The 57,671-nt window shown below is 66.0% G+C and carries 52 protein-coding genes and 1 pseudogene (2 of these 53 cut by a window edge); 19 read left to right on the top strand and 34 right to left on the bottom strand.

Annotation, left to right across the window (positions count from 1 at the left end; all coding sequences use genetic code 11):
• Nucleotides 1-210 carry the 5' portion of a winged helix-turn-helix transcriptional regulator gene (locus ACWEO2_RS15110; RefSeq protein WP_452405818.1) on the bottom strand. It extends 558 nt beyond the left edge of the window, so the window shows 210 of its 768 coding nt (coding positions 1-210); the start codon lies at nt 208-210; its stop codon lies beyond the left edge, outside the window.
• 241 nt (nt 211-451) lie between these two features.
• Between ACWEO2_RS15110 and ACWEO2_RS15105 the strand changes: the two genes are divergently transcribed.
• The 6 genes from ACWEO2_RS15105 to ACWEO2_RS15080 all read left to right on the top strand — a co-directional run bounded on the left by ACWEO2_RS15105 (nt 452) and on the right by ACWEO2_RS15080 (nt 4,643).
• The gene (locus ACWEO2_RS15105) at nt 452-1,258 is read left to right on the top strand and encodes an LmeA family phospholipid-binding protein (protein WP_452405817.1); all 807 of its coding nucleotides are present in this window, start codon (nt 452-454) and stop codon (nt 1,256-1,258) included.
• Nucleotides 1,255-1,695 carry a thioredoxin family protein gene (locus ACWEO2_RS15100; RefSeq protein WP_452405816.1) on the top strand — a complete coding sequence of 147 codons (441 nt, stop codon included), beginning with the start codon at nt 1,255-1,257 and terminating at the stop codon, nt 1,693-1,695. Before ACWEO2_RS15105 ends, ACWEO2_RS15100 begins: the two co-directional genes overlap by 4 nt.
• A gap of 320 nt (nt 1,696-2,015) precedes the next feature.
• On the top strand, nt 2,016-2,576 hold the full coding sequence (locus tag ACWEO2_RS15095) for a DUF4395 domain-containing protein (protein WP_452405815.1): 561 nt from the start codon (nt 2,016-2,018) through the stop codon (nt 2,574-2,576).
• A gap of 31 nt (nt 2,577-2,607) precedes the next feature.
• A complete protein-coding gene (locus tag ACWEO2_RS15090; RefSeq protein WP_452405814.1) occupies nt 2,608-3,441 on the top strand; it encodes a sulfurtransferase in 834 nt (277 codons plus the stop codon).
• A gap of 4 nt (nt 3,442-3,445) precedes the next feature.
• Nucleotides 3,446-3,751, top strand: a complete 306-nt coding sequence (locus ACWEO2_RS15085) for a DUF1416 domain-containing protein (protein WP_354959398.1) — start codon at nt 3,446-3,448, stop codon at nt 3,749-3,751.
• 184 nt (nt 3,752-3,935) lie between these two features.
• Nucleotides 3,936-4,643 carry an FABP family protein gene (locus ACWEO2_RS15080; protein ID WP_354959399.1) on the top strand — a complete coding sequence of 236 codons (708 nt, stop codon included), beginning with the start codon at nt 3,936-3,938 and terminating at the stop codon, nt 4,641-4,643.
• Here the strand turns inward: ACWEO2_RS15080 and ACWEO2_RS15075 are convergent.
• The 7 genes from ACWEO2_RS15075 to ACWEO2_RS15045 form a co-directional block, all read right to left on the bottom strand.
• Nucleotides 4,640-5,224, bottom strand: coding sequence for a Uma2 family endonuclease (locus tag ACWEO2_RS15075; RefSeq protein WP_452405813.1), 585 nt, complete (start codon nt 5,222-5,224; stop codon nt 4,640-4,642). The genes ACWEO2_RS15080 and ACWEO2_RS15075 overlap by 4 nt on opposite strands.
• 72 nt (nt 5,225-5,296) lie before the next feature.
• Nucleotides 5,297-5,734, bottom strand: a complete 438-nt coding sequence (locus tag ACWEO2_RS15070; protein ID WP_354959400.1) for a hypothetical protein — start codon at nt 5,732-5,734, stop codon at nt 5,297-5,299.
• A 290-nt stretch (nt 5,735-6,024) separates the two neighbouring features.
• On the bottom strand, nt 6,025-7,830 hold the full coding sequence (cydC, locus tag ACWEO2_RS15065) for a thiol reductant ABC exporter subunit CydC (protein ID WP_452405929.1): 1,806 nt from the start codon (nt 7,828-7,830) through the stop codon (nt 6,025-6,027).
• A 196-nt stretch (nt 7,831-8,026) separates the two neighbouring features.
• Nucleotides 8,027-9,943, bottom strand: a complete 1,917-nt coding sequence (gene cydD, locus ACWEO2_RS15060; RefSeq protein ID WP_452405812.1) for a thiol reductant ABC exporter subunit CydD — start codon at nt 9,941-9,943, stop codon at nt 8,027-8,029.
• Between the two features lie 2 nt (nt 9,944-9,945).
• On the bottom strand, nt 9,946-10,977 hold the full coding sequence (cydB, locus tag ACWEO2_RS15055) for a cytochrome d ubiquinol oxidase subunit II (RefSeq protein ID WP_355181820.1): 1,032 nt from the start codon (nt 10,975-10,977) through the stop codon (nt 9,946-9,948).
• Between the two features lie 237 nt (nt 10,978-11,214).
• Nucleotides 11,215-12,708 (bottom strand): cytochrome ubiquinol oxidase subunit I, encoded by a 1,494-nt coding sequence (locus tag ACWEO2_RS15050; RefSeq protein ID WP_452405811.1) that lies wholly within the window; start codon nt 12,706-12,708, stop codon nt 11,215-11,217.
• A gap of 176 nt (nt 12,709-12,884) precedes the next feature.
• A complete protein-coding gene (locus ACWEO2_RS15045; RefSeq protein ID WP_452405810.1) occupies nt 12,885-13,802 on the bottom strand; it encodes an aminodeoxychorismate lyase in 918 nt (305 codons plus the stop codon).
• Nucleotides 13,803-13,954: 152 nt separating this feature from the next.
• Between ACWEO2_RS15045 and ygfZ the strand changes: the two genes are divergently transcribed.
• From ygfZ to ACWEO2_RS15025, 4 genes and pseudogenes are all read left to right on the top strand, one after another.
• Nucleotides 13,955-15,070 carry a CAF17-like 4Fe-4S cluster assembly/insertion protein YgfZ gene (gene ygfZ / locus ACWEO2_RS15040; RefSeq protein ID WP_355181814.1) on the top strand — a complete coding sequence of 372 codons (1,116 nt, stop codon included), beginning with the start codon at nt 13,955-13,957 and terminating at the stop codon, nt 15,068-15,070.
• A pseudogene (locus tag ACWEO2_RS15035) lies at nt 15,070-15,708 on the top strand (MOSC domain-containing protein); the annotation flags it as partial. The gene ygfZ and the pseudogene ACWEO2_RS15035, both read left to right, overlap by 1 nt.
• Before the next feature lie 179 nt (nt 15,709-15,887).
• On the top strand, nt 15,888-16,841 hold the full coding sequence (locus ACWEO2_RS15030) for an asparaginase (protein ID WP_452405809.1): 954 nt from the start codon (nt 15,888-15,890) through the stop codon (nt 16,839-16,841).
• 175 nt (nt 16,842-17,016) lie between these two features.
• Nucleotides 17,017-17,229 (top strand): DUF3073 domain-containing protein, encoded by a 213-nt coding sequence (locus tag ACWEO2_RS15025; RefSeq protein WP_355181808.1) that lies wholly within the window; start codon nt 17,017-17,019, stop codon nt 17,227-17,229.
• 159 nt (nt 17,230-17,388) lie between these two features.
• Here ACWEO2_RS15025 and purM read toward each other — a convergent pair whose 3' ends face one another.
• The 6 genes from purM to purF all read right to left on the bottom strand — a co-directional run bounded on the left by purM (nt 17,389) and on the right by purF (nt 26,030).
• A complete protein-coding gene (purM, locus tag ACWEO2_RS15020) occupies nt 17,389-18,468 on the bottom strand; it encodes a phosphoribosylformylglycinamidine cyclo-ligase (protein ID WP_452405808.1) in 1,080 nt (359 codons plus the stop codon).
• Nucleotides 18,469-18,588: 120 nt separating this feature from the next.
• Nucleotides 18,589-20,268, bottom strand: a complete 1,680-nt coding sequence (locus ACWEO2_RS15015; RefSeq protein WP_452405807.1) for an ABC transporter ATP-binding protein — start codon at nt 20,266-20,268, stop codon at nt 18,589-18,591.
• Nucleotides 20,265-21,359 (bottom strand): ABC transporter permease, encoded by a 1,095-nt coding sequence (locus ACWEO2_RS15010; protein WP_452405928.1) that lies wholly within the window; start codon nt 21,357-21,359, stop codon nt 20,265-20,267. The genes ACWEO2_RS15015 and ACWEO2_RS15010 overlap by 4 nt, the downstream gene beginning before the upstream one ends.
• A 35-nt stretch (nt 21,360-21,394) precedes the next feature.
• The gene (locus ACWEO2_RS15005; RefSeq protein ID WP_452405927.1) at nt 21,395-22,411 is read right to left on the bottom strand and encodes an ABC transporter permease; all 1,017 of its coding nucleotides are present in this window, start codon (nt 22,409-22,411) and stop codon (nt 21,395-21,397) included.
• Nucleotides 22,412-22,524: 113 nt separating this feature from the next.
• Nucleotides 22,525-24,081, bottom strand: a complete 1,557-nt coding sequence (locus tag ACWEO2_RS15000) for an ABC transporter substrate-binding protein (protein ID WP_452405926.1) — start codon at nt 24,079-24,081, stop codon at nt 22,525-22,527.
• A gap of 389 nt (nt 24,082-24,470) precedes the next feature.
• A complete protein-coding gene (purF, locus tag ACWEO2_RS14995; protein WP_452405925.1) occupies nt 24,471-26,030 on the bottom strand; it encodes an amidophosphoribosyltransferase in 1,560 nt (519 codons plus the stop codon).
• A 216-nt stretch (nt 26,031-26,246) separates the two neighbouring features.
• Between purF and ACWEO2_RS14990 the strand changes: the two genes are divergently transcribed.
• Both ACWEO2_RS14990 and ACWEO2_RS14985 read left to right on the top strand, forming a co-directional pair.
• On the top strand, nt 26,247-27,515 hold the full coding sequence (locus tag ACWEO2_RS14990; protein ID WP_452405924.1) for an ABC transporter permease: 1,269 nt from the start codon (nt 26,247-26,249) through the stop codon (nt 27,513-27,515).
• 42 nt (nt 27,516-27,557) lie between these two features.
• Nucleotides 27,558-28,571, top strand: coding sequence for an acyl-CoA dehydrogenase family protein (locus ACWEO2_RS14985; protein ID WP_452405806.1), 1,014 nt, complete (start codon nt 27,558-27,560; stop codon nt 28,569-28,571).
• A gap of 10 nt (nt 28,572-28,581) precedes the next feature.
• Here ACWEO2_RS14985 and ACWEO2_RS14980 read toward each other — a convergent pair whose 3' ends face one another.
• The 4 genes from ACWEO2_RS14980 to ACWEO2_RS14965 form a co-directional block, all read right to left on the bottom strand.
• A complete protein-coding gene (locus ACWEO2_RS14980; RefSeq protein WP_452405805.1) occupies nt 28,582-30,645 on the bottom strand; it encodes an ATP-binding protein in 2,064 nt (687 codons plus the stop codon).
• A gap of 124 nt (nt 30,646-30,769) precedes the next feature.
• Nucleotides 30,770-31,168, bottom strand: coding sequence for a sterol carrier family protein (locus ACWEO2_RS14975; RefSeq protein ID WP_452405804.1), 399 nt, complete (start codon nt 31,166-31,168; stop codon nt 30,770-30,772).
• A gap of 180 nt (nt 31,169-31,348) precedes the next feature.
• Nucleotides 31,349-31,990 (bottom strand): CPBP family intramembrane glutamic endopeptidase, encoded by a 642-nt coding sequence (locus ACWEO2_RS14970; protein ID WP_452405803.1) that lies wholly within the window; start codon nt 31,988-31,990, stop codon nt 31,349-31,351.
• Complete coding sequence (locus ACWEO2_RS14965; protein WP_452405802.1) at nt 31,987-33,738, bottom strand: alpha/beta hydrolase; 1,752 nt, start codon at nt 33,736-33,738, stop codon at nt 31,987-31,989. The genes ACWEO2_RS14970 and ACWEO2_RS14965 overlap by 4 nt, the downstream gene beginning before the upstream one ends.
• Before the next feature lie 292 nt (nt 33,739-34,030).
• Here ACWEO2_RS14965 and ACWEO2_RS14960 point away from each other — a divergent pair, with 292 nt between their 5' ends.
• On the top strand, nt 34,031-34,321 hold the full coding sequence (locus ACWEO2_RS14960; RefSeq protein ID WP_354960085.1) for a YiaA/YiaB family inner membrane protein: 291 nt from the start codon (nt 34,031-34,033) through the stop codon (nt 34,319-34,321).
• Between the two features lie 88 nt (nt 34,322-34,409).
• Here the strand turns inward: ACWEO2_RS14960 and ACWEO2_RS14955 are convergent, their stop codons facing one another.
• Nucleotides 34,410-36,188, bottom strand: a complete 1,779-nt coding sequence (locus ACWEO2_RS14955; RefSeq protein WP_452405801.1) for an alpha/beta hydrolase — start codon at nt 36,186-36,188, stop codon at nt 34,410-34,412.
• The gene (purL, locus tag ACWEO2_RS14950; RefSeq protein WP_452405800.1) at nt 36,185-38,479 is read right to left on the bottom strand and encodes a phosphoribosylformylglycinamidine synthase subunit PurL; all 2,295 of its coding nucleotides are present in this window, start codon (nt 38,477-38,479) and stop codon (nt 36,185-36,187) included. Before purL ends, ACWEO2_RS14955 begins: the two co-directional genes overlap by 4 nt.
• A 234-nt stretch (nt 38,480-38,713) precedes the next feature.
• Here purL and ACWEO2_RS14945 point away from each other — a divergent pair, with 234 nt between their 5' ends.
• Complete coding sequence (locus ACWEO2_RS14945) at nt 38,714-40,009, top strand: glycosyltransferase 87 family protein (RefSeq protein ID WP_452405799.1); 1,296 nt, start codon at nt 38,714-38,716, stop codon at nt 40,007-40,009.
• A 126-nt stretch (nt 40,010-40,135) separates the two neighbouring features.
• On the opposite strand, the gene ACWEO2_RS14940 is transcribed toward ACWEO2_RS14945, so the two are convergent.
• Nucleotides 40,136-41,434, bottom strand: coding sequence for a M18 family aminopeptidase (locus ACWEO2_RS14940; RefSeq protein ID WP_452405798.1), 1,299 nt, complete (start codon nt 41,432-41,434; stop codon nt 40,136-40,138).
• 653 nt (nt 41,435-42,087) lie between these two features.
• A complete protein-coding gene (locus ACWEO2_RS14935; protein ID WP_354960090.1) occupies nt 42,088-42,513 on the bottom strand; it encodes a MarR family winged helix-turn-helix transcriptional regulator in 426 nt (141 codons plus the stop codon).
• Between the two features lie 49 nt (nt 42,514-42,562).
• Between ACWEO2_RS14935 and ACWEO2_RS14930 the strand changes: the two genes are divergently transcribed.
• On the top strand, nt 42,563-43,639 hold the full coding sequence (locus tag ACWEO2_RS14930) for a substrate-binding domain-containing protein (RefSeq protein WP_452405797.1): 1,077 nt from the start codon (nt 42,563-42,565) through the stop codon (nt 43,637-43,639).
• Nucleotides 43,640-43,820: 181 nt separating this feature from the next.
• Here the strand turns inward: ACWEO2_RS14930 and purQ are convergent, their stop codons facing one another.
• Complete coding sequence (purQ, locus tag ACWEO2_RS14925) at nt 43,821-44,501, bottom strand: phosphoribosylformylglycinamidine synthase subunit PurQ (RefSeq protein ID WP_354960092.1); 681 nt, start codon at nt 44,499-44,501, stop codon at nt 43,821-43,823.
• 97 nt (nt 44,502-44,598) lie between these two features.
• On the bottom strand, nt 44,599-44,838 hold the full coding sequence (gene purS / locus ACWEO2_RS14920; protein ID WP_040686358.1) for a phosphoribosylformylglycinamidine synthase subunit PurS: 240 nt from the start codon (nt 44,836-44,838) through the stop codon (nt 44,599-44,601).
• Nucleotides 44,839-44,933: 95 nt separating this feature from the next.
• On the opposite strand from purS, the gene ACWEO2_RS14915 reads away from it, so the two are divergent.
• Nucleotides 44,934-45,578 (top strand): MBL fold metallo-hydrolase, encoded by a 645-nt coding sequence (locus tag ACWEO2_RS14915; RefSeq protein WP_452405796.1) that lies wholly within the window; start codon nt 44,934-44,936, stop codon nt 45,576-45,578.
• Nucleotides 45,579-45,675: 97 nt separating this feature from the next.
• Here the strand turns inward: ACWEO2_RS14915 and ACWEO2_RS14910 are convergent, their stop codons facing one another.
• Both ACWEO2_RS14910 and ACWEO2_RS14905 read right to left on the bottom strand, forming a co-directional pair.
• The gene (locus ACWEO2_RS14910; protein ID WP_452405795.1) at nt 45,676-47,043 is read right to left on the bottom strand and encodes a M20/M25/M40 family metallo-hydrolase; all 1,368 of its coding nucleotides are present in this window, start codon (nt 47,041-47,043) and stop codon (nt 45,676-45,678) included.
• A 59-nt stretch (nt 47,044-47,102) separates the two neighbouring features.
• Nucleotides 47,103-47,567: a glutaminase gene (locus tag ACWEO2_RS14905; protein WP_452405923.1), complete on the bottom strand. Its 465-nt coding sequence runs from the start codon at nt 47,565-47,567 to the stop codon at nt 47,103-47,105.
• Nucleotides 47,568-47,740: 173 nt separating this feature from the next.
• Between ACWEO2_RS14905 and ACWEO2_RS14900 the strand changes: the two genes are divergently transcribed.
• Nucleotides 47,741-49,159 carry a glutamate decarboxylase gene (locus tag ACWEO2_RS14900; RefSeq protein ID WP_452405794.1) on the top strand — a complete coding sequence of 473 codons (1,419 nt, stop codon included), beginning with the start codon at nt 47,741-47,743 and terminating at the stop codon, nt 49,157-49,159.
• A 144-nt stretch (nt 49,160-49,303) separates the two neighbouring features.
• Here ACWEO2_RS14900 and ACWEO2_RS14895 read toward each other — a convergent pair whose 3' ends face one another.
• From ACWEO2_RS14895 to ACWEO2_RS14885, 3 genes are all read right to left on the bottom strand, one after another.
• A complete protein-coding gene (locus tag ACWEO2_RS14895; protein WP_452405793.1) occupies nt 49,304-50,005 on the bottom strand; it encodes a DUF2334 domain-containing protein in 702 nt (233 codons plus the stop codon).
• 214 nt (nt 50,006-50,219) lie between these two features.
• Nucleotides 50,220-52,469, bottom strand: coding sequence for a S9 family peptidase (locus ACWEO2_RS14890; RefSeq protein WP_452405792.1), 2,250 nt, complete (start codon nt 52,467-52,469; stop codon nt 50,220-50,222).
• A 10-nt stretch (nt 52,470-52,479) separates the two neighbouring features.
• On the bottom strand, nt 52,480-52,689 hold the full coding sequence (locus ACWEO2_RS14885) for a hypothetical protein (RefSeq protein ID WP_452405791.1): 210 nt from the start codon (nt 52,687-52,689) through the stop codon (nt 52,480-52,482).
• Nucleotides 52,690-52,849: 160 nt separating this feature from the next.
• Here ACWEO2_RS14885 and ACWEO2_RS14880 point away from each other — a divergent pair, with 160 nt between their 5' ends.
• A complete protein-coding gene (locus ACWEO2_RS14880) occupies nt 52,850-53,893 on the top strand; it encodes a DUF2330 domain-containing protein (RefSeq protein ID WP_452405790.1) in 1,044 nt (347 codons plus the stop codon).
• A gap of 266 nt (nt 53,894-54,159) precedes the next feature.
• On the opposite strand, the gene ACWEO2_RS14875 is transcribed toward ACWEO2_RS14880, so the two are convergent.
• Both ACWEO2_RS14875 and ACWEO2_RS14870 read right to left on the bottom strand, forming a co-directional pair.
• Entirely contained in the window at nt 54,160-55,116 is a 957-nt protein-coding gene (locus ACWEO2_RS14875) for an alpha/beta hydrolase (RefSeq protein WP_452405789.1), read from the bottom strand.
• 157 nt (nt 55,117-55,273) lie between these two features.
• Complete coding sequence (locus ACWEO2_RS14870) at nt 55,274-55,594, bottom strand: HIT family protein (protein WP_452405922.1); 321 nt, start codon at nt 55,592-55,594, stop codon at nt 55,274-55,276.
• 21 nt (nt 55,595-55,615) lie between these two features.
• Between ACWEO2_RS14870 and ACWEO2_RS14865 the strand changes: the two genes are divergently transcribed.
• Nucleotides 55,616-56,080, top strand: a complete 465-nt coding sequence (locus ACWEO2_RS14865) for a Scr1 family TA system antitoxin-like transcriptional regulator (protein ID WP_452405788.1) — start codon at nt 55,616-55,618, stop codon at nt 56,078-56,080.
• Nucleotides 56,081-56,110: 30 nt separating this feature from the next.
• On the opposite strand, the gene ACWEO2_RS14860 is transcribed toward ACWEO2_RS14865, so the two are convergent.
• The 3 genes in view from ACWEO2_RS14860 to purB are tightly spaced (at most 55 nt apart) and all read right to left on the bottom strand, a layout consistent with a single transcriptional unit that may run on beyond the window.
• Nucleotides 56,111-56,461 carry an HIT domain-containing protein gene (locus ACWEO2_RS14860; protein ID WP_452405787.1) on the bottom strand — a complete coding sequence of 117 codons (351 nt, stop codon included), beginning with the start codon at nt 56,459-56,461 and terminating at the stop codon, nt 56,111-56,113.
• 4 nt (nt 56,462-56,465) lie between these two features.
• Nucleotides 56,466-56,819 carry a hypothetical protein gene (locus tag ACWEO2_RS14855; protein WP_452405786.1) on the bottom strand — a complete coding sequence of 118 codons (354 nt, stop codon included), beginning with the start codon at nt 56,817-56,819 and terminating at the stop codon, nt 56,466-56,468.
• 55 nt (nt 56,820-56,874) lie between these two features.
• Nucleotides 56,875-57,671 carry the 3' portion of an adenylosuccinate lyase gene (gene purB, locus ACWEO2_RS14850; RefSeq protein ID WP_452405785.1) on the bottom strand. Its footprint extends 625 nt past the window's final position, so the window shows 797 of its 1,422 coding nt (coding positions 626-1,422); its start codon lies off the right edge, out of view — the gene reads right to left on this strand; its stop codon occupies nt 56,875-56,877.

Raw genomic sequence — 57,671 nt, 5'->3', positions numbered from 1 at the left:
CACCGAGGAACCGGTGCTGCCGAGCAGTCGGCACAGGCCGCGGGCCGCGGCCAGATCGGTACGCGCGTCGACAAGCGCGACATCCGCGGTCCCCGCCTCCAGCAGGGACGCCACCTCGGTCGGCGCCGGGCGCACATTGTGCGCCAGCAGCGACAGAGCGGGCAGTACCGACTCGGGGTTGGGGTCGGAGGTCAGCAGGAGCAGCTCCACAAGCCCTCCTCCCATCTCATAGCTCCGGACAACAGCCACACCGCCGGGGCCACGTCGCTGATCACAGGTAATTCGGATGCAAGATTAGCGCGTAAACACCGATGACCTCGCCATCCGGGGTCAGTGTGGCACCTCGAGGGCGACATTCGATACCCGAAACGTACCGCCGAGTAGACCACTGCCCCATCTGGCCCCGGGCTGGCGACGGCCCGCGATCGGCCCTGCTATTACTGTGGCCTGCATGCGGAAGCTGATTATCGGGCTGCTGTGCCTCGCAGGACTGGCGGTAGTCATCGATTTCGGCGTCGCCGCCTATTCGGAGTACCGCGTGTCACGCGCGCTGCGCGTCGGTGCCGATCTCAGTGCGGATCCCGATGTGATCATTTATGGGTTCCCATTTCTTACCCAGGCGTTCGACGGCCGGTACCAGAGCGTCGAAGTCCGCGCGCACGTCATGCGTCCCGATATCCCGGGTGAGATTTCGGTCGGAGCGATGCTGACCGGCGCACACCTTTCGGTCGGCGATCTCACCGACGGGAATGTGCGTGCGGTACCGGTGGATCGGGTCGAGGGATCGATGCGGCTCGAGCCCACCGAACTCGGTCGCCTGTTCAAAATCCCCGACCTGCAAGTGCATTCGGCACCGGGAGACAAATCCGACGGAACGGGCGGGTCGGGCGGATCCGGAATGACCACCGGGGGTCAGCTCCTGCTCGCCGGCACCATGCCGGGCAAGACGCCGAGCAAGCCCGGTGCACCGCTCGGCGGTGACAATGTGAGCGTGACGGCGGACCTGCGGGTCGACGGCGATCAGATCAAGATCATCGCGACCAGTATCTACCGCGGCACGGGTGACATCACGACGACCGCGGTCGTCACCGATGCCGAGCGCCCGAAGATACTCGAGCAGTTCACCCGCACCATCGATACCAATGAACTGCCGTTCGGGCTGCGGCCGACCAAGGTTTATGCCACGGGTGGGCAGATCGTCATCGAGGGTAAGGCCGAGAACGTGACCATCGATCTGGACAGATTGCGTCGACCATGATTCAAATCACAATTCTGCTGGTGATGATTTCGGCCGCGATCGCGGTCGGCTTTGCATTGCGACGGCGCGACGGCAAAATGCGCGCGAGCGAGACCGAGACGATCGCCGAATCGGCACGCACCGAACTGCTGGCCTCGGTTGGGGTCGACAGTTCCGGTCCTGCGGTGCTGCACTTCTCCGCCGACTGGTGTGGACCGTGCGCCGCCGTGCGCAAGGTGGTCGCAGGGGTGACCGAGGATCTGGCCGGATCGCCGCGCCCGCCGCTGGATATCGAGATCGATATCGATGCCGAGCCCGCGCTGGCCAAGGAACTCAACGTGCTCTCGCTGCCGACCACCTTTGTCTTCGATATCGAAGGGCGGGAACGATTCCGGATCTCCGGCGTCCCCAAGTCCGCCGATCTGCGGACCGCGCTGGCACCGCTGACCGTCGGATAAATATCGGCGGATAGCTACTGACGGTGGAAAAACCGGGCGTGACAAGGGTTCATAGCAACTGTGACCGACCCCGGGTCCAATTCTCCGTCGGAACCAGGTAAACTCCTCTGCGTGCAAGCCAACCACGAGCTGATGCTCACCCGACGCCGCACAGTTGATCTGTGTCGCCTCGGTGGTTGTTGCTGCCTGTGTGGCTGAGCGGTCGGCTCCGTCAGAATTTCTGATGCCGACCTGCGTCCGTCGTGCGAGTGATCTCTCGATCCCCCGACGAACTGGCATTTTTCCCGCCAACAGCACCATTCAGCGCAGGAGTACGCACAATGTCCACGATTTCTCGAAACACAATCGTTGAAACCGGAATTCCCGTTGTAGATATTCGCGGGCCGCGGTTCGCCGCCTGGGTCACCACCGGCGCGCTGGTCCTGGTCCTGCTCGCCGCCGCCGTTTCGACGCCGGTCGCCGCGGTGCTCATCGGTCTGCAGGCGGTGGTCTTCGCGATCGGCGCGGCCTATGGACCGCGGCAGCACCCCTATGGCCGGATCTTCGCGTCGTTCATCGCGCCGCGCATCGGTCCGACCGTCGAAACCGAACCCGTGGCTCCGCTGCGGTTCGCCCAATTACTCGGCCTGGTCTTCAGTGCCGTCGGCCTGCTGGGTTTCCTGGCGGGTTCCACCGTCGTCGGCGCGGTTTTCGTCGGCTTCGCCCTGTTCGCGGCGTTCTTGAATGCGGCGTTCGGGATCTGCCTGGGTTGCCAGATCTATCCGCTGGTCGCCCGCCTCCGCCGGACTGATCCGATGGGCGGTGTCGGCGGGCCCTACGTGGTCACGCAAGCTACCGCCTCCGGGCCTGACGCCGACACCGCCGGGTCCCCGGCGAACTGACCCTGCAAGTCACCATCCCGAAAGGAACAACATGGCCCGCTCCGATGTCCTGGTCTCTGTTGACTGGGCCGAAGAGAACCTCAACGCCCCCGGCGTCGTCTTCGTCGAGGTCGATGAGGACACCTCCGCCTACGACGGCGGTCACATCGAGGGTGCCGTCCGGCTCGACTGGAAGAAGGACCTGCAGGATCAGGTTCGTCGCGACTTCGTGAACCAGGAGCAGTTCTCCGATCTGCTCTCGGTGCGCGGCATCGCGAACGACGACGAGGTCGTGCTCTACGGTGGCAACAACAACTGGTTCGCCGCGTACGCCTACTGGTACTTCAAGCTGTACGGCCACAACAACGTCAAGCTGCTCGACGGCGGCCGCAAGAAGTGGGAGCTCGACGGTCGTCCGCTCTCGCGCGATGCGGTGAACCGCCCTGCCACCCAGTACAAGGCCGCCGCCCCCGACCTGACCATCCGTGCCTTCCGTGACGAGGTCATCGCCGCCATCGGCGCCAAGAACCTGGTCGACGTGCGCTCCCCTGACGAGTTCTCCGGCAAGATCCTGGCGCCCGCGCACCTGCCGCAGGAGCAGAGCCAGCGTCCCGGCCACATCCCCGGCGCCATCAACGTGCCGTGGAGCAAGGCCGCGAACGAGGACGGCACCTTCAAGTCCGACGCCGAGCTGGCCGACATCTACAGCGCGGCCGGGCTGGACGGATCGAAGGACACCATCGCCTACTGCCGCATCGGCGAGCGTTCCTCGCACACCTGGTTCGTGCTGCAGGAGCTGCTGGGCCACCAGAATGTCAAGAACTACGACGGCAGCTGGACCGAATACGGCTCGCTCGTCGGTGCACCGATCGAGTTGGGAGAGTAATCACATGTGCGCAGCACCCACCCAGGGCCAGGCCATTCCGGCCGGAGTCGACGTCGAGAAGGAAACGGTCATCACCGGCCGTGTGCTGAGTTCGGACGGTCAGCCCGTCGGCGGCGCGTTCGTGCGCCTGCTCGACGGCAACGGTGACTTCACCGCCGAGGTCGTCGCCTCGGGCACCGGCGATTTCCGCTTCTTCGCGGCGCCGGGCGCGTGGACCGTGCGGGCGCTGTCCTCGTCGGGCAATGGCTCGGCCGAGGTCCGTCCGGAGGGCGCGGGCATCCACGCCGTCGACGTGGCCGTCGCCAAGTAGCGAATACCGCAAACGGCCCCGTTGTTTCCTGGATCACCAGGAAGTAACGGGGCCGTTGTGCTGGTCGGGACGCAACTCGTTAGACTCCAAATGTGGTCCTCTTCTTCGAAATTCTGCTGGTGGCCGTGGCCGTTCTGATCGGCTGGTTCGGCCTGTACGTCTTCTACCGGCTGTTCACCGAATCATGAGTGAACTCGCGAGCGAAGGTTCCAACCCGGCCGAGCGAGCGAGTGAACAAATGAACGGCAACGGTCCTGCCGAGCCGTCGGCTCGCCGCAGTGGCGACGAGGCCGTGGCCGAGGCGGCCGAACGGGCGAAATCGACCGGGGTGCGCAATATTCCGGTGCTTCCGGATCTGCCGCTACCCGAGGACACCGCGAATCTGCGACTCGGCCCGGATCTGAGTTCATCGATGCTCGCGCTGCTGCCCATGGTCGGCGTGTGGCGCGGTGAGGGCGAGGGCAACGATCCCGAACGCGGCGACTACCGCTTCGGCCAGCAGATCATCGTCTCCCACGACGGTGGTGACTATCTGTCCTGGGACTCGCGTTCCTGGGTCATCGAATCCGATGGCTCCTATGGCGGTCCGGATCTGCGCGAGAGCGGCTTCTGGCGCGTCGGCATCGACGGCGATGACGAAGTCATCGAACTGCTGCTGACCCACAGCACCGGCATCGTCGAACTCTTCTACGGCACCGCACTGACCCAGTCCTCCTGGGAATTGGCCACCGATGTGGTCATCCGCAGCCAGTCCGGCATTGTCGTCGGCGGCGCCAAGCGCCTGTACGGCATTGTCGAAGGTGGTGACCTGGCTTACGTCGAGGAGCGGGTAGTTGCCGACGGCCCGTTGGAGCCCCGCCTGTCGGCCCGTTTAGGGCGCTACATCGGTTAGCCGCGACGCCCGATCGATGTCAGGTCGATATCGATCGGGAACGGGACGCTGATCTTCAGGCGGTCGTGGAAAATGCCCACGGGGACATAACAATGCACCGCGGGGTCGAGTTCATATACATAGACGACGGCCTCTGCGTCTCGCCGTTCGATCCGCCAGTAGTGCGGAATCCCGGCTTTGGCATATTTACCCGGCTTGGTCTCGCGGTCGCGCTCTTCGGAATCCGGAGACACGGCCTCCACCGCAAGGACAAGATCCTCGGCGAAGTAGTACGTCGACGGGTCCCCACGCAGGAACGCCTCCTCGGTCACGACCAGGACGTCCGGCTCCGGCATCTGACGCTTGCCGAGCCGCACCGCCATCTCCCGATCAGCCCGCAGGTTCGATGGTGCCTGTCGGTCCAGTTCCTGGCGGAAAAGTGAGAGGACTTGACGGTGCCACTTTTCCTGCGGACTCACGAAGACGAGACCCCCATCGATCAACTCGGTGTGCTTGGGCAAGCTGCGCAGCGCCAAGAAATCCTCGACTGTGAATCCGCCAACAGGTGGGATCACCCAGTCGGGCAACGGCTCAACGGTCATTGCCCCAGCGTAGCGCCCGTCGGAGTGGAACCTCACCGGAAAGCGAGGCTACGGCAAAGGGTGTGCGGGCGATCAGATCGGGTTCCAGGTGACCAGGAGTTCGTCGGCGAGGGTTTCGACGGCGAGTTTGGAGCCGTTCACGTCGAGGATGGCGGCGCGCAGGCGGTCGTCGTGCAGGCGGGATTCGGCGACGGCGGCGATTCGGCAGCCGAGCAGGTCCGAGTACGGGGGTTCCGCGCCGACATCGAAGGCGGTGTACTTTCCGGATTCCGCGACGTAGTCGATGTATTCGGGTTCGGTGAGGCCCGCGAAGGGGTCACGCCAGGGGGTGGTGGCGACGCGGAGTTCTTCGCCGTCGGTTCCGGCGTCCAGTAGCAGCACCGAACCGTCGTCGAAGGTCAATTCGATGGGGCCTTCGGTGCGGTCGACGTCAGTGCCGTGTACGTAGAACATGCGGCGGATCGCACTGATACGGCGACCGACCACTGCTGCGAGTCCCTCCGATGGCATCAGCTACCCCTCGTATCGAACCAGTCGCCGGACTCTACCGCCTGGCGCGATCGTCCCGAAAAAGGAACGGCCCCCGAGCCATACCCTGCTGGCGGTGAAGCCTGCATGGGTCCCGGTCGGACAAGACCGGTAGCTCGGGGGCCGGGTGGCTGCCTGGGATTCGCTCAGCGCTCGCGCGAACGGAGATCCGTTGCAGCGGTGGCGCTAGCGGACAGCCACCTCACGAGTCCTATGAACATACATTCTTCGAACCACCTCCTTCCTTGTGTACGAACGAATCTAGCCACGAGTCAGTGGCTCGGCAACGGAATTTCTCGGGTGGCGGAATCGCTGGCCGCCTGCCGCGGTCCCGAGCCCGGAAAAACGATCGTGACCTGGCCCGATGCGTCGACGTGCAGCACCGCGTCGGCGCGGTGGTCCGGCGGCAGCTGATGAGTGACGACAACCACAATTCGGTCGGGTTCGACCAGCCCGCTATCGATATCGAGCAGATCGCACAGCAGCCGAGCACCGGCCGCCGCCTCGAGATGTTCGGTCGGCTCGTCGAGCAGTAGCACCCGCGCGGGCGAAATGAGCGCACGCGCGAGCAGGATTCGACGACGCTGCCCGCCCGACACCGCCGCCGCACCGCCCACGAGATCGGTATCTACACCGTCCGGCAGCGACGCCACCCACTCCCCGAGACCAACCGCTTGCAAAGCCTTTTCGGCCTCCGCCGCAGTCAGATCCCCGCGCGCAACTCGCAAGTTCTCGAGCACCGTAGTACCGAAAATATGTGCGTCCTCGGCAAAGAACGTCACCCCGGGTTCGGGCGCACCGAACAACCCGGCCCATGCCATCAGCAATGTCGTCTTCCCCGCACCGCTGGGCCCGACAACGGCAATCCGCCGCCCATCCGGGCGACCGGGCAGATTCTCCGGCAATACATCTCGCGCACTGCCGATGTCCGCGCGAGCACCGTGGCCATCGGATGGGTCCGGCAGGCCGTCTCCGCTCACGCCGCCGGAGACACCACCGGTCAGCTCGGTCGGCAGCGGATCTCGCGCATCTCCGTCATGGAGATCGGTGTCGCCGGACGGACGGGAGGCAGTGGGGATGAGGGCGGACAGGCGGTGCAGGGCGGCGCGGGCGGTGGTGAGGGATTGGGCCGCGGCGGGCAGGGCGGCGACGGCTTCGAAGGCCGAAAGCGGGAGCAGGACGAGGACGGTAAGGGCCATCGGCGTCATTGCGCCCGGATCGCCGCCGTGCGGGCCGTAACTGGCAATGCCGACCAGCAGGGCACCGAGGACGCTCGCTCCGATCGACAGTGGCGTCGCAGCGGCGGCCCAGGCGCTGCGTGCGGCCGCGGAATCCTCCGCGGCGACCGCACGCCGCCCGGCCCGTTCCGCGGCCGCCAGCGCGGCGTCCAATTTGCCCGCCACGCGGAGTTCGGGCGCGTGGTCGAGGACGGTGAGGGCCTGGGCGGTGAATTCGGCACGGTCGGCGCGCACCGCACGCTCGGCCGCCCGCGCGGCCCACCCTGACAACCACGGCGCGATGATCCCGGCAATAGTCAGCGATACCGCCAGAATCGCCGCCGCACCAATGGAAATGGTGGCCAATAGCCCGATTGCCGCCGACGACAGCACGATCGCGACCGCGATCGGCACGAAGACCCGGACCACCACCGCACCGAGATCATCGATATCACTGCCGATTCGAACCAGGAGATCCCCGCGCCGCAACGAGGTGGCGCCCGCCGAGCCCGTCCCCGAATCCCGCCGCCCGTCCGAACGCGCACCGAGCATGGCGCGCCGCATCCAGACATCGGAGTGCGCGAGGGTGCGATAGACGGTGGTCCGTGCCATTGTCATCGCGCGTAGGGCGACGTCATGGGTGGCGAGGCGTTCCAGGTAGCGGCAGAGGCCGCGGGAGATGCCGAGTGCGCGGACGGCGACGACGGCGACGCTCAGATCGAGGACCGGAGGCATCTGCCAAGCGCGCGCGATCAACCACGCGGCCAGTGCCGCGAGTCCGAGTCCGCTGCCGAGCGCGAGCACACCCCAGCCGATGGCCACCGCGATCCGCCACGGGGACAAATCGAGCAGAGCCCACATGCGGCGCAGATCCGCGACGACCGTGCGGTGCACAGATTCGCTCGGAACCGACGCACTTCCCTGGCCACTCATTCCGATACTCATCGGCCGACCACCTCGACAGACCAGCCGCGGTGTCCCCGGCCGGCCCGCTGCGCCACTTCATGGCGGAGGTCTCTCGACGTTCGCCAGTGCAACCCGTTCGGTGTTCGTCGGCTCATCGCGGTACCGCCTGCGGTTCGGTGGTTCGGGCCTGCACGCGAACGATGTGGTCGGCGGCGGCGAGGACGGACGGTCGGTGGCCGATGACGATTACCGTGGCACCCGCGCGGGCCCGTCGCTGAAGGGCGGTGAGGACCGCGGCCTCACTGGCGGGGTCGAGATGCGCGGTCGGTTCGTCCAGGAGCAGGACGGGGCGGTCGGCGGCGAGCACCCTGGTGAGGGCGAGGCGTTGGCGCTGGCCCAGCGATAGGCCGACGCCGCCCGCGCCGACCACCGTGTCCCAGCCCTGTGGCAGCTCGTCCAGGACCGCATCGAATCCGGTTGCAATACAGGCGGCTTCGAGTTCATCGACGACTCGGGACGCGCCCTTGACGGTGTGCTCGGGCGTGCGCGTCCCGAGCAGTTCGAGGTTTTCGCGCAGGGTGCCCGGCACCAGGACCGGACGCTGGGGCAGCCAGGCCACCCTGGACCACCAGAGTTCCTGATCCAGTTCGCGCACATCGGTGCCGTCCAGCAGCACTGATCCCCGGTCCGGGGTGATCAACCCCAGGATCGCTTGCAGTGCAGTCGATTTACCGCTCCCATTCGGACCGGTCAGCACGGTCATTGCCGTGGGACGAAGCATCGCAGTGAGCCCAGCGGGCGCGAAACCGTCTCTGGCGCGCACCGCAAGATCGCGTACCTCGACAATCCCCGCGAATTCGTCATCGTCGTCAGTGGGTGCAGCGGGACCGCGGGCACCGGCAAGCCCCATCGGCGCGGTACCCGCGCCGTGAATTCCTGCATGCCGCGAGCTTTCGACGGGTTCACCGTCGCGGGTGGACCGGCCTGCCTGCACGGCAGATGCGGCACCACCACCGGATTCGGCCGGCTCGTCAGCTCGGGACGAGTCACGCTCGACAGCAGCGGATTCCGGCTCCAAGACCGCGAAAGCTTTGTCCGCGGCAGCCATACCGTCCTGTGCCGCATGAAAACGCTCACCGACCATCCGCAGCGGCAGATACACCTCCGGCGCCAGGATGAGCGCCACCAGCCCGGCGTAAAGGCTCATCTCGCCGTAGACCAGCCGCAGGCCGATGGAGACCGCGATCAACGCGACGCTCAGTGTGGCGAGCAACTCGAGCACCATCGATGACAGGAACGCGATCCGCAGTGCGCGCATGGTGCGGTGCCGCAACGCGTCGCCGAGCTCGCGCACCCGGTGTTCCATCGAACGCATCCGCGAACCGTTCGGCGCGGCGGCATCGACGCCCCCTTCCCGGCCGAGCGCACGCAGCGTCGGCATACCGGCGAAGAGGTCGAGCAGTTGATCCGATAGTCGGGTGGTCGCGGCGAGGGTGGCTTCGGCGCGTCCCTGGGTGAGCAGGCCGATGAGAACCATGAAGATCGGGATCAGCGGCAAGGTGACCACCGCGATGACACCGGAGATCGGATCGTGGAATGCGATGACCACCAGCACGATCGGAGGTACCGAACAGGCGAGCAGCAGGGCGGGCAGATATCCGGTGAGATACGCCCGCAGCCCGGTAAGTCCGGTGCTCACCACCACCGCGAGTTCGGTTCGACGAGTTTCGAGTTCGCGCGGCGCCAGGCGGGCACCGGCGGCCAGCACGGCGGTCTCCAGTTCCGCCACCACGGTCGCCCCCGCACGGTGCGCGAGCCGGGACTGCACCCAGGTGGCCAGCACCCGACAGCCGATGGCGACCGCGAGCACGATCAACTCGAATGTCCACGTGCCCACGGAGCGCCGACCGGGGTCGGTGATCACCCCGGCCAGCACCCGCGCCACCGCCACCGCGGTAGCCACGATCGAGCCCGTGATCACCAGCGACAGCGCCACACTCAGCACCAGGTAGCGCCGGGCGGAGCGCGCGTACCTCCACAGCCGGGGATCGACGGGCGGGCGGGCCATGGTCAGTCCTTGCCGGTTTCCAACGGCAGACCGATCGGCGCCGGAATCTGCTCGACGGTAAGCCGTTTGCGGAATACCCAATATGTCCAACCCTGGTAGCCCAGCACCACCGGCGTGACGATCACGGCCGCCCAGCTCATCACCTTCAGCGTGTACGGCGTCGAGGAGGCGTTGTCGATGGTCAGGTTGAACAGGTCGCTGATGGTGGAGGGCAGCACATTCGGATACAGCGACCCGAACAGCAGCACGGTGGCCGCCGCGGTGGTGACCGCGGTGCCGACGAAGGCCCACCCATCGCGCTCGGCGAAGCTCGCCGCACCCGCGAGCACCAGTCCGAATACGGCCAGCGCCAGGGGAATCCAGGTCCACCCGGAGCCATAGGCCAGCTGCGTCCACACACCGAATACACCGACCACGACGGCCGTCGGCACCAGCAGCAACCGCACCGTCTTCGCGGCATCGTCGCGCACCTCGCCGCCGGTCTTCAGCACCAGGAAGACCGCACCGTGCAGCGCGAACAGCAATCCGGTCGTCAGCCCGCCGAGCAGCGCGTACGGCCCGAGCAGATCCCATACCGAACCGGCGATCTGCTTCTTCTCGTTCAGCGGTACCCCGTGCACCACATTGGCGAATACCCAGCCCCACGCCAAAGCCGGTATCCAGGAGCCGATTCCGATCGCGGCATCACACCAGGCCCGCCAGCGCGGGTCATCGATCTTGCTCCGGTATTCGATGGCGCAGACCCGCACGATCAGCGCGACGAGCACCAGCAGCAGCGCGATATAGAAGCCGGAGAACAGGCTCGCGTACCACTCCGGAAAGGCAGCGAACATCGCACCGCCCGCGGTCAGCAACCACACCTCATTGCCGTCCCACACCGGCCCGATCGTATTGAGCACCACCCGCCGTCGGGTATCGCTGCCCTTGCCGAGAATCGGCATCAGCATGCCGACCCCGAAGTCGAAGCCCTCCAGCACGAAGTAGCCGGTGAACAGGACGCCGATCAGCAGAAACCAGAACTGTTGCAGATTCATCGTCGGCTCCTAGATTTCGAACAAACTTGTCGGTGCCCCGCCCTACAGTGGTCGTGCGTCGGGAACGGCGCTCCGGACCTCCAAACGGGAGGCCGGGTCAACAAAGCCTGTGGAGAACTCGGCGCTGGCCAGTCGGCTTGCCGGTCTGGTGAAACTGGGCTCGCTGAAGCAGGAACCTTTGCCCGACAACGGCGAGGGACCGAGAAGGGTGGTGTCGGACGAGTTGTTCGGCACGCTTTAGTAGGCGAACGAAAGCTGCTCGACGTCTTCAGCACGGTGGCCGCCTCCTTCCTGTGTGTCGTCCGGCCCACGACCTTTGGGCCGGGCGGCCGCGGGGGCCTCCGGTCCGGCGATGGTGTAGCGCCGCATCAGGTAGAACCACACCACCGCGAGCGCGCCGTACAGCAGGGTGAAGACCACCAGCGAGGTGATCACCGTGCCCGAGACGTGGTCGGAGACGCCCTGTTGCACCATCAGCCGCAGCCGTTGGTCACCGGTCGGGTTCGGCGCGACAACCCAAGGCTGCCTGCCCATTTCGGTGAAGACCCAGCCCGCGCTATTGGCCAGGAACGGGGTCGGGATGGCGAGCAGGCACAGCCACGAGTACCAGCGCTTATCGGTGATCCGGCCGCCGCGGGTCAGCCACAGGCCGACCAGCCAGAGCAGGATCGCCCCCGCCGACAGGCCGATCATGGCGCGGAAGGACCAGTAGGTGACGAACAGATTGGGCCGATAGTCGCCCGGACCGAATTTCGCGTTGTACGCCTGCTGCAGATCGGTGACACCGTCCAGGGTGACCCCGCTGAACTTGCCCTTGGCCAGGTACGGCAACACATACGGCACCTCGAGCACGTGCGTCACGCTGTCGCAGTTGTTGTGGGTGCCGATGGTCAGTACCGAGAAATCCGGATCGGTCGCGGTATTGCACAGCGATTCCGCCGAGGCCATCTTCATCGGCTGCTGTTCGAACATGAGCTTGCCCTGCACATCGCCGGTGAAGAACAGGGCGACGCCGGCGACCACGATCACCCACAGGCCGGCGCGACCGCCGGAACGCCACATCGTGCGCGCCTCGGCGATTTTCGTCTCGTCACCGCTGCGCGCATTGCGCACCATCCACCAGCCGCAGATGCCGACGACGAAGGTGCCCGAGGTGAGAAAGGCTCCGGCGATCACATGCGGAAATGCCGCCAGCGTCGTGTTATTCGTCAGGACTTCCCAGATGCTGGTGAGTTCGGCCCGGCCGCGCTCCGGGTTGTATTTGGCGCCGACCGGATGCTGCATGAACGAATTGGCCGCGACGATGAAATACGCGGAGGCGTTCACGCCGATCGCGACGAGCCAAATCGTGCCCAGGTGCAGCAATTTGGGCAACCGGGTCCAACCGAAGATCCACAGACCGAGGAAGGTCGACTCCAGGAAGAACGCGACGAGCGCCTCGAGTGCGAGCGGTGCGCCGAAGACGTCACCGACGAAACGGGAGTATTCGCTCCAGTTCATGCCGAACTGGAACTCCTGCACGATGCCGGTTGCGACACCGAGCGCGAAGTTGATCAGGAACAGCTTCCCGAAGAATTTGGTCAGCCGGTACCAGTAGTCCTTACCGGTGATCACCCAAGCGGTCTGCATGCCCGCCACGAGCGGAGCCAGACCGATCGTCAACGGCACGAAGATGAAGTGATAGACGGTCGTGATGCCGAACTGCCAACGGGATAAGTCCAGGACACTCAAAACCGACCTCCTGCCGATCTACGACATGACGTAGTAAAGACTACGCCCGGAAAAGGGCCGATCAAGCGGTCTTATGGCCCGACACACCGAGGCCAACCGCCCTCAACGGCCCGTTTTCCCAGCTCGTCACATACTCCTACGCGTCGTAGTAGGACGAAGATCACCGCCCGTCGAACTCACCAATCGCCGATGGCCCCGGCCCGCTCCACGCCACGGTCCACCAACTCGATGATCTCGGCCGCATTGTCCGGCGCCATCATGCGCAGTCCGTCCAGCGAATTCACCCGGGCCGCGAGGGTAATGCTCGACATCAGCCAAATGCTGTCGCAGGTCAGCAGATCGGCGGTGAACAACGATGCATAGGTGCACTTCCACCCTGCCTTCTCGGCCTCGGCAAACAGCGCGCGCTGGGTGACCCCGGGCAGCACACCGTTCTTCGCGGGCGGTGTGATCAGGTGGTTGTCCCTGGCGATGACGACCGTCGAGCGCGGTCCCTCCAGCACCCGGTTCTCCGTGCTGGTGAAGATCACGTCATCGGCGCCCATGCGCTGGGCGAACCGCAGCGCCGCCATATTGGTGGCATAGGACAGCGTCTTCGCACCGAGTAGCTGCCATGGCGCGGCTTGCGCCAGGTCCACCGAGATCCCGCGCGATAGCGAAACCACCGCGACCCCCTCGGTACGCGCCTTCTGCACCCGCTCCGGTACCGGGAGCACGAGCACATAGGAAGTCGGCACCGCCACCGCGGCCGCAAGATCACCCGAGGTGACGCTGGACGGGGCCGCCTGCTCGGTGTCGCGGCCCCTGGTGAGCACCAAACGCAGTAGGCCCTCGCGCTCGGTCCCCCATTCCTTGGTCGCCGTCTCGACCGCGTCTCGCCATTTCCCCAGTTCGGGCTCGGGCAGATCGAGCGCCTGCGCCGAACGCCGCAGCCGGCCTAGATGAAATTCGATCGCACACGCGGTCCCGCCACGAACCAAAATCGACTCGAAGACGCCGTCACCGCGGAGCACGCCGATGTCGTCGGCAAACAACAACGGCGCGTCCGGATCTTGGACGGCGCCGTCGAGTGTTACAAGAACTCGATCCACCATGGGTCGAGCGTAGGCGGTGTTCGATGACCGCGCCTAGGTCATGAACGAGTTCTGTAAGCCCCCATGACACAGTTGGGTACCAATGCGGTTTGCGACCCTCGCGCAACACCCGCCCACGCCACCGCCTTCGGTTCGCGCCTAGAGTGGTTCACGTGTCCGTGGTCGTCGCACCCAGTCCTATCCTCGCTGTCCCGGGCGCCGTTGCGGGAGCGGCCGGTTCACCGGATGCCGCCGTCGCATGGCATTACGGGGATCCCTTCACCGAGCAGCGCGCCGCCGCGCAACGGGTTGCCATTGTCGACCGGTCGCATCGCTTCGTACTGAAGATCACCGGCGCCGAGCGGCTGACCTGGCTGCACACCATCACCAGCCAGCACATCGCCAACCTCGGCGACGGCCGCTCGGCCGAAAGTCTCGACCTCGATCTCAACGGACGGATACTGCACCACTTCGTGCTCACCGACCTCGACGGCACGGTGTGGATCGATACCGAGGCCGAGCGCGGACCGGCACTGCTGGAATTCCTGGCGAAGATGGTCTTCTGGGCCGATGCGAAACCGGTCGAGGCCGCCGACCACGCGGTGCTGACACTGCTCGGCCCGCGCGCGGATGAGCTGACCGAAACCCTCGGCATCGCTGCACTGCCCGACATCTACGAAGCGGTGCCGCTGCCGGACGGTGGCTTCCTGCGCCGGATGCCGTGGCCGAGCGCGGATTCCTTCGATCTGGTGATCCCCCGCGACCAACTCGCCGACCGCTGGGCCCGCCTCACCGCCGCTGGCGCCGAACCCGCCGGCATGTGGGCCTTCGAGGCGCTGCGCGTCGCGGCGCTGCGCCCCAGGATCGGCTCGGACACCGACGAACGAACCATCCCGCACGAGGCCCGCTGGATCGGCGGTATCGACGAGCACGGCGCGGTGCACCTGGACAAGGGGTGCTACCGCGGCCAGGAAACGGTGGCCCGGGTGCACAATCTCGGCAAGCCACCGCGCCACCTGGTGCTGCTGCACCTGGACGGTTCCGCCGACGAGCGCCCGACCACCGGCACCGATGTCACCGCGGGCGGTCGCGCCGTCGGCCGACTCGGCACCGTCGTCGACCACTACGAATTCGGGCCCATCGCACTCGCTTTGGTCAAACGCACCATCCCCGCGGACACCCAGCTGACCGCGGGTCCGACCGCCGCCGCCATCGATCCGGATTCGGTACCCGCCGACGACGAACCCCAGGCGGGTCGCCTCGCGGTCGACCGGTTGCGTGGCCGCTGATGCAGCCCGACGACTGCGCCCGAGTGCTGGCGGTCTGCGTCGTACACGCGGAACTGGATGTGCCGGGCAAGGTGGGTCGCACCGCGATCGATAAGAGGCCGGTCCCCGGCCGCGTGGCCGTGCGCGCACTCGGCCTCGACGGCGACCATGTGTGCGACACCAAGCATCACGGCGGTGTGCACCAAGCCGTCTACGCCTATGCCGAGGAGGACGCCCAACGCTGGGGCGCAGAGTTGGGCCGCGACTTGCCCGCGGGCTGGTTCGGCGAGAACCTGCGCATATCCGGCCTCGCCGTCAGCGATGCGGTGATCGGCGCGCACTGGGCAATCGGCGATGCGCTGCTCGAGGTGAGCGCACCGCGTGTGCCCTGCGCCACCTTCCAGCACTGGTCCGGTGCGGCCCACTGGGTCAAGCGCTTCACGCTGCAGAGCGATACCGGCGCCTACCTGCGCGTACTCACCGAGGGCACGATCGGCGCCGGTGACGAGGTGCGCATCGTGCACACTCCCGAACACGGCATCACCGTCCGCGACCTGTTCACCGGCGACGATCCGGATCTGCTCGCGATCCTGCTCGCCGATGAGCCGACCATCTCCGACGATGTACGCATGCAGATCGAACGGCACGGCCGCCGCCACGCGAATGCCCGCCGTGCCCGCGAGCAGTGGGTCGATGAGGCGAGCGCCCGCGAGCAGCGAACCGACGACGCCAGCATCCGCGAGCAGCGAACCGACGACGCCAGCATCCGCGAGCAGCGAACCGACGACGCCAGCATCCGCGAGCAGCCCGCGGCCGCCGCGACGACAGGAGCCGAGCTATGACCGTCGAACTCGTCGAGGTCGTCCGCTCGGGCTTCCGCGAATGCGTGCACAGCGGGTCGGTGGTGATCCTCGGCGCCGACGGCGAACCGACCCTTGCCCTCGGCGAGGTGCACGTCCCCATTTTCCCGCGCTCCACCAATAAGCCCATGCAGGCGATCACCCTGCTGCGCAACGGTTTCGAACCGGTCGACGAAGCGGAACTGGCCATCGCGACCGCTTCGCACTACGGCGAACCGGATCACATTGCGCTGGTCCAGCGCCTGCTCGACCGGTTCGGCTTCGACGAGGCGGCCCTGCAATGCCCGCCCGATCTGCCGCAGGACGAAGGCGCGCGGGCCACGGCGCTGCGCGAATTCGCCGAACCGCGCCGGGTGTACATGAACTGCTCCGGCAAGCACGCGGCCATGCTCGCCACCTGCGCCATCAATGGCTGGCCCACCGAGGGCTATCTGGACCAGACGCATCCGCTGCAGCAATCGGTGGTCGCCACCATTACCGACCTCACCGGTGAACCCGAAACCGACCTCGGCATCGACGGCTGCGGACTGCCGATCATCCCGGTCTCGCTGGTGAATCTGGCCCGCGCCTACGCGAATATGGCGACCGCGGACCCTGGTTCGCCGCAGCGCCGGGTCGCCGATGCGATCCGCGCATATCCACGAGTGATTTCCGGCACCAACGCACCCGATCTGCTGACCATGCGGGCGACCCCCGGCCTGGTCTGCAAGATCGGTGCGGATGGTGTGCACGCGGGCGCGCTACCGGATGGAACGGCGTTCGCGTACAAGATCGCCGACGGTCACGACCGCGCGCGAATCCCCCTGACGCTGGCCATTTTGCATCGCATGGGAGTCGAGTGGTCCGATGCGCACGCCGAACTCGCGGCCCCGCCGGTGCTCGGCGGCGGTGCCCGAGTCGGGGTCATCCGAGCGATCCCCGGGGTGCTCTGAGGGGTCGGCCCGACGGCGACAACCGGGCAAACGGCACCACTTCGGGAGTTCTTCCCCCACTCCTGGAAGCGCGACCGCCGGACACACGCTAAAGTGTCTGTCAGGAAGAGTATTAATTCGAACGGGGCCGCCAACAAACCCCAGGCCGCCCCGCAGTGACGCGAGGGGGTCAGCCATGGGCCGTGGCCGGGCTAAGGCAAAGCAGACCAAAGTCGCACGCGAGCTGAAGTACAGCTCAGCGCCGACTGACTTCGCGAGCCTTCAGCGCGAGCTTTCGGGTAGCCCCACCTCCCAGCGGAGTGGTGGTGTGCTGTCCGATGAGCACGACGCGGACGAGTCCTCAAACCGTTGGGATGAGGACGACGACTACAACGACTGGCGCCGCTGACTCGAATTCAAACGTCTGAAGGGGGAGGCCGACGGGCCTCCCCCTTCAGGCTTTGACATCGCGTTACCGGACTAGCCACTCGGGGCTTGCAACAACATCAGCGTCCCGCATCGATCGATGCGGGACGCTGATGTGTGTTCTGTTGTCGGACAAGGACTATCAGAAGCGCGGGTGCTCACCCACCAGCACGGCGCGCACCGCATCGGCGTCCTTGGCCTTCTTGACGGTGCCCAGAGTCCAGCAGGCGATATGCCGCGCGGTCAGCACGGCAAGGGCCCGGTCGACATCCTCGGGCGCCACCACGGCGACCATGCCGACGCCCATATTGAAGGTCTTCTCCATCTCGGCCCGGTCGACCCGACCGCGCTGGGCGATCATCTTGAACACCGGCGCCGGATTCCAAGTGCCGCGGTCCAGTTCGGCGACCATACCCGCGGGCAGCACCCTGGCCAGGTTCGCGGCCAGGCCACCACCGGTGACGTGGGCGAAGGTGCGCACATCGGTTTCGGCGATCAGCGCAAGGCAGTCCTTGGCGTAGATCATGGTCGGCTCGAGCAGTTCCTCGCCGAGGGTGCGGCCGAATTCCTCGACGTGCCCGGTCAGCGACATCCGGTCGATATCGAGCAGCACCTTGCGGGCCAGGCTGTAGCCGTTGGAGTGCAGACCCGAGGAGCCCATGGCGATCACCACATCGCCGGGGCGCACCCGGTCCGGACCGAGCACCGAATCGGCTTCGACAACGCCGACACCGGTCGCCGAGAGGTCGTAGTCATCGGGATCCATCAGGCCGGGATGTTCGGCGGTCTCGCCGCCGAGCAGCGCGCAGCCCGCACGGACACAGCCCTCCGCGATGCCGGAGACCAGCTCGGCCACCTTCTCCGGGACGACCTTGCCGATGGCGATGTAGTCCTGCAGGAACAGCGGTTCGGCACCGCAGACCACCAGATCGTCCACGACCATCGCGACCAGGTCGAGGCCGACCGTATCGTGCTTGTCCATCGCCTGCGCGACCGCGATCTTGGTGCCGACCCCGTCGGTGGAGGCCGCGAGCAACGGCTCGCGGTAGCCACCCTTCAGTGCGAACAGTCCGGCGAATCCGCCGAGCCCACCCTGGACCTCGGGTCGGCTGGCCTTCTTCGCCAATGGTCCGAACAACTCGACTGCGCGGTCACCTGCCTCGATGTCCACGCCGGACGCGGCGTACGAGGCACCGGCACCACTGGGGGTCTGTTCAGTCATTTTCGGGGAAAGCTCCAAACCGAATCGGCGGATAGATGCCAGCTCACGCTACCGGAGTCAGATAACGGACTCGGCCGTAGGCACCTTCATATTGTCCACCGCCCGCCTGGTAGATGGCGATCATTCCACCGGCTCGGTAGCGAACAGTGCCGCACTCTCGGCGCGACGCCGCCGCTGCTCCACCGGATCGGGCACCGGCACCGCGGCGACCAGGCGTTGGGTGTACTCCTGCTCCGGACGGCGCAGAATGCGATCACGATCACCCTGCTCGACCACTGCGCCGTCGCGCAGCACCACGATCCGGTCGGCCAGTTGGTCGACGACGGCCAGATCGTGGCTGATGAACAGGCAGGCCCAGCCGCACTGCTGCTGCAATGTGCCGAACAGCTCCAGCACCGCCGCCTGCACCGAGACATCCAGCGCGCTGGTCGGTTCGTCGGCGACCAGCAGGTCCGGATCGAGCACCAGCGCCCTGGCCAGGCTGGCGCGCTGGCGCTGGCCGCCGGAGAGTTCGTGCGGATAGCGGCGTTCGGTGCCCGCTGGCAGCTGCACGTCATCGAGCATGTGACGCACCCGGGCCCGGATCTCCTCGGCACTGCCCGCCTTGTGCACGATGAGCGGTTCCGCGACGCACTCGCCCACGGTGAGCCGCGGATTCAGCGAACTGGCCGGGTCCTGGAAGACGAAGCCGAAGCGGCGGCGGATCGGCCGTAGCTGCCGTTGCGACAGCTCCGCGATGTTCTGGCCGCGCACCTTGACGACCCCGGAGGTCGGGCGCTGCAGTGCGGCGACGCAGCGGCCGATGGTCGACTTGCCCGAACCGGATTCGCCGACCAGACCGAGGGTTTCGCCGGGCCGAATGGACAGGCTCACATTGTCCACCGCGCGGAACGGCGGGCGGCCGAACGGGCCGGGAAACTGCACAACCAGATCGCACACCTCGAGCACCGGCTCGGCGGTGGCGACCTCCTTGGTGCCGTGCTCCAACTGCGCGGTGCCCAGATGCGGGACGGCCGCGAGCAGTTTGCGGGTGTACTCCTCTTTCGGCGCTGCGAACAGCTCATCCACCGGCGCCTGCTCGACCACCTGGCCGTCGTGCATCACCACGACTCGGTCGGCGATATCGGCGACCACACCCATATTGTGCGTGATCAAGACGATCGCGCTGCCGATGCGATCGCGCAGATCGCGCAGCAGTTCCAGGATTTCGGCCTGCACGGTCACATCGAGTGCGGTGGTCGGTTCATCGGCGATGATCACCTTCGGCTCGCACGAGATGGCGATCGCGATCATCACGCGCTGTTTCTGGCCGCCGGAGAGCTGATGCGGGTAATAGTCCACCCGATGTTCCGGATCGGGCAGTCCGACCATGCGCAGCAGTTCGATCGCACGGGCCTTGGCGGCCTTGCGGCCCATATCGCTGTGCGCCCGCAGCGCCTCGGCGATCTGAAAACCGACCGTGAACAGCGGATCGAGTGCTCGACCCGGCTCCTGGAAGATCATCGAGATCGCGCCGCCGCGCAGGGCGGTGAGCTGGCGCTCGCTCATCGAGGTGACCTTGTCCGCGCCGAGGGTGACCAGGCCCTCGACCCGCGCGGTATTCGGCAGCAGTCCGATCGCCGTGCGCGAACTCACCGATTTGCCCGAGCCGGACTCGCCGACGATGGCCAGCACCTCGCCGGGGAAGACCTCGTAGGAGACATTGCTGACCGCGTGGACGGGTCCGGCGTCGGTGGCGAAGGTGACCGATAGTGATTCGATGGACAGCGCCGGATGCTTCTCGGCTATCACTTCCGTCATCGTGCTGGTCCTTCCCGGTCTGCATCGGTTGTGCCACCCGGCTCGGCCCCGTCCCCGAGATCGAGTTCGGCGGCGGTGAGTTCCGCTGCGGGAACGTCTTTTTCGACGACGGTGCCGGAATCGCTGGCATCGACGCCGAGGCTGTCGCTGGCGACGGTGGCCGGGCTGAACGCCCGCCGGGTACGCAGCAACGGATTGAGCACCTCGTTGAGGCTCTCGCCGACCAGCGTCAGGCCGAGTACGACCAGAACGATGGCGGTACCGGGGAAGATGCCGGTCCACCAGATGCCGTTGGAGACATCGGAGAGCGCCTTATTGAGGTCGTAGCCCCATTCGGCGGCCTGGGTCGGCTCGATGCCGAAGCCGAGGAAGCCGAGCGCGGCCAAGGTGAGGATGGCATCGCCCGCATTGAGCGTGACGATGACCGGCAGTGACTGGGTGACATTGGCGAGAATGTGCCGGAACATGATCCGAGTGGTGGACGCACCGGTGACCCTGGCCGCGTCCACATACGGTTCGGTCTTCACCGCAACGGTCGCATTGCGAACCACCCGAAAGTACTGCGGTACATAGATCGCCGTAATGGCGACCGACGCCGAGAGCACGCCGCCGAAGCTGCTCGACTGTCCGCCCGCGACCACAATGGACACCACGATCGCCAGCAGCAGGGTCGGGAACGCGTAGATGGCGTCCATGAACAGTACGAGCACCCGGTCGAGGGCTCGTCCGATATACCCGGACACCAATCCGAGCGGCACCCCGACGACCAAGGACATCACCAGCGAGATCGTGATCACCAATAGCGCGGTGCGGGCACCGAAGATCACCCGGGACAACACATCCTCGCTGCGCACCGATGTGCCGAACCAGTGCTGACCCGACGGCGGCTGCTGCGCGACGAAAGCGACACCGTCCGAGGAGTTCTGGGCGAGGCCGTACGGTGCGATCAGCGGCGCGAAGATCGCCACGAATACGAACAGCGCGACCAGACCGAGTCCGACGATCAGCGTCACCCGCTGCAATCCGGCGGTCATGGTGAGCAGCTGCAATCCGGGGATCCGCCGGCGTTTGGTCGGCGGTACCGGCGCCATCACCACTGGTTCGTTCGCCAATTCCGGAGCGGTCATCAGAACCTCACTCTCGGGTCGATCAGCGCGACAATGACATCCACCACGAAGCTGATGACCGCGACGGCCAGCGCCAGGAACGCGACAATTCCCTGCACCGCGATGAAGTCACGCTGATGCAGATATTCCGCGAGCTGATAGCCGAGCCCCTTCCATTCGAAGGTGGTCTCGGTGAGCACCGCACCGCCGAGCAGCGTCGCGATATACATGCCCATCACCGTGATGATCGGAATCATCGCGTTGCGCACGGCATGTCGGCCCGTCACCACCCGCGAGGAAAGTCCGCGCGCCCGCGCGGCATCCACGAATTCGCTGCGCAGTGTCTGGATCAGATTGACGCGCACCAGCCGCAGGAAGATACCCGCGGTCAACAGACCGAGGGCGACCGCTGGCAATATCGCATGCTTCAGCACATCGAGCAGATAACTGCTGTCCCCGTAGAGGATTGCGTCGACCACCATGATGTTGGTCTTCGGCGAGACATGCTGCAGTTGCAATTCCACCGCAGTGCTGGCCCGGCCCGCGACCGGCAGCCACGCCAACTTCACCGCGAAGATCAGCTTGAGCAGCAGGCCGACGAAGAAGACCGGCGCCGCGTAGGCCAGGATGGCGAACAGTCGCAGTCCGGCATCGGCCGTCGAATCACGGTGTGTCGCAGCGTATCTGCCGAGTGGAACGCCGACCGCGAAGGCAACCAGCAGCGCCCAGAACACCAGCTCCAGGGTCGCCGCGCCGTAGGTTGTCACCACCTCGCTGATCTGCCGATTGTCCTGGGAGTGTCCGAAATCCCCGTGCATCAGCCCGGAGATGTACTCCCAGTACTGGGTCAGGATGGGCCGGTTCAAACCGGCCGCTTCCTTGCGCACTTCGATCTGTTCCTGGGTCATCCGTCCGCCCATCGCGGCGCTGATCGGATCGCCGATCACCCGCATCAGGAAGAACACGACGGTGACCAGGATCCACGCCGTCGGCAGGATCAAGACCAGTCGAATCACCAAATACCGTAATAACGCCAGCTGTCGGGAATCCCCGCCGAACTTCCCGACCCATGGCAGCCCGAAGCGCCGGACCCGATCCGATGCCTGCTTTTCCGCGGTGGCAACAGTTTCGGGCCCGGCTTCGCCAGATGTCACTTGCTCAGCACCGTGTACCGGAACTTGAACGATGCGTCGAGTGTGTCCGACACCCCCTGGACGCTCGGATTCGACACCGCGATCTGCTTACCGGACAGCAGCGGCAGGGTCGGCAGATAGTTCTGTGCGAGATCCTTCTGCACGTCCTCGATCAGCTTGATGCGCTTGGACTTGTCCTGCTCGGTCGTCTCCGCGGTGAGCTGCGAGGTGATCTTCGGCTCCTCGAAGTGCGACTGCAGGAAGTTGTTCGGCGCGAAGAACGGGGTCAGGTAGTCGTCGGCGTCCGGGTAGTCCGGGAACCAGCCGAAGTGATAGAGCGGGTAACCGTCGCGGGCCCGTTCCTTCTGGTAGGTGACCCATTCGGTGGATTGCAGATTCACCTTGAACAGTCCGGTCGACTCCAGCTGCGATTTGATCGCCGCGTACTCCTCGGAGCTGCTCGAACCGTAGTGATCGGGGTTGTACTGCAGATTCAGTTCCACCGGTGTCGCGACGCCGGCGCCGGAGAGGAATTTCGCCGCCGCATCCTTATTGGGCTTGGCGCCATAGAGATCCTTCAGCGGCTCGGCCGCACCCGGCATGCCTTGCGGCACAAAGCCGTACGCGGGCTGGTAGGTGTTCTTGTAAACACCCTCGGCCAGCGCGGGTCGGTCGATCGACGAGGCGATTGCCTTGCGCACCGCCAACTTCTGCTCCGGAGTTCCGCCCGGCATGGTGTTCAGATTGAAGACGATGTAGCGCAGCTCACCGCCGGGACCGTCCGCCACCTTGACCTTGCTGTCCTTGCGCAGCGATTCGATATCGGTCGGCGTGAAGGAGCGGTAGGCGACATCGAGTGCCCCGCTCTGCAGATCGAGCTTCATATTGTCCGAGGTCGCGTAGTACTTGGTGGAGACCTGCGACGTCTTCGGCGTGCCGAGGATGCCCTTGTAGTCCGGGAACGCCTTGTACTCGACCAGCTTGTTCTTGTCGTAGCTGGCGATCGTGTACGGGCCCGAGTAGCCCTTGCTCTTCACCACGTCCTCGTCCGGCAGCACCTTATTGGCCGGGAAGACCTTCTCGTCCACGATCGGACCGGCCTGGGTCGGCAGAATCGCGGGGAAGGTCTGATCGTTGGCGACCTTCAACGTGAAGTTCACCGTCAGGTCGTCGGCGATCTCGGTCTTCTCGAGATTGCCCAGCAGCGAGGCGGGGCCGTTGGGGTCATTGATGCCGAGCATGCGATCGAAGGAGAACTTGACGCTCTTCGCGGTCAGCGGGTTCCCATTGGCGAACTTCAGCCCGGACTTCAGCTTGCAGGTGTACACCATCGGCGAGCTGAACTCGCACTTCTCCGCAGCGTCGGGCTTCGGGGTGGCATCGCCGGGGGCGAAATTCAGCAGATACGAATAGATCTGGGTTTCGACCAGCAGCGAGCCGTTGTCGTAGGCGGCTGCGGGATCCAGCGAGAAGATCTTGTCGGTGGTGCCTGCCACCAGTCCGGCCCCATCGCCACCACCACCGGTACGCCCCGAACCGCATCCCGCGATCGCGGATACGGCCAACGCCGCCATCCCGACCGCCGCGATGCGTCGGGCACGCACCCTTCGCCCAGGCTTCCTTGAAACCAACATCAGGCCCCACTTCTCCAGCGCACCACTCCGCGTGTCCTGGATCACAGGACCGCGGACGGCACGGTTAACTTCCGATATGTCGGGCACCGTACCCAGGATCCATTTCTGGGATGTTGCGTTTTCGAAGAAAAAATCACGGGAGGGTTACTGGCTGTCGCACCGAACGCGCGGGCAAGGCCGGATCACCGGACGAATGACCAGGTTTGCGCCGAATCCGGCCTTGGGGCGTCTCGAGGAGGCCATGGCACGCAGGTGGACAGAACGGCACAAGACCCCGGACAAAATCGAACCCCCCGGCGGCCGCCGAGGGGTTCGTGGATCGTTCTTCGTCAGGGACGGCTCAGCGCGCTCGCGTTCGCGTTCTCGCTCAGCAGCATGGCCTCCGACTGTCCGGTGAGCATGCCCTCGAGCAGGTTCTTGCCGATGGCCGCCTCGGTGGGCAGCGGAATCGGGTAGTCGCCATCGAAACAGGCGCAGCACAGCCGGGAGCGCGGCTGCTCGGTGGCGGCGATCATGCCCTCGGTGGAGATATAGCCGAGGGTGTCCGCGCCGATGGAGCGGCGCACCGCCTCCACCATGTCCTCGTAACTGTCATCGGCACCCGCGCCATTGGCGATCAGCTCCGCACGCGAGGCGAAGTCGATGCCGTAGAAGCACGGCCACTTCACCGGCGGCGAGGCGATGCGCACATGGATCTCCAGCGCGCCCGCCTCCCGCAGCATCCGGATCAACGCGCGCTGGGTATTGCCGCGCACAATCGAATCGTCCACCACGATGAGTCGCTTACCGCGGATCACCTCGCGCAGCGGATTCAACTTGAGCCGAATGCCGAGCTGACGGATGGTCTGACTCGGTTGGATGAACGTGCGCCCGACATAGGCGTTCTTCATCAGGCCCTGGCCGTACGGCACACCGGAGCCCTGGGCGTACCCGACCGCGGCGGGGGTACCCGACTCCGGCACCGGAATCACCAGATCCGCCTCGACCGGATGCTCCTTGGCCAGGCGACGGCCGATCTCCACCCGCGTGGCGTGCACCGAGCGACCGGAGATGGTGCTGTCGGGACGGGCCAGGTAGACGAATTCGAAAACGCAGCCCTTGGGTTCGGGATTGGCGAAGCGCATGGACCGCACGCCGTCGGCATCGATCGCCAGCAGTTCGCCCGGCTCGATCTCCCGGACGAAGGCCGCACCGACGATATCCAGCGCGGCGGTCTCACTGGCAACGACCCAGCCACGTTCGAGCCGACCGAGGCACAGCGGGCGAACGCCGTGCGGATCCCGCGCGGCGTAGAGGGTGTGCTCGTCCATGAAGGTCAGACAGAACGCGCCCTTCAGGGTCGGCAGCAGTTTCATCGCGGCCTGTTCGATGCTCGAATCCGCGGCGGCGTGGGCCAGCAGCGCGGTCATCACATCGGAGTCCGAGGTGGCGGTGATCGGTGCGGGCCGACCGCCGGAGACCGGCGGCATGCCGATCAGTCCGAGTTCCCGTGCGCGGGCGCTCAATTCGGCGGTGTTCACCAGATTTCCGTTGTGGCCCAACGCGAGTCCGGAACCGACCGCGGTGGTGCGGAATATCGGCTGCGCATTCTCCCAGGTGGTGGATCCGGTGGTGGAGTAGCGGCAGTGGCCGACGGCGATATGACCCGGCATCGCGGCCAGGGTCTGCTCGTCGAATACCTGGCTGACCAGACCGAGATCCTTGAAGACCAGGATTTGCGAACCATCGGAGACGGCGATACCAGCGGCCTCCTGGCCGCGGTGTTGCAGCGCATACAAGCCGTAGTACGTGAGCTTGGCCACATCCTCGCTCGGCGCCCAGACTCCGAACACTCCACACTCTTCGCGTGGTTCGTTCTCGACCTGATCGGGGGTTGTTTCGACCGGCATTTCGGCGTTGGTCACCGTTTGCTCCCTGTTCGGGCGGGCTGTGCGCAATGGCCATTCTACGGGTGCATCGCGCGCGGCGGTCACCGCCACCACGTCCGTACAGCAATCGCCGAGCGACGCTGCCGTTTTTCGGTCCTACCCGGTGTTACCGTGCCAGCCGTGACGACTACGGACGGTAGGGGAACCGCTGCGTCGGACCGGCGGTTCACCGCGCGCATGTGGCTGGCCCCGATCGCGGTACTGACCCTGTTCATGGCACTGCTCGCCACGATGTATCTGGACTATGTCGTCGATCCGGAGAAGAACCTGCACGACTTTCCGATCGCACTGGTGAATCAGGATGTCGGCGACACCATCGGCGCGCCGGGTCGGGAGCAGCAGGTCAACTTCGGCAACCAGATCACCGACGCGCTGCGCCAGGGCATCCCGGCGGACAAGGTCGATCTGCAGGTGCTCGGCATCAACGAGGCTCAGCTGAAGATGCAGTCGGGCGCGGTGTACGGAACCATCCTGATCCCAAGCGATTTCAGCAAACGCCTCGGCATTCTCGGCGTCGGCAGCGTGGTGCCCGGTGATATCCAGCGCCCGGCGCTCACCCTGCAGACCAATCCGCGCAGTGGCGCATTCGTCACCCAGATCGTCACCACCATTGGCACGCAGGCACTGACCCAGGTGAACGAACAGGTGGGCAAGCAGCTGACCGAACAGGTCCGCGCGCAGCTGACACCGCCGCCCGGCGGCGCGCCCGCACCCGAGTTGACCGGTGCGACCCGGGTGGCGCTCGCGGATCCGGTGCAGATCATCGTCGCGCCGTTCCGTCCGCTGCCCTCGGGCACCGGACAGGGGCTGACCGCGTTCTTCTACGCGCTACTGCTCCTGCTCGCCGGGCTGGTCGGTTCGATGACCATCCACACCATGATCGATGCCGCACTCGGTTTCGTGCCCACCGAATACGGACCGTGGTACGTGCATTTTCCGGCCACCCCGATCTCCCGGTTCAATACGCTGCTGATCAAGTGGGGTGTGATGGTGATCACCGCGAATATCGTCGCGGGGGTCTTCCTCGGTGTGGCACGGCTGCTCGATATGCCGATCGACCATCCGCTCACCCTGTTCCTCTACAGCGCGCTGGCCATCATCGCGGTCGGGATCACCGGGCTGTCGGTGCTGGCGGCACTCGGTTCGGCCGGACTGCTGGTCAATCTGATCCTGTTCATCATCCTCGGCCTGCCCTCCTCCGGCGGCACCGTGCCGATCGAAGCGACGCCCAAATATCTGGGCTGGCTGGCAAAATTCGAGCCGATGCACCAGGTCTTCGTGGGTGTGCGCGCCATCCTCTACTTCGACGCGAACTTCTCGGCGGGGCTGTCGCGCGGGGTGTGGATGTCGGTGATCGGGCTCACGATCGGGCTGGTGCTCGGCACCTTCATCACGCGGTACTACGACTACAAGGGCCTGCATCGGCGCGATCCGGCCCGCCGCTGAGGCCGGATTACGCCAATCGGTGGGATGCACGAAGATGGTGCTGTGAATTCGTGGATCGAACACGCGCAGTATCTGGCCGATGAGGTATTCGCACCACAGGCCGACGCCGTCGACCGCAGCGGAGAGATTCCGCGCACACATTTCGACCTACTCGCCGAATACGGGTTCTACGGCGCGACCATGGCCGACGATATGGATATCGCCACCTTCACCACGGCCGGCGAGGTCCTGGTGGCCGGATGCCTGGCGACCACCTTCGTCTGGGCGCAGCATCTCGGGGTCGCGCGCCGGGTCGCCCACTCACCGAATCTCGAACTGCGGGAACGACTTACCGAGGATTTGCGGCGCGGGCGGGTGCGCTCGGGGGTGAGTTACGCTGGCGCCAACGATGAACCGGGATTGATCGCCCGGCGCGTCGACGGCGGCTATCTGCTCAACGGCACCGCGCCCTTTGTCACCGGGTGGGGCCTGGTGGACGTCCTCGGGGTAATGGCTCGCGATGCGGACGATGCGGGTTCGCTGATCAGCGTGCTGGTACCCGCCGAACCGGGACCCGCATTGCACGCCACCCCGCTCCCGCTCATCGCCGCCGATGCGAGCAAGACCGTTTCGCTGACCTTCGACGGTGTGCTGGTTCCCGATTCCGCGGTGGAGAACCGAATTCCGCTGCGCAACTTCCACGCCACCTTCATCCTGGCCGCATGGCGCAATGGCGCACTCGCCCTCGGTGTCGTGCGGCGCTGCCTCGGCGAACTCGCCCGCCTCGGCGTCGACACCACGGCGCTGGCCGCCGAATCCGCCCGCATCCGAACCGAACTCGACGATGCGCTCACCGGACAGTCGGATGTCTACCTGGCCCGCGCCCGCGCCTCCGAACTCGCGGTGCGCACGGCCACCGCCCTGGTCACCGCCACCGGCAGCGCGGCGGTCACGGGCGGCAATCGCGCCGAACGCTCCCTGCGCGAGGCGACCTTCACCTTGGTCTTCGGTTCCCGCCCGGCCATTAAAGCCGCCCTACTCGACCGCCTCACTCGACCGCGCCACCTGGTTGTCTGACCCGTTCACGCTAGCCAGCACTCGCACCCGCATCCTCGGATTCGGATTGTTCGCCAAGGCGCATGGCGTAGACGCGATCCAGGAAGTCGCGGTGCGCGCGCAGCGTGGAGTCGAGTAGTTCGCGCCAGGTTCTCCGATCGACGCGGTGGTCGCTGAGCAGCGAGGACAGCGAGGCGGGCCGAAGCTTATCGATATGGTCGACAATGAAGGTGAGTCGACGGCGCGGGAATTGCTCACCGATGCGCGGATTTTCATCGAGGAAGGTGTCGAGCGCGTAGAGATAGTTGATCGCGCGGTTGTACTCCTCATCGGTGAGGTGGTAATCCATCCGCTTGATCTCGACGATCCACAGCTCGCCGGCATCGTGCAGAAGTACGAAGTCCGGCTCCCGCTTCTCGCTGCCGATTGCGGTGGTGACCAGGACCGCGCCGAACTTCTGCTTGTACCACCGTTCGAAGCTGGCACGGACTCGCTTCAGCGATTCGTTCATCCCCAGCGGTGTCCACTCGGGCGCCAGCAGCCAGGGCGCCCGTTCGATCAACTCCTGAAAGGGACGCTCCAGTGACCGGCGGTCATCGACGAGGCTCTGCAGTCGATCGACCACGGCCACCCGCTCGGAGGCGATCTGGCCCAGCGAATACACCTCGGCCACCCGCGCGGTCTCGAACAGGGCGACAACGACATCGAGTCGGTTATCGGTGTCCTCGGCAACCTCCTTCAGCGTTTCCAGCAGGCTGCGCTGCGGGCCGAGCGAGAGGGCGAGCCGGACAATGCTGTCGATATGGCTCGGATCCTCCAGCGCGGCACGATCCTTGTTGTTCACCAGGATCCGGGCGGCATCCATCACCGACTCGCGAAACATCCGGTCCTGCGGCGCGATCGACTGCAGGGTTGCCTGAATGCCGGACTTCTCGACGAACTCCTCCCACACCCGGCGCTTGACCGAACTTTCCCCCAGCCGCCCGAGTTCGCGCACGAGATTGCGACCCCAGGCCGAAAGTGCCTCACCGCGTTCGGAATTCCAGATGATGTCCTGGCGGTCCGAGCGGACCAGGTCTTCCTCATCGTCCAGCCAGTTCACATGCACTGCGCCGACCAGGTAGGAACGCAATTTGAATTCCCCGGTGAAACCCGCCGGAATGCCGAAGTCGCGGGTCTGCGCGACCAGTTTGCCGCGCGCGTAGATCCGGACACCGGCCATGGCCTCATCGCGATACGGATGTTTGGAGTAGGCCGCCCAACCGGTTACCGGCAGGAAGCGGTCGCCGATCCACACCGGCCTTTTCGCGACATCGATCCTGGTCTCCTCCATCACATCGACGGGCAGATCACGCAGCACGAACTTCTGCGTCGCGCCGCGTTCGGCAATGCTGTTGTGCACCTCCACCTGCCAGTCGGCGCGCTCCAAGCCGAAGCGTGCGGCCAGTTGCCGACTCAATTCGGGACCGGAGCCGACCCGCTTGCGCAGAAAGTCGCGCAGGATGACCGTGGTGCCCCGCTCGGTGCTGAATGTGCCGTCCCGCGGTCCGGGACGCGGGTGGTAGTCGCGTTCGGTATCGGAGAGCATTTCGTCGAGGTTCATCACGATATTCGCTACCGGCCAACCCTTTTCGGTGCGCTCGGCATCCGTACCGCCCACCGACACCACCTCGATGGTTCGGCAGATGCCGAATGGCGCGAGTTTTCCGATGCCCTTGCGACCCATGACCGGTCGTTCCAGCCGCCGCGATAGATCGCTGCCGACGCGCACTCGCCGATCCGAGCCGACCATCAGATAGTGGGCGTTGATCTCCGCGGATGTCATGCCATGTCCGTTGTCGCGCACCATAATTCGATACGGCTCATGGTCGGCGGAGTGGATGGTGCCCGCGAGCGTCACACCCCACGGCAACGCAACTTCGACCCTGGTGGCATCGGCGTCGTAGGAGTTGGCGATGAGTTCGGCGAGTACCGCGGAGACACGGTCGTAGAGCCGAATGCCGAGCTTATCGATCGTCAAGCGGCTGATTCGCATCGTGTACTTGTGCGATTGGTCGGCGGGATCGGTGATCGCGTTGTCCATGGTGGCCCCCATTCAGCCGAACGGTTAGCTGTGCGTCCGCTCGAACCAATCCTCGTCCGCAGTGTTGTCGAGGGCCTGAACTTCCGACCACCAGTTCATAACGGGCGGTACGGTTCTGGCGGCTACCCGATCACGATCATCGGTCCCCGGCCGGGCGGGCGATGGGGAGCCAATGGGCGACTTCGGCGGCTCGGCTGCCGGACGCGTCGACCATGCCCGCTGCCACCGCGGCGTCGAAGTCGAGCAGGCCGGTGGCGAGCAGGAGCCAGGTGCGCGGGTCGGTCTCGACGACATTCGGCGGTGTGCCCCTGGTGTGCCGCGGTCCCTCGATGCATTGGACCGCCACAAAAGGTGGGACACGGACCTCGACGGAATGGCCGGGTGCGGCGGCGGCAAGGGTGCGGGCGGTGGTACGGACCGCAGCGGCCAGTTCGGACCTGGCGGGTGCCGGCGTCGAATCGTCGCGCAGCCAGGCACTGACCGCCTCGACCGCCGCGCGCAGTTCCGCTGGATCCACCTTTGCTCGTCCTGCCACGATGCCGAGACTACTGCGGGGCTCCGACGGCGCCGATGCGGCGGGCTGTCGCGCATTTCCGTCGGCGGCGAATCGGTGTGACGTGCGGCAGGGTTGTCCGCCGCACGCCTACTGACCAGCTCTACGTGACAGCGGCTGGAGCCGGAGCGGTGCGGCGGCAGCGCGCTCGGCTGCCGCCTGTCAGCTACTCGGCGAACGAGCCGCGGCGAGGTGCGGCGCGAGTGCACCACCGGCGTTCATGGCGAAGTGCAGCAGGGCGGGGGCGATGGCACTGTCCGTTCGGCGGCGCAGCAAGTCGAACACGAGGCCACCGGCCGCGGTTGCGGCAATCGTTGCGGAAACGTTGTCGCCCGCGGCGCGGGCGGGCCGGATGTGCCAGAGGCCGAAAGTGGCTGCTCCGACCAATGCACCACCACACGACCCGAATACATTGTCCAGCAACGGATTCAGTGTCCCGCGAAAGATGAGTTCCTCGCTGTACACGGTTCCGATCGGGATGTGCACCGCGACCCACTCATCGAGCGGAACGTCCGGGGCGCGGTCGGCGAATCCGCCGAGGCGCTCGCGAACCGCCGGAATGGCGACGGCCGCACCGTAACCGGCGGCGACCACACCCGCCGAGGCGAGTCCGTAGCCGAGGCCACGCGCGGACAACCAGTTCGGTCGGCCGCCGAACACCAGTGCGTAGCCGGTCGCGAATCCGGCATTGGCGGCGGTGCGGCCACGCAGCTCCAGGTTCAGCCGCGGCAGCACCCAATTGCTCCATGCCAACGGAATGCCGGCGGCAACAGCGGTTTTCGCGATCCGACCGATTAGCGTCATTTGATCTCACGCTCGTAGTCCTCGGCAGCCTCGAGCTGCGTCCGGATCTTGTCGGACAGTTCCACGGTCCAATCCGGCGGTGCGGCAACGGCGATCCAGCCATCGAGCACCAGACTGCCGTAGCGATGCCCGTGCCCGTCGGTGACGCCCTGGGCATTGGACAGATCGCAGGTCACCTGCCAGAAGGTGACGAACGGCCACCAGCGCATCTGGGAGGAGACATCCGAGCCGCGTGATTCGGAGAGCCAATCCGGTTGGGAGAAGATCAGATCCGAGGACCACCAGACGATCGGATCGGATGCGTGTTGCAGATAGGCGATGCGCGGGGCGCGCCATTCGGTCGATGGCCGCGCCAGATCGGCCCTGTCGGATGCGAATCGGACCACCAGACCGTCGGCGTAGAGCGGCTCGACCTCCCGCGAACCGGGATCGCGGCGCGAAACGAACTGCTCCCACAGTCGATTCGAATTCGGCGGCCCGACCCACAGCGCACCGTCGACCTTCGACCGCAGATCGGCGAGTCCGTCGAAGGCCGCCTCCGACCCCTGCGAACCGAGACTCTCGCCGTAGACGAGCAGCTTCGGCCGCGCTTTCTCCGGCCGCGCCGACCAATGCTCGTACACCGCGTCGAACAGCTGCTTACCCGCATCCGTCGCCTTGCCGCGGTCCGCGAGAAACGACAGCACACTGGGCAGATACGAATACTGCGAGGCCACGACGGCGGTATCGCCGCCGTACATGTACTCGATGGCACCGGCCGCCATGGAATTCACCCAGCCGGTACCGGTGGTGGTGACCACCACCAGCACCTTCCGGTCGAAAGCACCCGTGCGCTCCAGTTCGGAGACCGCCAGTTCGGCCCGCGCCGCACCGCTCTGCGCCGACTCCAGCCCCACATAGGCCCGGATCGGCTCGCGCGCGGGCTTACCGGTGATCGAGGTGATCCTGGCGGCGGAGGGACCGTGCGAGACGAACCAGCGACCCTCGAATCCGAGCGAATCCCATTTCGCCAGCGATGCCGGACTGCCCGACCGCTCGGGCTGCACCGGCTGGATCGCATTGGGCGAGGTGTGATCGTTCTGCACACTGAACGCCGAGTTCGCCACCGCGAAGAAGGCACGCGAGGCCACACCGTTGAACACGGTGACGGTCAGGATCACCAGGACCAGAAATCCGGCCGATGGCGCCAGCTCGCGCGGCACCCGCACCCAGCGATTGAGCTGGCGGGCCAGGAACCGGATGATCTCGCGCAACGTCCGATAGGCCGCGACCACCCCCGCACCCACCGCGATGCTGAGCAATCCGGTGCGCAGATAGGCCGGGGTGGTGGTGCCCTCCATACCCATCAGCGCGGTGATCTCGCGCTGCCAGCGGGCCGACTGCACCAGCATGAACGCCGCGGTGACGGCGGCGGTGAACAGGATGGCGGATTTCACCGCATAGCGCACCCAGGTCGGCGGCGGCGCGATCCGACCGCGCAGCAGCTCGGCCAGCCGCGGCCGGGCCCAGAGGCGGAACAGCCACTCCAGCACACAGCCGAGGCCGTAACCGAGCGCGGCATTGATGCCGCTGATCAGCCCCTGAAACAGCCAGTCGCGCGGTACCAGCGACGGTGTCACCGACAGCGCGAAGAAGATGGTCGCGAAGACCAGTCCGACATAGTTCAGATCGATAATGTCCTCGGCCCGCCGCACCACCACGACGCCGCGCGCACGCAGCTTCGCCAGGGTGGTGTCGGATTCGAGCATCGGTCAGCGAGACGGCGCGATGCCCAGATCGTGGCGGTCGGGATCGGGCACGGGCGGCGACGGGTCCGTAGCGATCTTCACAGGAACAGTATGCGGGCTGTGTCCAATTTGCAGCGCCTGCGGCGCTGCGTGTTCGCTCGTAAGACTCGCTCCGTCGTGGCTGGATTTGGTTGGAATGCTGACTGATTGACGTATTCCCCGTGGTGCAGGACTTCCCGATCGGCAACTACGCACCGCGCTCGAGTAGTTGTACGCGGTTGCGTGCCAACATGATTCAGCAGACTCGGTACCCATGAGCACTCCCAATGCCCAGCCGAAAACCACCTCGGCCTTTCTCGCGCAAGCCGTGATCGCGTTCGGCGTCAGCTTCTTCGGGACCGGCGTCGGCATCTGCTATCTCCCACTGGATATCGCGCAGCGCGGCTTCCTCGGCATGTCCGTGCTGTTCCTGGTGTCGAGCACCTTCACCCTGGCGAAGGTGGTTCGCGACCAACAGGAGGCGGCAACCATCAGCCGCCGCTTGGACGAGGCGCGGATGGAGAAACTGATCGCGGAACACGATCCGTTCAAATCCGTCGGCTGAGGACATGCACTCGAGCGAGCCCGGCGACGAGGGGTTCGGGCCCGCCGGGCGCGTAGCCTGCGGAGCACCCATCGGCCCAGGTGGAACGCTATTTCAGTTGGCGCTCGCGGGCCGCGGAGAGCGCCAGATAGTCGCGGATCCGGTCCACCACATCGGCCGACCAATCCGGTGGCTGCGCAATCGCGGCCCACCCGTCGAGCACCAGATTGCCGTAGTTGTGTCCATGTCCGTCGCTGACCCGCTGCGCATTGGGCAGATCCGCGGCGACCTGCCAGAACGTGACGATCGGATACCACGCCATCCGCGACGACACATCGGGACCGCGCGGCTCGCGCAGCCAATCCGGTTCGGCGAAAAGCAGATCCGGCGACCACCAGACCACCGGATCGGAGGCGTGCTGCAGATAGGCGATCCGGGGCGGCAGCCAGGTATCCCCAGGCTTCCACAGGTCCCCGCGGCCGTCGGCGAAGCGCACCACCAGTCCGTCGGCATAGGTCGGCAGGATCTCCGGTGTGCCGGGATCGCGGCGGGCGGTGACTTCGCTCCACAGCCGGTTGGAATTCGGCGGCCCCACCCACAGCACGCCATCGGTGCGCGAGCGAATATCGGCCAGGCCGGCGAACGCGCCCTCGGAGCCCTGTGAGCCCAGGCTCTCGCCATAGACGAGCAATTTCGGCCGTTCCCCTGCCGGCCGCGCCGACCAGTGCTCATAGATCTTGTCGAAGACCAGCTTTCCCATTCGGGTGGCCTTGTCCTTATCCGACAGGAATGACAGCACACTGGGCAGATACGAATACTGGGTCGCGGCGATCGCGGTATCGCCGCCGTACATGAGCTCGATGGATTCGGCACTGGTCGAATCGACCCAGCCGGTGCCCGTCGTCGTCACCACCACCAGCACCTTGCGCTCGAACGCGCCGGTGCGCTCCAATTCCGCCGCAACCAAATCGGCCTGCGCCTGCGGACCGTCGGCCGACTCCAGACCGGCGTAGACCCGAATCGGCTCGCGCGCTGGCTTTCCGGTGACCTCGCTGATCTCCGCGGCGGTCGGCACGAACGAGACGAACCAGCGGCCCTCGGAGCCGAGGGTGTCCCAGGCCGCCAACGAATTCGGACTGCCGGAACGCTCGGGCAGTTGCGGCTGTACGGCATTCGGCGAGGTGTGCCCGTTGCGCACGCTGAAGGCCGAATTCGCCACATCGAAAAAGACCTTGGTGAGTACGCCGTTGAACAGCAGCACCGCCGCGACGACCACAATGAGCGCGCCGGTCGGTACGGCCAGCTGGCGCGGAAAGTGGGCGCGCCGGATCAATTCGAACGCGATCGCACGGACGATCCTGCGCAGGGCGCGAAATACGCCGATGGCTATCGCACCGACCACTGCGCTCAACGCACCGGTGCGCAGAAAGCTGGAGGTCGTGATCGGTTCCATGGCCATGAGCGCGGTGATTTCGCGCTGCCACCGGGCCGACTCGACCAGCAGAAACACCCCGACGACGAGGCAGGCCAGCACGATCGTGGTCTTGACCGCACCCGAGAGCCACTTCGGCCGCCGCGCCCACTGTCGCGTGACGGATGTGGGCAGCTGAGCGAGCTTGCGACGCAAGGGCTTGCGTATCCATTTGCGATACACCCACTCGAACAGACAGCCCACGCCATAGCCGATGGCCGCGTTGATACCGCTGACCAGTCCCTCGAACAGCCAATCACGCGGCAGCAGAGAGGGTGTCAGCGACCAGCCGAAGAACACCGTGGCCACGATGATCCCGACGTAGTTCGGGTGGAAAAAGCGCTCGACGGCGCCGACAATCCTGCCGACGCCGTCGCGTAGGGCTACCGAGACCTCACCAGCCTCCGGTGCGCTCAAATGGCACTGGCTCCGAACAGCTTCGGCAGCGTGCCCTCGTGCGCCTCGCGCAATTCGTCCAGGGTGATCGAGAACTGCCCCTGCACCTCAACGGCATCCGAACCCTGATCGACCACACCGATGCGCACCCACGGCAATTCGCGCGCGGTGCACATCTTGGTGAAGCGGGTCTCCTCCGAGCGCGGCACGGCGACGAGCACCCGGCCCGCCGATTCGGAGAACAACTGCACGAACGGATCCGAACCCTCCGGCAGCAGGATGCGGCAACCGGTTTCACCCGCGAGCGCGGCCTCGACCACGGTCTGGATCAGGCCGCCCTCCGAAAGGTCGTGCGCCGCACTGATCATGCCGTCGCGCGAACCAGCGGTCAGCACCTCGGCGAGCAGCTGTTCGCGGGCGAAGTCGACCTTGGGCGGCACACCGCCGAGGTGGTCGTGGGCGACCTGCGACCAGATCGAGCCGCCGAATTCGTCGGCGGTCTCGCCGAGCAGGATCAGCGTCTCGCCCGGCTCGAGGCCGAGGCCGGTCGGAATGCGCCGGTGCACATCGTCGATGACGCCGAGCACGCCGACCACCGGGGTCGGCAGGATGGCGTCCTGACCGGTCTGGTTGTAGAAGCTGACATTGCCGCCGGTGACCGGAATACCAAGGGCCACACAGCCGTCCGCGAGGCCGCGCACGGCCTGCTGGAACTGCCACATCACGCCCGGATCCTCGGGGGAGCCGAAGTTGAGGCAGTTGGTGACGGCCTTCGGCGTGGCGCCGGTGGTAGCCACATTGCGGTAGGCCTCGGCCAGCGCGAGCTGTGCGCCGGTGTACGGATCCAGCTTGGTGTAGCGGCCCGATGCGTCGGTGGCCAGCGCGATACCGCGGCCGGTCTCCTCATCGATCCGGATAACACCGGCATCGGCGTGTTCGGCGAGCACGGTGTTGCCGCGGACGTAGCGGTCGTACTGTTCGGTGATCCACCGGCGGCTGCACAGCTGTGGGCTGGCGATCATCTGCAGCACGGTGGCGCGCAATTCCTCCGGAGTCTTCGGCCGGGGCAGAGTGTCCGGGGTGTCGGTGATCAGCGCGTCCTGGAAGTCCGGCCGCTGTACCGGGCGCTCGTACACCGGACCCTGGTGCGCGACGGTGCGCGGCGGCACATCGACGACGGTCTCGCCGTGCCAGCTGATCACCAGCCGGTCGCCATCGGTGACCTCACCGATGACCGTGGCCAGCACATCCCACTTGTGGCAGACGGCCATGAACGCGTCCACGTTCTCCGGCGTGACGACCGCGCACATGCGCTCCTGCGATTCGCTGGAGAGCACCTCGGCCGGGGTCATCCCCTTGGCGCGCACCGGCACCTTGGTCAGATCGATATGCATGCCACCGTCGCCAGCGGCCGCGAGTTCAGAAGTGGCGCAGGACAATCCGGCACCGCCGAGGTCCTGGATGCCGACCACCAGCTTGGCCGCGTACAGCTCGAGACAGCACTCGATGAGCACCTTCTCGGCGAACGGGTCACCGACCTGCACACTCGGCAGTTTCTTGCGGCCGGTACCGGATTCGTCACCGGAGAAGGTGTCCGAGGCCAGCACCGAAACACCGCCGATGCCGTCGAGACCGGTGCGCGCACCGAACAGAATGATCTTGTTGCCCGTACCCGAGGCGAAGGCCAGATGTAGATCCTCGACCCGCATCACGCCCGCGCACAGCGCGTTAACCAGTGGATTGCCCTGATATGAGGCGTCGAAGACGGTCTCGCCGCCCACATTCGGCAGCCCGAGCGAGTTCCCGTAGCCGCCGACACCGCGCACCACGCCGTCGACAACGCGTCGGGTATCGGGTGCCTCCGCCGCACCGAAGCGCAGCTGATCCATAACCGCGATGGGCCGCGCGCCCATGGCCATGATGTCGCGCACGATGCCGCCGACACCGGTGGCCGCGCCCTGATACGGCTCCACGTAGGAGGGGTGGTTGTGGCTTTCCACCTTGAAGGTGACCGCCCAGCCGTCGCCGACATCGACGACACCCGCGTTCTCACCGATGCCGGCCAGCATCGAGGATTTCATTTCCTCGGTGGTGGTCTCACCGAAGTAGCGCAGATGCACCTTCGAGGACTTGTAGGAGCAGTGTTCGCTCCACATCACCGAGTACATGGCCAGTTCGGCGTCGGTGGGCCGACGGCCGAGGATTTCCTTGATCCGCGCGTACTCGTCGTCCTTGAGACCGAGCTCCTTGTACGGCTGCGGGGCATCGGGAGTCGTTGCGGCTGCGCTGACGGTGTCGACCTGCGGAGTCACGGAGTACCAGGGTCCTTTCGGGCCGGAGCGCGAAGCTGGGGATTCGCCTTGAAGTTTAGCTGTGGCACTTCGTGGGCAGCCGGTCGCATCGACGCGTCGCCCGGATCGCCGGGTTTTGCGCGCGACCGAACCGAATTCGAGGGCACCGAATGTGATGCGGAACATGGGGTAGATCGGCACGAATGCCTAGGGTCGCCACGCATTGCGCGACGTCGCGACCGCTACGCTTTGGCCGTGAACGATCGATCGGGGGTTGCGGATCCGGCGGAGCAGCCCGTCACCACGCCGAACATCCGACTCGAATCCGGCTCGGACCGCTCGCCGCGTCTATCGATGTCGAACCCGCAGGTGCGCTGGCTGCTGATCGCCGTGGGCCTGTTCGTCATCTCGGCCGCCGTCTCGCTGCTGGTGCACTGGTGGAGCGGGTACATCGATCTGCAGGTCTATCGCAACGGCGCTCGGGTCTGGCTCGACGACGGCGAGTTGTACGGTCCGATGCCGCCGGTCGAGGGGATCGGACTGCCGTTCACCTATCCCCCGCTTGCCGCCCTGTTCTTCGCACCGCTCGCGCTGATGCCGCTGGTGCTGGCCGAGGTGCTGGTGACCGCCACCTCGGTGCTCAGCCTCGGCATCACGCTGTGGCTGGTGCTCACGCGCCTGCGCCCGACCCTCGAGCGGCAGACCATGCTGGCGCTTGTCATCGGCGCGGTCGCGGTGGCGCAGATGTTCGAACCGACTCGGGCGACCTTCGGCTTCGGTCAGATCAATCTGGTGCTGATGGCCGCGATCACCATGGATTGCCTTGTCCGCAAACCGATCTGGCCGCGCGGCATGCTGATCGGGATCGCGGTGTCGGTGAAATTGATCCCGGCCGGATATCTGCTCTACTTCCTGCTACGCCGGGATTGGAAGGCGGCGAGCACGCTGATCGTGTCTGCGGTCGCGGCGATCGGACTCGGATTCCTGCTGTTCCCCAGTGATTCGGCGGAATACTGGTTCCACACGCTGTTCGATACCGGCCGCATCGGCCCGCCCTACTTCGCGGGCAATCAGTCCATCAAGGGGATGGCCTTCCGCCTGGGCGTCTCCGATTCGCTGGCGACGCTGATCTGGATCACGGTGTCGCTGATCGCGATCGCCCTCGCGGCGGTGTGGATGCACCGGCTGATCCGCGCCGACCAGCAGGTGGCCGCACTGATGGTCAACGCGGCCGCGGTGCTGCTGGTCTCGCCGGTCTCCTGGTCGCATCACTGGGTGTGGATCGCCCCCACCCTGCTCGTCGCAGCCGACGCCATCGCCCGCGGCACCCGCAACCGGTGGTTCATCGGCACCGTCGCCGCCTGCACTCTGCTGTTCCTGATCGGCCCGCAATGGCTGCTGCCGCATTCGAAGGACCTCGAACTCGGCTGGGCCTGGTGGCAGCAGATCATCGGCAGCAGTTACGTCTGGACGACGCTCGTGGTGTTCGTCATCGCGGTCGCGAAATACCACCCGAGCACCGCGGACAGCCGGGAGACGGTCGACGCCTAGCGGCGGCACCCGCGCCGTACGAACAATCGGCGCGGGTCATCGAGCACTGTCACCACCACGGCCGCCGTTGTCGGTTTCGCCCGTGCTTGCACCGAACGACTTCCGGCAGCTGGTAGGCCGAATGAACTACCGGCCGACCGGCGCGGGGGTCAGGAAGGCGGCCAGCGCGGCGGCATAGGCCGCAACATCCGCTGCGCCCATCAGTTCCCGCGCCGAATGCATTGCCAGCTGGGGTGCGCCGACATCGACGGTCGGCATGCCGGTGCGGGCCGCGGTCATCGGACCGATCGTCGAACCGCACGGCAGATCGGCGCGGTGCACGTAGCGCTGCAGGGGCACATTCGCCTGTGCGCAGGCCAATGCGAATGCGCCAGCGCCGGTCGCGTCGGTGGCGTAGCGCAGGTTCTGGTTGACCTTGAGCACCGGACCACCATTGACCTCGATGCGGTGCGCGGGCTCGTGCCGGTCCGGGTAGTTGGGGTGCGTGGCATGCGCCATATCGCCGGAGGCACAGACGGATCCGGCCAGGGCGGCCAGGTATTCGGCGCGACCGCCGCCACGCGAGAGCACAATGCGCTCCAGCACCGTCGGCAGCAGATCGGACTGCGCGCCCCGATCGGACTGGCTGCCGACCTCCTCATGGTCGAACATCGCCAGCACCGGAATGGCCGCGCCGGGTTCCGCGATCGCCGCGAGAAAGGCGTGCAGTCCCGCGTAGCAGGTGCCCTGATTGTCCAGGCGCGGTGCGCTCACCAGATCGCCGTCACGTCCGACCAGACGGCTCGGCGCCAGGTCATGGGTCATCAGCTCCCAGCCGAGCACGTCGGCGGGATCGACCTGCGCGCGTTCGGCGACGAATTCCAGGAACGAGCGCGGCTGCGCGCCGATACCCCAGATCGCGTTGACGTGGCGCTGCGGATCCAGGGTGATGCCGCGACGATCCTCGGCGAGGTGGATCGCGAGCTGCGGCACCCGCAGGATCGGTTCATCGATGCGAACCAGGCTGTCGCGCACCGCATTTCCATCGCGCACGCTGAGCCGCCCCGAGATGCCGAGCTCGCGGTCCAGCCATGAGTTCAGCCAGGCGCCGCCATAGGGTTCCAACCCGACCAGCTGCCAACCGACCGATGCCAGATCCGGATGCTGCTTCACCCGCAGATTCGGGCTATCGGTATGCGCGCCGACCACCCGGAACGGCGTCACCCCGGACGCATCGGCCGTCGCCCAGGCGACCAGCGAACCGCCGCGCACGACGTAGTGTCGGCTCGGCCCGTCCGTTGGCCACGGCTCCGATTCCGCGAGCGGGGTGAAGCCATGCGCCTCCAGCTCCCGCGCGACCGTCCGACAGACATGGAAGGGCGAGGGCGAGTCATCGATGAAGGCACACAGACCGGCGGCCGTGGCAGCGGTAGCGGAAACGGGCATGCCTGCGATCCTAAGCAGACGCCGCGGCGAACCCGGAACCGATCGACTCGATTCCCGATCATCCCGGATCCGCTCCTGCGCCTCGAGCGGATCCGGGATAATCGCTCGCCGTGCTGCGCCGCCGCTCGACCGCGCGGATTCTGCAGCCGCACAACGAGTTCCGCGCCCGTCATCACGCAATCGCGCCACACCATTCGTCCGCGCCGACGATCGGCAAGGGCTGAATTCCCTTGGGGCCGTTGCGGACATAGGCGACCTTGCCCGGATCGTACGGTTGCGTGTCAGCCGCGAGCGCGATAGAGCCGCGCGATCTTCGATCCGCACGGCGTGTGATGCGGTGGATGCTCCTCGTTCCAATCGTCCCCCGACAACACGGCCCCAACCTCACTGCTGCCGCATGCCCCGGCGAAGACCCTAACTGTCACACGAGGAATCACTGTCGCAGTGGAGTACCACTCCCATGGTCGAATATCAGGGCAGCACAATGCGGCCCACATCCGGTGGCCGAGTGCGAGGTCGCCGATCGCATCGGACTAATTCCGGAACCCGACCGAAGGAACGACATTCCGCTCGTCCATACATACGGAACCGAGCGCTCGGAACGTTTCACCGGATTATTCATCCGACGATTAAGGCTGACCTTACTCCGAGAACTACTCGGCGGAAACGAGTTCTAGTAAACGCATCAGCTCGGCATAACGGCGCGCACCGATACGCGAGCGCAACTGCTGCTCGGCGCGCATCTCTTCGGCCCGCACCGAATCGACCAGATCCGAACCGAGCCGACTCAGGCCGATCAGGATGCGGCGGCGGTCGTCCTCGGCGGCGACCCGGAAGATCAGACCGCGTTCGGCGAGGGCGTCGGCATGTCTGGTCGCCGACGACGGCGGTAGCTGTGACCTGGCCGCGAGCTCACTCATGGTGACACCGAACTCGGTGGACAGATTCGACAGCATCGACCACTGATCGGCCGTGAGTTGCCTGGCACACAGGGCGGCGTCGAGGTGGTCCAGCCAACGCCGTTCCGCGGCACGCAGCGCACCATGCAGCGTGGAATATCCGCTTACAATGGTCGTCATTATTTCCTGCCTGCCATGAATTTCGCTCGAACCAGAAGAAGAGTACCGAATGTCAGCGTTCGGCGAGGGCCCAGACGGCACGATCGAGATACTGAACATAGTTCCGATGCAGGGACCGGGCGGTATCGTCGCCGCGTCATGCGATGCCGCGATTTCCCTGGCCGTCGATGAGATCAATACTGGCGCAGGATTTCTCGGCCGCGAAATTCGTACTATGAATATCGATGGCGGCCGGAATCCGCGCGAAGTCGCCGACGAGGTTTCGGCGCTGCTCGCCACCGGAATGGTGCATGCGATCACCGGCTGGCATACCTCCGCGGTGCGGCTGGCGGTGGCACGCGCCAATGCCAGCCGGGTGCCGTATCTGTTCGCGACCGGACATGAGGGCCTCACCAATGAGCGCCCCGGGGTGCTGATGCTCGGAGAGCATCCGGCGGGCCAGACCCTGCCCGCGGTGCACTGGCTCGCGCGCGAATACGGCGTGCGGCGCTGGGCGATCATCGGCAACGACTACATCTGGCCGCGCGAATCGGCAAAGGCGGTGCGCCGCAGTCTGCCCGATCCGAGTGCCATCGTGCTGGAGCGGTTCGTGCCGCTCGGCGCACCGGATTTCGGCGACTTCCTGCGCCATCCCGCGCTGGACGAAGCCGATGCCGTCATCATCCTGATGGTCGGCGCGGACGTCTCCCGCTTCAATAGGCAGTTCGCCGCGACCGGGCGCGCCGACACGCTGCTGCGCATCAGCCCGGCCGCCGACGAGAACGTGCTGCTGGCGGGCGGCCCCGACGCCAATCACAACTTCTATGTGGCATCGAGCTTCTTCGTCGACCCACGCACCAGCGACGGACGCGACCGGCTGGCCCGCTACCGCCGACTACACGGCGCCTTCGCGCCCGCGCTGACCAGCTTCAGCAATATGAGCTACGAGGCGATCCACACGCTGCGCGCCATCGCCGAGACGGTCGGATCACTACATGTGCCAGCGGTGCACGCGGCGCTCGATGCGGGCGTACTGCTCGAAACACCCGGTGGCACTAGGAGATTCCTCGGGAACCAGGCCCAACAGCACGGCTATATCGCGGTGGCCGACGGCGTCGATTTCGACATCATCGCCCGGATCACCTGACGCGGTAACCACCGCAGAGCAGTATTTCGAGCGATCGTTCGCGGCCGACCGGCCGGAGCGCGGGTGCGAGTCTCGGCCGCGCAGCCACCAGCTGCCCGACCGTCACTCACATCAAATCGCTACCCGATGGGGCCGTTCGGGGCGGCGAACACGCCGCACCGTCCGACGGCTCGCGTCGGATCTAAGAGGCGGCGACCAGGGTATCGAGCACCGAAAGGAACAGACCGAGGCCGTCATCGCTCGGACCGGTCAGCGCTTCGGTGGCGTGTTCCGGATGCGGCATCAACCCGACGATCCGGCCGTCGGCCGAGGCGATGCCCGCGATATCGCGCTGCGAGCCGTTCGGATTGTCACCGGCGTAGCGGAATACCACCCGCCCCTCGCCCTCGAGTTCGTCGAGCACCTGGTCGGAGGCCTGGTAGCGCCCCTCGGCGTTCTTGATCGGGATGAGGATCTGGGCGCCGGGCTCGAAACGCGAGGTCCACGCCGTATTCGCGGATTCGACGCGCAGCCATTCATCGCGACAGACGAAGTGCAGGCCCTCATTGCGAGTCAGTGCGCCGGGCAGCAGACCGGCTTCGCACAGCACCTGGAATCCATTGCAGATGCCGAGCACCGGCAGACCCTTGCCCGCGGCCTTGACGACCTCGCCCATCACCGGCGCGAACCGGGCGATGGCACCGGCGCGCAGGTAGTCGCCATAGGAGAAGCCGCCGGGCACGACCACCGCGTCGACCTGCTTCAGGTCGGCATCGGCATGCCACAGGCTGACCGCCTCCGCGCCCGCCAGTTTGACCGCCCTGGCGGCGTCGACATCGTCGAGCGTGCCAGGAAACGTAATGACCCCGATGCGAGCGGTCATGACTGCGCCTCGCTGACGCTCGGTTCCGTCATGCCCGCAAGGGCGGCTTTGTTTGTGATTCGCACGGCTGTGTCTATTGTTCGCTCGCTACGCTCGCTCATGCCGAGACCCGCACGACCTTCCAGTCCTCGATCACGGTGTTGGCGAGCAGCGCCTCAGCGATCTGTTCGAGCTCCGCGTCGCTGACACTGTCGTCGACATCGAGTTCGAATCGCTTGCCCTGCCGCACATCCGACACTCCGGCGAATCCCAGGCGCGGGAGTGCACCGGCGATGGCCTGCCCCTGCGGATCCAGGATCTCGGCCTTCGGCATCACCTCGACCACGACTCGTGCCACGCGTTGCTCCTCAGGTGGTGTTGGGGTTATCTGAGCAGCGTAGTTGTCCAGGTTGTCCGAGCTACGGCCGGGGTCGCGTCAAATAGCATGGCCCCATGCGCATAGCCCACTTCGGCCACTCCTGCGTCCTCGTCGAGTTGCACGGCAAGAAGGTGCTGTTCGATCCGGGTACCTTCTCGCACGGCTTCGAGGGCATTACCGGCCTGGACGCCATCGCGGTGACCCATCAGCACCCCGACCATATCGATCCGAACCGGATCCAGGCGCTACTCGACAACAATCCGAACGCGCGCCTGTTCAGCGATCCACAGACCGCACAACTGCGCGAAGAACCATGGGAACCGGTACACGCGGGCAACGTGATCACCCTCGGCGACCTCCAGATCACCGGAGGCGGTGGCAGACATGCCGTGATCCACCCGGAAATCCCGGTCATCGATAACACCGTCTTCCAACTCGGCACCCCGGACGATCCCGCACAACTCGTCCACCCCGGCGACTCCCTGTGGGTACCCCCCGTCCCGGTCGGCGTCCTCGCCATCCCCGCCTCCGCCCCATGGATGCGCATCAGCGAAGCCGTCGACTACCTACGCGCCGTCAGCCCCCGCACCGCCTTCCCCATCCACTTCGGCATCATCCACCCCGACGCCCAACCCATCTACTTCACCCGCCTATCCGAAATGCGCCCCACCGAAACAGAATTCACCGTCATCCCTCCCGAAACCCAAAAGGACCTCTAGCCCCAGAGCTGGACATCTGATGACCATGCGCTCATGCGGGTAAACGTCGTTGAAGGTGCCCGCATGAGTGCATGGATCGAGTGACCAGCCCGGGGGGTTAGGGGTGTTGTTCGGCGTAGGTTGTGAGGAAGAGGGCTTCGGCTAGGGCGATGTGTTCGATTTCGGTGGGATCGACGCTTTCGTTGGGGGCGTGGATGAGGCATTTCGGTTCTTCGACGCCGAGGAGCATGATCTCCGCATTGGGGTAGGTATCGGCGAAGACGTTGCACAGGGGGATCGAGCCGCCCTGGCCCTGGGTGGTTGTTGCCCTGCCGTAGGACACGCTCAGGGCGGCGTCCATCGCGGTGCGCGCGGGGCCGCCGCTCGCGGATCGGAACGGTGCGCCGATCGATTCGGTCTCCACGGTGAGCTCAGCCCGCCACGGGGTGTGTGCGTGCAGATGTGCGGTCAGCAGTTTCAATGCCTGGTTCGGATCGGTGCCCGGGGGAATGCGCAGGTTGAGGCGGGCGCGTGCGGCGGGCTGGACGGCCGCCGATGAGCCGACCACGTTCGGCGCATCGATGCCGAGCACCGTCAAAGCCGGACGCGCCCAGAGCATATCGGCGACGGTGCCGTCACCGGTGAGTTCGACGCCGCCGAGTACGCCAGCGTCGGTACGGAATTGGGTCTCCGGGTACTGCACGCCCGGCCAGCGCTGATCATTGGGCAGACCGGCAACCGTAGTGTTGCCGTGCTCGTCGTGCAGCGATGCGAGCAGGTGGACGAGGGCGGTGAGCGCATCCGGAGCGGGACCGCCGAACATGCCCGAATGCATCGCCCCTGCGAGGGTTTCGACAGTGACGATGACATTGACGCTGCCGCGCAATGTCTCGGTGAAGGTCGGCACCCCGACGGCGAAATTCCCGCTGTCGCAGACCAGGATCGCATCGGCGCGCAGTAGCTCCGGATTGGCCTCGACGAATCGTTCCAGTCCGCCGGTGCCCTGTTCCTCGGAGCCCTCGGCGACCAGCGTCACCCCCAGCGGCAGATCCGCACCGAGCGCCCGCAGCGCGGTCAGGTGCATCACGATATTGCCCTTGCAGTCCGCGCTGCCACGTCCGTACCAGCGACCGTCCTTCTCGGTCAGCTCCCACGGCGGGGTGCGCCAGGCACCGTCATCCAATGGCGGCTGAACGTCGTAGTGGCAGTACAGCAATACCGTCGGCGCGCCTTCGGGCGCGGGACGCGAGGCAATGACCGCCTTACTGCCGTCGGGTGTTTCGTGCAGACCCACCTTTGTCAGTCCGGCCGCGGCGAACACATCGGCCACCCACTGCGCGGTCCGGTCGCATTCCTCGGCAGGAAACTGCCGCGAATCGGCCACCGATTTGAACGAAACCAGTTGGGTGAGATCGATTTTCGCCTGCGGCATCAGGGCGGCCACCCGCGCGCGCAGGGCGGCGGTACGGGGATCGTCGGAAGTCATGCCAGCGCCTCACTTGGTCGTATCGTCGTTCGAAACCATTCAGAACACCGAGAATCCGCTCATGCGTGCGGAGTTCTCCATGCAACCGCACCCGAACCGAATTGCCCGCCGCGGCCAGCCAGGCCCCGGGCAACCCCGCACCGATCCGGGACGACGGCCGAAATGCCACCGCCGACACCACTCTTACACGCCGACCCGATCCGATACGCGCATTCCCGCGCCGCGTCATAGGTGCCGCACGTGGTCGTCAACGCGATGGTGTGCCCGGGAATTGCCAGCAAATCGAGGACCGTGCGCGCCCAGACGTGCCGCATGGCGGGCGGACCCACCTGCGCCAGTTGCTCACCGGAGCTATCAATCGAGCACTGCCTCGAGTAATGGTTCAGCGTCAACTCCGGTGGATTGCGCAGATTGCCCGAAGCTGGCTCCACATCTCGGAGTCCCCGCGCCCGAGCACGAGCAAAAACGTTGGATTTCTCCGGATGACGAAGGGCGTCTCGGCGTCCCCGGCGCCGATGTGGGATTTCGCAGCGGACATCACTTGCTCTGTGACATGCTGATAGTTCAAATGCCGAGGTTCAAATAACTAGCTTGAATATGGTCTCGATGAATGCATAAGTGACACAGCCAGTTTCGAGCGCCACGGAACTGGTATCAGTCGTTTGATGGTAATTGCTGCGAGTGCGCTGGAGGCAAGATGGCGGCTAAACCGGAATCCGACGACCTATTCGCGATGCCTGCATTGGACCGGACCGCACCCAAAAGCAGATTCCCGGGTCCCGAGCTACTTCCCGACGTCGCCTATGAGATCGTGCACGACGAACTGATGCTCGACGGCGTCTCCCGGATGAACCTGGCGACCTTCTGCACCACCTGGATCGAACCCAAGGCACTGATGCTGATGGCCGAATCCATCGACAAGAACATCGTCGACAAGGACGAGTACCCGCAGACGGCGGAGTTGGAGCGGCGCTGCGTGCGGATGGTGGCCGATCTGTGGCACTGTCCCGATCCGTCGACCACGCTCGGCACCTCCACCACCGGATCGAGTGAGGCCGCGATGCTCGGCGGCCTGGCCGCGAAGTTCCGCTGGCGCAAGCGCGGCGGCACCGGCACGCCGAATTTCGTCTGCGGTCCGGTACAGGTGTGCTGGGAGAAATTCGCGCGCTACTTCGATGTGGAGATCCGCCAGATCCCGCTGCGCGGCGATCGGCTCACCATGCATCCCGACGATGTGGCCGCGCACTGTGACGACCGGACCATCATGGTGGTGCCGACCTTCGGCCAGACCTTCACCGGACTGTTCGAAGATGTCGCGGGGATCAGCAAGGCCCTCGACCAGCTACAGGCGGTCAGCGGCCTGGACATTCCGATCCATGTCGACGCCGCCAGCGGCGGCTTCCTCGCACCGTTCACCGCACCCGATCTGATCTGGGATTTCCGCCTGCCGCGGGTCAAGTCGATCAATGCCTCCGGCCACAAGACCGGCCTGGCCCCACTCGGCACCGGCTGGGCGATCTGGCGCGAGGCCGCCGATCTGCCTGCGGAACTGATCTTCGATGTGGACTACCTCGGCGGCAGCATGCCCACCTTCAATCTCAACTTCTCCCGTCCCGGCGGACAGGTGGTCGCGCAGTACTACCACTTCATCCGCCTCGGCCGCACCGGCTACACCCGGCTGCAGTCGGCGATCTACCACGTCGCCCAGTACCTGGCCGACGGCCTGACGCGGCTGGGGCAGTTCGAGATAATCCATGGCGGCAATCCGCATCATGGCATCACCGCGGTGTCGTGGCGGCTGCGCGGGGAACCCGGTTGCAACCTCTACGACCTCTCCGATCGGCTCCGCACCCGCGGCTGGCTGATCGCCGCGTACCCACTGTCCCCCAACCGCCAGGACGAGACCGTCATGCGTGCGGTGATCCGGCACGGATTCAGCCACGACATGGCGGATCTGCTGCTCGCGGATATTGTGCGCTGCCTCGAACAATTGGCGAAGCATCCGCTGACGACCTCGCTCACCCGCGCCGAAGCAGGCGGTTTCACCCACAACGCCACCCCGGCCGTACCGACCGTAAATCCCACCGAAGACGCTGCGGCAGAGCCGAAGTCGTGACCACCACGACCGAACCGCGAAGCCGCTGACCCGGTACGCGTGGCCCCGCACCGGGCCGCGCGCCGCCGCCCGGTCACGCCATTACGGGCGGCGGCGCCCGTCGTGCGGCGGTGCCAACCACACCCCCCACACGGCTTGTGCCGATCAAGCCGCCCTGGCGGCGGTGAACGGCTCCCAGCGGTACACCTCGCTGGTCGCGCCGTGGAACAGCGCGAGATCCACGGCATCGAGCACGGCCTGACGCGGACCGGAGCGGCCCAGTTGCGCGGCGGAAACGGCCAGCCGCAGCACACCACCGCGGCGCGCGGTCCGGGCCGCGCCCAGTACCAGTGCGCGACACCACCACGGCTCGGCGCGGAAGCCCTCGCCGATGCCGTAGACGCGCGCCTTCTGCGCCACATTCCGTTCGAGATCCAGGATCGAGGTCAGACCGAGCGCGAGCCGGAAACCGACCTCCGGCAGCGCCTCGATCGCGCCGGCGGAGGCGTCCCAGCGCGGGGCGGCGAAGAGCCGGGTGCGCAGTTCCACCTGTTCCAGCACCCGATCCGCGGCGGTGAGCCGCAGCCACGCCTCGTGCCGCGGCAGCGCGGCGAATTCGGCTCTGCGGCGTTTGGTGGCCGCCTGGTCATAGCCGTGCAGCACGATCGCATCACCGCGGGCCCGGCGCCCGCGCAGCCAGGACTGCGTCGCCGCATCCTCGACCAACCGGTACCCGCCCTTGAGCCGGGGCGCCACCAGCAGCGAGAGGCGCACATCGCGGCGGTCCATCTCGGCCGCGAATTCGATTGCCGCGTCCCGCGTGGTGTCCCGGATCCCGGAGATCGACACGATCAGCTCAGCGTTCATGACCCCACGGTGCCAGCCACAGGTGTACTCGGCGTGCAGGGCGGATGACCCGCCGACGAACACTCCGCCACACCAGCGTCGCGTGACCCCCGCCACACCGGCGCTCTCCCTTGTCGGCCTCGAACTACTCGAGACCCGGCGTCCCTTGGGGCGGTCACCAGCTGTAGGGGCCGAATCGCCCCCGGCCGGGCCTACCGACCGCGCTCCCCGGCCGCTACGCCTCCGCGAGGCCGAGGGCGTCCAGGACCCAGGCGTATTCGAACGCGACTTCCTTCCACTTCTCATAGCGGCCGCTGACGCCGCCGTGGCCCGCACTCATTTCGGTCTTGAGCAGCAGCGGTGCGTCGCCGGTCTTGGTCGCGCGCAGTTTGGCGACCCATTTGGCGGGTTCGACATAGAGGACGCGGGTGTCGTTGATGCTGGTAATGGCCAGAATCGCCGGATAGTCCTTGGCCTCGATGTTCTCGTAGGGGGCGTAGGACTTCATGTAGTCGTAGACGTCCTTGTCCGCCAACGGGTTACCCCACTCGTCCCATTCGATGACGGTCAGCGGCAGCGATGGGTCCAGGATCGAGGTGAGCGGGTCGACGAAGGGCACATTGGCCACAATGCCCTTGAACAGTTCGGGCGCCAGATTCGCCACCGCGCCCATCAGCAGACCGCCCGCACTGCCGCCGTCGGCGACCAGCCGGTCCGGCGAGGCGGCGCCGGTATCGATGAGATGCCTTGCGCAGGAGACGAAATCGGTGAAGGTGTTCTTTTTGGTGAGTGTCTTGCCGTGCTCGTACCAGAGCCGTCCCATCTCCCCGCCACCGCGCACATGCGCGACCGCGAAGACCATGCCGCGATCGAGCAGCGACAGCCGCGACACCGAGAAGGACGGATCCATACTGGCTTCGTAGGAGCCATATCCGTACAGCAGTAGCGGTTTCGGCCCCTCGGGGAGGTTCTTCCTGCGCACCAGCGAGATCGGGATCCGGGTGCCGTCCGCGGCGACCGCCCAATCCCGGTGCTGCTCATAGTCGTTGGCGTCGAAGCCGCCGAGCACCGGCTGCTCCTTGCGCAGCAGCAGCTCACCGGTCGCTGGCACATAGTCGAAGACCCGCATGGGCGTGATGAACGAGGTGATCCCGATGCGCAGCGTCGGCTGCTCCCACTCCGGGTTGGCGCCAGGTCCGACCGCGAACAGTTCCAGATCGAATTCGAGTTCGCGCCGCTCGCCATAGCCGGATTCGGTCAGCGGCCAAATGGCGACCCGGGGCAGGGCTTCGCGCCGGTAGCTCAGCACCAGATGGCTGGCGAACGGGTCGATATCCTCGAGCCGCACATCGTCGCGATGTCCGATCAGCAGCGTCATATTCGACGGATCCGCTACCGGGGCCTCGGCGAGCACGAAGTTCTCCGCCTTCACCCCGTCCACGACATCGTTGTGCAGGATCAGGAAGCGGTCCTCGCCGCCGACCACCGCATGTTCGGCGGAGTATTCGACACCCTCGCGTCGCGGCAGAATGACCCGGAATTCCCCCTCCGGATTATCGGATTCGAGCACCAGACCCTCGGTGGTGATCTTGGAGCCGACCCAGATCATCAGGTACTTCTCCGAGCGGGTCGCGCCGATGCTCACCCAGTAGCGCTCGTCGGGCTCGTGGAAGACCTTGACGTCATCGGCCTCCGGCGTGCCGAGCCGGTGCCGCCAGACGGTATCGGGCCGCCAGGATTCGTCGACGGTCTGGTAGAAGACGTGCGTACCGTCCAGCGACCAGGTCGCGCCGGGCGCGGTACCGGCGATCTGGTCGGCGAGCACCTCACCGGTGCGCAGATCTTTGAATCGCAGCAGGTAGCGCTCGTCACCGCTGGTGTCGACGGAGTATGCGAGCAAATTGCCATCGTGGCTGATCGAGAACGCGCCGAGTGAGAAGAAGTCGTGGCCGTCGGCGAGTTCATTGCTGTCGAGCAGCACCTGCTCACCGGGGATCTCGGAATCGACCTCGAGCCGCGGCGGAGTCCAGGCATCGATTCCTTCGGCTGTATCTATCGCGGCGCTCGCGGGGCGCTCCGTGGTTACGCTCGCTGCCTCCTCCGCGCCCGTCGCTCCCGCCGGGGCAACGATGGGACAGCGGCAGTGCACGCCGTACTGTTTCCCCTCGAAGCTGCGCGAGTAGTACCAGAACTCGCCCATCCGGGTCGGCACCGACAGGTCGGTCTCCTGGGTGCGCGCCTTGATCTCGTCGAAGATCTTGTCCCGCAGCCCGCCGAGATGCCTGGTCTGCGCGTCGGTGTAGGCGTTCTCCGCCTCCAGGTAGGCGATGACCTCAGTACTGTCCTTATCGCGGAGCCATTCGTACTCGTCGATGAAGACGTCGCCGTGATGCACCCGCTCGGTGGGCACCGTCTTGGCGATCGGGGCCGCCACCACCGCCGATCCATTGCCGGAGCTGGTAATCGTTCCACTGTCGAGAGCCATGCGCTCCACCCTACTGTTCCGATGCCGCCCCGCCCGCCGAGCTGATGATCTCGTCGAGTACCGCACCGGCCCGGTGCACCCTCCAGGGCCTGTGCTTGCGCTCGTGCATGAGTTTGTCGACGAGGAATGGGGTGGCGGTGACATTCGGGCTGCCGTCGGTGTCATTTGTGCACGGCAGCAGCTGGGCGATGGTGTCACTGGCCTGGCCAGTGGCGAACATCTGCTGGATCCAGATGACGAGGTCGATCGCCGATTCAGCGACTATCCCCGCTGGGAAGCGAGCGTGGCGCGGTACGCCTGAGAAATCGGGGTACGCCCGAGAATCGGCGCGCTCTCGAGAATGCGGTTGCCCGGCCGCGAATCCCAGTAGGCTCGCGGCCATGCGTGCCGCAATCGCAGTTCGTCTGCTGTCCGTGGCGGGGATGGTTTTCGCTGCGGCCGGAATCGGTGCGCTCGCACCGGCTTCCGCATGTGCCTGCGGCGGGGTGGCCAATCCGCCCGGTCGCCCGGCCTCGGTGGGCGAGGAGACGGCGCTGGTGGGCTGGGACGGGCGCCGCGAGACGGTGCTCATGCGACTTGCCCTCGAATCGGGCACCGACCAGGCGGCGCTGATCGTGCCGACACCGAAACCGGCCACCGTCGCGGGCGGCGATGCGGCGACCTTCACCGAGCTGCGGAATCTCACCGCGCCCAGAATCGTCACGGAGCGTCGGTGGTTCTCGCGGTCGTCTCGAGGCAGCGCCGGCGAGGGGGCGACGAGCGCCGCGGGCGGCGGCCCCACCATCCTCGACCGCATCCAGCTCGGTCCGCTGGAGGCGACCACCCTGTCCGGCGGCAGCCTGGACGGCATTCGAAAGTGGCTGAGCGACAACGGCTACGAAATGCGTCCCGAAGTGATCGGCACCCTCGATCCATATCTGCGCGAGGGCTGGTCATTCGTCGCGATGCGCCTCACCAGCACCAAACCGCTGGACGGCGCATTGGATCCGGTACGCCTGACCTTCGATTCGGACCGATTCGTCTACCCGATGCGCATGTCGAGCGCCGCGAAACAGGCCCAATACGTACATCTTTACGCACTGGGCGAGCACCGTTTGCGACGCACCGACCCAGACGCCACCACCCAGACGGTATCCGTCGACTTCGCGGGCCGAGTCACCACCACAGATCCCGAACTAACCCAACTGACCACGAACGCCCACAACTACCTGACCGAACTCCGAATTTCGATCGACCACCCCGCAGATATCCACTCCGACTTCACCTTCGAGCCCGACACCACCGACGCACAGATCTACCAAACCATCCACCGAACCGAACCCGTCGAACTCTTCGCCCTCCCCGCAGGCCTAGTCATCCTCGGCGCCGCATCCCTGGCCGCCCTAGCCGTCCTACTCGCCATCATCCGCATCCTCCGCACCTAAAACCTCCCAAATCGACGAGAATGCGCTGGTGCAGGTGCCTTCTCGACGTTTACCTGCATGAGCGCATGGTGATCGCTCGTCCAGGAGGGAGGGGGAGGTTGTTGTCGGGGCGGGGCGGTCTCCGGTGCGGAGCAGCATTGGTGCGCTGGGACGGGCTGCTGCGGTGGCCAGTGCCCGAGTGGGGGCCGTCACCACGACTTCCCAGGCAGCATCCGGTACCCAACACCCGAGCTGGGCTATCAGGATGGCTTACCGGAAGGGAGGGGTCAGGCGCCGATGGCGGGGGCGATGGTGGGCCAGGAGGTGTGGAGGGTGTCCTGCCAGTAGGACCAGGAGTGGGTTCCGGTGGGGCTGTAGTCGATTTGGGCGGGGATGTTCAGGGTGCGCAGGCGCTGTTCGAATTCGATGACACAGGTGTTGACGCCTACCTCGACGGGGCCGCCGAGGACAATGTTCTCGGCCAGTTGGGGTTTGACCTCGGCCTCGTGCGGGCCGGGGATACCGGAGCCGGTGGAGAGGTAGATCGTCTTGCCGCGCAGGCGATCCGCGAGCGCGGCGGCATCGTGTTCGGCCCAGGCGGGGCTGCCGGGAGCACCCCACATGTTCACCGGATTGCCGCCGCGGTTGGCGATGGAGAACATGACCGCCCCCGTGGCGAGGCTGGTGTCCGGGCAGGAGCTGTAACCCGCGACCGCCCGGTACATTTCGGGATGGCGGACGGCGAGGATGAAGGCCGCATTGCCGCCCATGGAGAGTCCGCCGATGGCATTGATGCCATTGCCGTAGTGCGCATCGATGATCGGCGGCAGTTCCTCGGTCAGGAACGTCTCCCATTTGTAGCGGCCGAATTTGGGATCATCCTGCTGCCAATCGGTGTAGTAGCTGGCCTGGCCGCCGACGGGCAGCACGACATTCACATTCTTACGCGCGAAGAATGCCTCGGCGTCGGTGGCATTGGTCCAGGTGCTCTGGTTGATGCCCGGATCGAGACCGTCGAGCAGGTAGAAGGTCGGGTGTGCGCCGCCGGCCGCCGGGTGCAGGACCTGGACCTGGATGATCCGTCCCATCGATGGCGATTCGATGGAGATCGCCGAGCGCGTGGGGCTCAGCTCATCGATCCGATCGACCCGTGCGGCCGATGCCGTCGCGGGGTCGACGACCATGGGGCCCACTGAAGCAATCGCAAAGGCCAGCACCGCAATGGCTATCCGGGTTAGCCGCATGTCCCCACCTCCATCACCGCATGACAATGGCCATCAACGTAACTCACGCCGAGACGTTGGGGAAGATATTCGAAATCCCCGCGTTTCCACGGCAAACTGTCCGGTAGGTAACAACTTTCACGCCGACACCGGCGGTCACAGCAGTCTCCGCTACGGCTCAGCGATCGAGCGCGCCGCGGATCGAGTTCGCCAGATAATCCAGGTCGGCACGGCGCGGACTGGTCGGCCGCCCACGTAACCCGAATCCGTCACCCGGCGTCCGCGGAATGACATGCAGGTGCACATGAAATACCTCCTGACCAGCGGTCACCCCGTCGGCCAGGAAGAAGTTGACTCCATCACACCCCACCTCGCTGGCCCGCAGCGCCCCCGCCAATTTCTGCCCGACCTGGCACAACTTCCCCCCGACCGCCGGATCCAATTCCGCAAGACTGCGCGCCGCCAGTTGATCCCTGGGATTCTCCAGACTGCCGAGTATGCCGAGGCGGTACTACGCAGGGTGACCGAGTTCTATCGGATACCCAACGACGTAGACCAAGGCGTATCGAAACGGCTCGAGCAGCAAAAGGTGCTGTATCACGGTGATCATCGGTTTCATATCCTGATCGCCGAACAGTCGTTGTCTACGACCGTGGGGACCGCCGAGGTCATGACTGGTCAGCTAGACCGGCTCCTAGCTGTTATGGGGCTTCCGCGGATGCTGTTCGGCGTGGTGCCCTCGGGTGCCGAATGGCTCACGCCTGCAACGAACTTCGTAATGTTCGACGATCGTATGGTGTTGGTTGAAGCGATCACCGCAGAGCTGAAGATCACTCAGCCCCGAGAGATTGCGTTGTACGCCCGAGCGTTCGAAACGCTGGCCGGGCAGTCGGTGACCGGCAAAGCTGCCCGTGCGCTGGTCGGGCCGCGCTGGACCGATGGCGTCACAAGCCCCCGGAATGATGAACCGGGGTCATCGGCTTGATTACCCGTACACGATGGCCAGGATGTTCGTCTACCAACGGTTTTCGAGCATCGGGCCGAGGGCGTGCCCGCCGACAAGGTGTAGATGCAGGTGGTAGACCTCCTGACCGCCGTGGCGGTTACAGTTCGAGATCAGCCGGTATCCCTTCTCGGCAATGCCTTCCTGGGCCGCTATCTTCGCTGCGACGGTCAGCATCCGGCCGAGCGCCGGTTCGTGCTCGGGTCGGGCATCGTTCAGCGTCGGGATCAGTTCGTTCGGGACGATCAGCACATGCGTCGGTGCCTGCGGGCGGATGTCCCGGAAGGCAGTCACCAGATCGTCTTGGTAGACGATGTCGGCAGGAGCCTCGTGCCGGACGATCCTCAGAAACGTAGTATCCACGGCGCTACACACTAGAGCCTCTACCAGGATCGCCCGGCCAGCCCGAAGGCCATGGCCCCGCGCCGAGGACCGCTCCAGTGCCCAGTTGTGGCAGCGCCGACAGGCCCCACAAGGCGCAGGGGGACGCCGCACTGGCCGAGTACTCCGGGCCCTCGAGGTGTGCCTGATCAACCACGTAATGCATGGCCCCGACGCCGATCCCGATGACCGCCCGTCGCATTCGCCGAGCCGAGGCGCTCGTCGTGAGCCGTCGAACTCGACGGCTCACGATCCGCCCGTCGTATTCGACGATCCGCCCGTCGTATTCGACGATCCGCCCGTCGTACTCGATCAGCGCATTCGATTGGGACGCCAACACCCGGATTCCGCGTGAACCCGACTCGGCAAACGGAGCAGTTGAGCGTTCTCTCGGGCTACAGGATCGGGGACGGCGTGTAGCGGGCGGCTTCGGGGTACTGATCGACCAGCTTGTGCACCGCCGCCACCACGTCGGAAACCTGCGCTTCGGCGGCACCGACGAAGGCGGACTTATCGGCCAGGGCGGCAGCCAATTCCGCGCGGTCCAAGGGGAAGCGGGAGTCGGCGGCGAGACGGTCCAGCAGATCCGGTTCGCGGCCCTGTTCGCGCATGGCGAGCGCGACGGCCACCGCATGTTCCTTGATGACCTCGTGGGCGGTTTCGCGGCCGACGCCAGCGCGGACCGCGGCCATCAGCATGCGGGTGGTGGCGAGGAACGGCAGGTAACGGTCGAGTTCGCGGGAGACGACGGCGGGGTAGGCACCGAATTCGGCGAGCACGGTGAGGAAGGTTTCCATCATGCCGTCGATGGCGAAGAAGGCGTCCGGGAGCGCGACGCGGCGCACGACCGAACAGAAGACATCGCCCTCATTCCATTGTGCGCCAGCCAATTCGGCGGCCATCGATGCGTAACCGCGCAGCACCACCTGCAGACCGTTGACACGCTCGCAGGAGCGGGTGTTCATCTTGTGCGGCATGGCCGAGCTGCCGACCTGGCCGGGCTGGAAGCCCTCGGTCACCAGTTCATGGCCCGCCATCAGGCGGATGGTGTGCGCGAACGACGATGGACCCGCGCCGACCTGCACGAGGGCCGAGAGGACGTCGTGGTCCAGCGAGCGCGGATACACCTGGCCGACGCTGGTCAGCACATCGGCGAAACCGAGATGCCGCGCGACCTGCTGCTCTAGCGTCG

It is taken from the genome of Nocardia sp. NPDC004278 (assembly GCF_053602975.1).
This window is presented reverse-complemented; position numbering and strand designations above follow the sequence as displayed.

Bases quoted from the DNA above. Each gene is read 5' to 3' on its own strand.
- ACWEO2_RS15015 (WP_452405807.1), bottom strand. From the start codon at position 20,268: ATGACGGAAGTGATAGCCGAGAAGCATCCGGCGCTGTCCATCGAATCA.
- ACWEO2_RS15100 (WP_452405816.1), top strand. From the start codon at position 1,255: ATGATTCAAATCACAATTCTGCTGGTGATGATTTCGGCCGCGATCGCG.
- ACWEO2_RS14965 (WP_452405802.1), bottom strand. From the start codon at position 33,738: ATGCTCGAATCCGACACCACCCTGGCGAAGCTGCGTGCGCGCGGCGTC.
- ACWEO2_RS15095 (WP_452405815.1), top strand. From the start codon at position 2,016: ATGTCCACGATTTCTCGAAACACAATCGTTGAAACCGGAATTCCCGTT.
- purQ (WP_354960092.1), bottom strand. From the start codon at position 44,501: ATGACCGCTCGCATCGGGGTCATTACGTTTCCTGGCACGCTCGACGAT.
- cydC (WP_452405929.1), bottom strand. From the start codon at position 7,830: ATGTGGGCTCTGCTCGATTTGTCCCCGTGGCGGATCGCGGTGGCCATC.
- ACWEO2_RS15080 (WP_354959399.1), top strand. From the start codon at position 3,936: ATGAGTGAACTCGCGAGCGAAGGTTCCAACCCGGCCGAGCGAGCGAGT.
- purM (WP_452405808.1), bottom strand. From the start codon at position 18,468: ATGACTGAACAGACCCCCAGTGGTGCCGGTGCCTCGTACGCCGCGTCC.
- ACWEO2_RS14930 (WP_452405797.1), top strand. From the start codon at position 42,563: ATGTCAGCGTTCGGCGAGGGCCCAGACGGCACGATCGAGATACTGAAC.
- ACWEO2_RS14875 (WP_452405789.1), bottom strand. From the start codon at position 55,116: ATGCGGCTAACCCGGATAGCCATTGCGGTGCTGGCCTTTGCGATTGCT.
- ACWEO2_RS14885 (WP_452405791.1), bottom strand. From the start codon at position 52,689: ATGTTCGCCACTGGCCAGGCCAGTGACACCATCGCCCAGCTGCTGCCG.
- ACWEO2_RS15000 (WP_452405926.1), bottom strand. From the start codon at position 24,081: ATGGCGGCGTTGGCCGTATCCGCGATCGCGGGATGCGGTTCGGGGCGT.
- ACWEO2_RS15070 (WP_354959400.1), bottom strand. From the start codon at position 5,734: ATGCCATCGGAGGGACTCGCAGCAGTGGTCGGTCGCCGTATCAGTGCG.
- ACWEO2_RS15085 (WP_354959398.1), top strand. From the start codon at position 3,446: ATGTGCGCAGCACCCACCCAGGGCCAGGCCATTCCGGCCGGAGTCGAC.
- ACWEO2_RS15030 (WP_452405809.1), top strand. From the start codon at position 15,888: ATGACCGTCGAACTCGTCGAGGTCGTCCGCTCGGGCTTCCGCGAATGC.
- ACWEO2_RS14990 (WP_452405924.1), top strand. From the start codon at position 26,247: ATGTGGCTGGCCCCGATCGCGGTACTGACCCTGTTCATGGCACTGCTC.
- ACWEO2_RS15010 (WP_452405928.1), bottom strand. From the start codon at position 21,359: ATGGCGCCGGTACCGCCGACCAAACGCCGGCGGATCCCCGGATTGCAG.
- ACWEO2_RS14935 (WP_354960090.1), bottom strand. From the start codon at position 42,513: ATGACGACCATTGTAAGCGGATATTCCACGCTGCATGGTGCGCTGCGT.
- ACWEO2_RS14890 (WP_452405792.1), bottom strand. From the start codon at position 52,469: ATGGCTCTCGACAGTGGAACGATTACCAGCTCCGGCAATGGATCGGCG.
- ACWEO2_RS14980 (WP_452405805.1), bottom strand. From the start codon at position 30,645: ATGGGGGCCACCATGGACAACGCGATCACCGATCCCGCCGACCAATCG.
- cydB (WP_355181820.1), bottom strand. From the start codon at position 10,977: ATGAATCTGCAACAGTTCTGGTTTCTGCTGATCGGCGTCCTGTTCACC.
- ACWEO2_RS15105 (WP_452405817.1), top strand. From the start codon at position 452: ATGCGGAAGCTGATTATCGGGCTGCTGTGCCTCGCAGGACTGGCGGTA.
- ACWEO2_RS14970 (WP_452405803.1), bottom strand. From the start codon at position 31,990: ATGACGCTAATCGGTCGGATCGCGAAAACCGCTGTTGCCGCCGGCATT.
- ACWEO2_RS14960 (WP_354960085.1), top strand. From the start codon at position 34,031: ATGAGCACTCCCAATGCCCAGCCGAAAACCACCTCGGCCTTTCTCGCG.
- ACWEO2_RS14910 (WP_452405795.1), bottom strand. From the start codon at position 47,043: ATGACTTCCGACGATCCCCGTACCGCCGCCCTGCGCGCGCGGGTGGCC.
- ACWEO2_RS15045 (WP_452405810.1), bottom strand. From the start codon at position 13,802: ATGGTGGATCGAGTTCTTGTAACACTCGACGGCGCCGTCCAAGATCCG.
- ACWEO2_RS14880 (WP_452405790.1), top strand. From the start codon at position 52,850: ATGCGTGCCGCAATCGCAGTTCGTCTGCTGTCCGTGGCGGGGATGGTT.
- ACWEO2_RS14940 (WP_452405798.1), bottom strand. From the start codon at position 41,434: ATGCCCGTTTCCGCTACCGCTGCCACGGCCGCCGGTCTGTGTGCCTTC.
- ACWEO2_RS14915 (WP_452405796.1), top strand. From the start codon at position 44,934: ATGCGCATAGCCCACTTCGGCCACTCCTGCGTCCTCGTCGAGTTGCAC.
- cydD (WP_452405812.1), bottom strand. From the start codon at position 9,943: ATGGCCCGCCCGCCCGTCGATCCCCGGCTGTGGAGGTACGCGCGCTCC.
- purF (WP_452405925.1), bottom strand. From the start codon at position 26,030: ATGCCGGTCGAAACAACCCCCGATCAGGTCGAGAACGAACCACGCGAA.
- ACWEO2_RS14895 (WP_452405793.1), bottom strand. From the start codon at position 50,005: ATGAACGCTGAGCTGATCGTGTCGATCTCCGGGATCCGGGACACCACG.
- ACWEO2_RS15090 (WP_452405814.1), top strand. From the start codon at position 2,608: ATGGCCCGCTCCGATGTCCTGGTCTCTGTTGACTGGGCCGAAGAGAAC.
- ACWEO2_RS14900 (WP_452405794.1), top strand. From the start codon at position 47,741: ATGGCGGCTAAACCGGAATCCGACGACCTATTCGCGATGCCTGCATTG.
- ACWEO2_RS15025 (WP_355181808.1), top strand. From the start codon at position 17,017: ATGGGCCGTGGCCGGGCTAAGGCAAAGCAGACCAAAGTCGCACGCGAG.
- ACWEO2_RS15075 (WP_452405813.1), bottom strand. From the start codon at position 5,224: ATGACCGTTGAGCCGTTGCCCGACTGGGTGATCCCACCTGTTGGCGGA.